Origin of the sequence: Cohnella endophytica (assembly GCF_003628305.1) — a bacterium.
Lineage (GTDB): Bacteria > Bacillota > Bacilli > Paenibacillales > Paenibacillaceae > Cohnella > Cohnella endophytica.
The window spans coordinates 173,015-230,685 of record NZ_RBZM01000004.1; the positions used below are offsets into that span (position 1 = coordinate 173,015).

Genomic DNA, 57,671 nt, shown 5'->3' on the forward strand with positions numbered 1-57,671 from the left:
GCGGAAAATACCGTAGGTGAAAAATCTATCCAGAGAGAAAGGATGATAAACATGACTATGGTATCCGAAGTAATGACGAAAAACGTGAAGTTTTGTAAGCCGCATGATTCCGTAACAACCGCAGCAAAAATTATGCGAGAGATTAATTGCGGTTCTGTTCCGGTTTGCGAGGGCAACAAAGTCATAGGAATGATTACGGATCGCGACATCGTCATTAATTGCGTTGCCGACGGTAAGGACTGCAACAGCGTTCACTGTCATGATTGTATGACAACGAATGTCATCACTTGTTCGCCCGAGATGGATGTACATGAATGCGCTCGTCTGATGGCCGAACATCAAATCCGCCGTATTCCGGTCGTACGTAATGGCGAAATGATCGGGATTTGTGCCATTGGCGATTTGGCAAGGATAAATATTTACGCCAATGAAGCGGGCGAAGCTTTGAGTCAAATTTCAGAACAACATACTCATTAAGAAGCACAGCAGTAGACAGGATTGCGGTCAGAGAAATTACGTACTGACCGCAATTTCTTTTGGCTCTAAGACACGCTCAATCAACCATTTCCGAATTGCGCGAACGCCAACGGCAAAATAAAGGTCAAGCAGGCGAGCACTGCAATCCCTACAGAGCCCCTGTAGTTTTTTTGCCGCCAGAGCTGGGGTGTCAAGCTTCCGATATAGAAGCTTGCCCACAAAGAAATAACGGCCAGCAAGCCAATTTTCGCGATTTGTATAATCATTTTTTCAATTTGTCCCCCTCTACAGCCGGACCTACTTGGTCCCCATGACGGCGCATTCTAAAGCGAATGTCCAGTTCGTATTTCGTTTCCTTGATATGCTCTCTCCATTTATAGGCATACCACTTCTGCAGGGTAGGGAAATTGGCTCTGAGGCGATTACCGATATGGAAACAATCGCTTTCCCATTTATAGAGCGTTTTATCGAGCAAGTCGGAAGCTCTGTCTTGCATTTGATTTTCTATGGACCGTTCCAGCTTTTTTCGGTTTTCCGGCTGGGTATAATCCACGGTCGACAAGGAGCCCATTAAATCCCCTTCCATTTGAACATGAAAGGTGACCCGAATTTGATCTTTCGTCCGTTTTAAATTCATGCGCGCTTTTTTTTGGGAATTCATATTAATGCTTAGATTATATTTCGGATCCGAAGGATCTCGAAACTCCCATATCGTTTTTTCGAACTCTCCGCGCAGCATATTAAGCGTTTTTGTTTCCGCCCCGGTGAGAAAACCGGCCAGCTTTTGGCCTTTGTATACGGCGCTGCCGAAAAAATCGACGGGTACCTCCCCGGATCTTCGCAAGCTGCCCGCGTATTGATCGCCGGTAATCGGCGGTTCCGATTCCGACTCGGAAGAGTCTTCCCCGTCCGATATATTTCCCTTGCCTTTATCAACATCGGGACTCGCGGCGGACAAAATCGTCATTCCGCCGGTTCCAGGTTGTTCCATATCGGCGATAAAGTCGTGAAACCGGGAGTTTCTCGGAGTGACGGCCCCGATATTATGGGGGTCCAACTCTAACTCGAACCATAAGTTGATATCTTTCTCCATCTTCGGCTTAATGTGCTGAATAAATGCATTGGCCTGTCCCTTCGTCGTAAGTATGTTGACGGTCCGACGGAATTCGTCATTTCGCACCACCTCGCTTAAGACCGGCATTACTCCTTGGCGGGCGATGCCTTCGCCAAGAACGAACACCTTGGAATGGATTAGCGTTAACCTGCGGGCCACAAAGCTTTGGCTTGCGAGCAAGGTAGCCGCCAGATTGTCGCCTTCTACGGAAAACACGTCAACGATCTTTTGAGAGCTGTCATTCGAGCCGCCCCCACCTCCGCCGGCTGCACCGCTGCTCGACTTCGGCATGGCAACGGCAAAAGTATAGATATAATCGTTGCGCGGACCCTGATCAACGCCGATAGCCATAATGAAGGCCATATTTTCTGGATCCAGTCGATCCCAGCAGCCTGTCAGAAGCGGCCAACAGAACAATGGAAACAACAAGCTAGCTCCGTTACGCCAGAGTCCTTTCATGACTGTTTCTTCTTTCCGCGCCTTACGATGAAGGCGAGCCAGGTCATCATCGGAAGGGCTATGGAAAATATGGAGCCATAGGTACGCAAGAGGTCGCCGTCCCATGCGACGGCGGTCATCTCGCTACCGGGGAGCAAAGCGAAACCGTACGCAAGGATGGCAAGCGGAAAAACGAGAGGCTGAAACTTGGGAAGCCGCAGGATTTGAGACATCGAGGCTGCGGAACAATATAATCCGATCGCAAGCTTCAGAACGGCGCTAATCAGCCAAGTGATTAGGAATACGCTCTCCAAACGCTGGATCCATCTTCCGAAAATAATGAGCCGGCTCATTTCGAACATCGGGACGTTTAATCGGATTGCCGTCGGATAAGGAAAAACGAAAAGATAGACGATCGTGGTACTGAAAATCGTAAAGGCGGAAATCGCCATGCACCACCAGGCCGAGCGTCCCCATTGTTGCGATTTGCGCATTCTAGGGAGCAGGAATCCGAATACGAGCATTTCCGAAAACAAGGAACTTTTTACGATCCCCGTCTTCAACACGTTGGACATGCCCGTTCCCCAGAAAGGGGATAATGCTTTAGGTTCCGCATGAGTCAATAGTCCGCCGATAAGCACGATAATGACGCTCCCTACGATTAATCCAACGGCTACCCAACATAAGCGTCCCAGCGTTTCAATGCCGCGGTGAGCGACTACGGAGATGGGAAGCAACAGGGAGATCAGCATTACGTTGATAGGCGTTCGCGGCAAGATGTCGGAACATAGAAGCTCCGCGAACTCCCGAAGCACGAGAAACGAGATCGTGAAGAAAAAGCAGAAATAGGCGAGATTCAACAAAGTGCCCAGAAAGGGCCCCCAGATTTCTTCAGTCGCATCGATCAGCGTCGATCCTTGCGTTGCATTCCGAAGGATGCCTCGGATGGCCCACCAAGTCAGGGGACTCAAAACGGCGGCGATGAGCGCGATCATCCATGCCGCGGTTCCGCCGGCTTCGGAAAGAGACCTTTGAAAGGGCAAAAAGATTTTCGTAATAACAAATATGATCCCGATAGACGTCACTTCGCGAACTCCGATCTGGTGTTTTCTCACGGGCGCGTCTCCCCTTGCTCGGGAGGGAGAGAGGGAGCATCGCCTTGAACGTCCGGTAACTTGCGTGTTTTGCGGGGACGCACGGATAGCGGGCGACTCGATTGCAGTTTCATCGGAGCACGGAGAAGCGTATCTTCGCTTGGGCGATAGGGCGCAATCGGAGCAAGGTTAGGTACGCCGAAACGGTTGCTCGCCGCCCAATTCGCCCACAGCATCATAGACAAAAGGACTACGCCGACCAAGCCGAGAAAAGAGGCGCAGCCCAAATAAACAAAGCGGAGAATTCGCGTCGTAAATTGCATGTTATAGTTGGGGATCGTATAAGAAGCTAGCGCCGTCGCGGAGGTGACGATGACTACGATCGGGCTGACGATATTCGCTTGAACGGCCGCTTGGCCAAGTATCAGAGCTCCGACGATGCCGATGGTCGGACCGATGACGCTCGGAATCCGGACTCCGGCTTCCCGGATTAGCTCGAACATCGATTCCAATAAGAACGCTTCCGCCGCAACGGGAAGCGGAACGGACTCGCGGGTGCCGGCAATCGCGAGAATAAGCGTTGTCGGAATCATTTCATGGTGATAATTGGCGATCGCGACATAGAGAGCCGGCAAATAGAGGGACATAAAAAATCCAATCGTCCGGATGATCCTAATGAAGGAACTATATTGCCAACGAAGATAAGCATCCTCGGAGGTTTGCAGGAACAGGGGGAAATTTGCCGGGACGATCAGCGCGAACGGGGAGTTATCCACTAAAATGCCGACGTATCCGTCGGCGATTTGCCCCGCCGTGCGATCCGGCCGTTCCGTATTCAGCATCCCCGGATAGATGGAATTAGGGCTGTCTTCGATCATCTGCTCGACCATCCCGCTGTCGCCGACGTAATCGATTTGTATGGCGGCGATTCGCGTGCGCACTTCGTTGACAAGCTCGACGTTGGCGATCGTTTTCAAATAAACGATCGCGATCCGGGTTCGCGAGATTTTGCCGACGACACCGGATTCGACAATAAGATCGGGCGTGTTAAGCCGACGTCTGATCAAGGATAAGTTCGTTTGCAGATTTTCAGTGAAGCCTACTTGCGGTCCTCGAACCACGTTTTCCGTTTTCGGGCTCTCTAAGGCTCTTTTTTCTTCATCTTCGACATTTACGATAACGGCTTCCTTTAATCGGTCGACGATTACGACTGCCGAGCCGTTCAATACGTTTTGCTCGATATCCCCTAAATAGGTGGTAGTGGTTGCGTGACTATTTGTTAAAATTCGTAGCGTCAACATTTGCACGTCAAGAGGCGGATCACCCGGAAGGTTCGCGGCGATCAACGGCTGGACCACCGTTCGGCTCAGGTACTGCCAATCTACTTGGCTCTCTAGGTAAATCACCGCACCTTCCAAGGACCCGCCGCCGATGACCAAAGGACGGATGACGAGCCCGCTGTTTAGGGGATAGGAGAATCGCCGTTTTAACCAGTCGAGATTGTCGTTCAAGCTTATTTCGATCAGGAGAGGACCTTCCTCCCCCCATAAAGGATCGACTCGAGGCATCTTTGCCGGAGCCTGTTCAAGCGTTGACTCCGAATCCTCGGCTGTCGCTTCGGCTTCCCAGTGTCCAAGAGAAAAGGAAGCATAGGAGCTTGAATCCTGAGACAGATCCGCCATCACGTATTTCTTAAGCTTATGCCAGCCTTTCATCCGTCTCATCACCTTAATAAGCGAGTCGGAACAACCCGCTGAGTAACTTTTCCATTTTGCGTTGACCGTAGTATTGGCTGGAGTTTCCATATCTATTCGGATTTGGGGTTAACGAAACGTTACGGGGGTACTTGGACGGACTAGACTGTTCAAACGGACGAATGATATGATAGTTACGGGTGAAGCAGACGATGAATAACGAGACAACGAACGCAGAAGTCGACAACAATCAAATCGATTCCGAAGAGAAATGGACCGAGCTGGTCAAGGCTGTTCACCATAACAGTCTCGTCTCTTTGAGAACGCACTTCGACGATGTCGAAGGACAAGTATTGAACCAGGAAGTATACGGTCCGGTTTTTGTTTATCAAGTGAAGGATAATTCGGGTAACGGATATGCATGCGGTTTCTTTCTTCGCGAGTTGGTCGCGAAGTTTCAGTCGGGCAGCGATGCGGCGCAGTGGATGGCTTCGTTTTATTTTGAGCTGATGAAGACCGAAGGAGGCAAATTGCTTCCTAACCCTCCGGCAAGCGAGGATGAAGCCAAAGCGATCATCGATAAGGTGCTCGTGCCGCAATGCATTGCGGCAGTTCAAGAAGAATTCGCTCCGGAGCAAGTTCATGCGGGGTTGGATTGGAATCAGGATCACGGTCCGGTATTCGAAGCGGGATTCCCGTCGATTCGGGACGGCAATAACGTGTGCGCTTTTCCTCTGCATCTCTTGTACACGCATCTTCTTCTGAATCGCGATCCTGCGGATTTGCTCCTTCAAGGCATGTATAAGATTCGGGAAGAACATGGAATGGAATAAGATAGGCAACTCGTTAGGCAACCGACCACAACACGACTTACCTCGTGCTGTGGTTTTTTGTTAACGTATTATTGCATCTCATAAACCGGAATCCGCGGCTTCTAAAGGACAACGCGATATCCAACAAGCGTCCTGATTCGTCATAGGATCCGATATCCGTCTTCCCGTTGCCGTCGAAGTCGGCCGCGAAGCCGATTTTTCCTTTTCCGTGCGCCCACGGTCCGAAGTCGTTGTCGAGCTTGCGGAAGAGGTCGTGCCCTTCGTTCTCGTATACTCGCCATACCCCGGTTTTCGCGGAATACGCGATAAGATCGCTTCTCCCGTCACCGTTGGGATCGCCCACGAGCAACTGTTCGCCTGCGGTCAAACGAATGCCGTCGATCGGACGAGGGTTCGCGAATTTGCTTTCATTCTCATAATTTAGGATGAGCAATCCCTTGTCGTTGGCGGAAGAAACGCACAGGATGTCATCATGGTCCGAGGTTTGGAATTTCCCTGCGTATAAGACGCAATCCGCCGGCAGGGTTGCCTTGGATTCCAAGAAGTCAAGCCGGCTATTCGCATATCGAATAAGCAAGATCCGGCCTTTCCGGCTTGCGATCAAACCTCTGGCTTCATCGGAATGGAACGATTGCAGGGAAGCGAGTCCGGACGGTAATCGGCCTAGCGATACCGGAACCGCAAATCGATCCTCCTCTGCCCAACAAGCTCGGACGTCTCCCGTTTGCCGGTTGTAGGCGATCAAATCCTGTTTGCCGTCGCCGTTCAGGTCACCGAGCAGAAGCTGTTCCTCCGGAGCGAATGATTCCTTCAACCAGATCATCGGAGCCTGCTGCGCACGATTGCGGGGCCATTCGTATGTTCCGGGAACGACCGATATCCGATGAGCCTCCCGCACGACGACATCGTCGTGTCCTCGACCGAACACATCGCCCAACAACACTTGTTGCCGGTCCGAAGATGGAGGCAAAGCGACGCGATGAGCCGGGGTAAAAGGAACGATATCGTACAGCGACATCCAGCGATATCCAAGTTGTCCGAATCCGTCGGTCAAGCGGTGAAGAAACGAGGCGGATGCATCGTCTTTGTAGCGGTAAACCGGTAAATCATCCTTCATTGCCGGTTTGCCGTCCGGTCCGAGGACTTGCTCTAAGAACGGGAATTCCAAAAACGGATGGAAGTAGAAGGAGGCCAGTCCGTCGGAACTAGCTGCTTTCGAGAGCATCCGATCGACGGATTTCCCGTCTCCGACGTAGCCGAGCGGCGTAGGTACGTAGACCGATCCAAGGCTACGCTGGCCGTAAGCGTTCACGTTGTCGTAGGCGTTCAAATCCTTTAAGGAGCGTAGGGAAAATAAATCGGGCTCGAACAGCATGCCGATATAAGAGCGGAAAACCTTCTCCTGTTCGCGCGTGTCTTTGTAATGCGGAGATTCCCAGAAACCCGGATGCAAGTCCGCTTTCTCGAATGCCGCGAGACTGCTCGCGATTCGTGCGGCCGCATATGCGGTTTCCTTCGTTTCGGGTACTCCGGGTACTTTGAATTCGAGGCCTGCTCCCGAATTCTGGTTGCCGCTCTTCATGGCGTATTCCCCGTATTGGTGGCTATACCCGTGCATGCCAAGCACGCCGCCACGCAGTTGCGCTTCTTGCAGCAACCGGATGAACGACTTGACGAGCAAATCCGGGTTCGGATCGTCGATTCCTCTTTCCTGCCATTCGCCAGCGGGATTCAGATTCATTCTTCTCGGGATAACGGCGACATGAAAAGGAATTCGGCGCGTTTCCAATTCCTCCATCACGGCGCGCAGCATGCCGAGTCCTTCCGGACTGCCATAATCCCCGCCCGGACCGACGTCTTCCAATCGAATCATCGCATGCCGTTTATGCAAGTCGGGATAAATGTTAGTTCCCGTATAGGTCAGATAATAGGTTAGCGCGGCTGTCGCAACCAAAAAAAAGCCGACGAGAATTCCTGTCCATATCCACCATTTTCGTTTCAAGCTGAATAATCCTCCACTGTGGTATACTGTTTATAGGATAAACAATTTAGGTGATTTTTAATTCATTGTCGGCAAACGCAGGGGGTAAAGTATGGAAGACGAGACGCTCGGAGGCTTGCCTCGCGGAGTGGCCTTGAGCTGGGGTTTAATCAAGGAACCGCAGCGAGGACCGAAGCGGGAAATGAGCATACAAAAAATCGTTGAATCCGCTATCGGAATCGCGGATAAAGACGGTCTGTCGGCCGTGTCGATGAACCGGGTCGCCGCTTCGCTGGGATTCACCGCCATGTCGCTCTACAGATACATTCCAGGCAAAGATGAATTGCTGCTTCTTATGCAAGATGCGGTGTGCGAAATAGATCTCCTAACGGCTCACGAAATTACGGATTGGCGAGAGGGAATGCGCGAATACGTGCGGAAAACCGTTGGCGTTTTTCAGGATCATCCTTGGTTCGGCGATATTCCGATTTCCGGCGTTCCGATGACTCCGAATAACCTCGGAATCATCGATTGGGTTCTTCGGACGATGCGCGGACTTCCGTTGAGGGACAACGAAAAAATGTCATTCGTGCTGCTGTTAAGCAGTTATGCGCGCGTCTACGGCATGCTTCAGAGGGATATGAATCGAGCCGTTCAGTCCGGGATCAGCCCCGAAGCGTTCGGCGGCATCCCATTTACCTCCGCGCTTAAAATACTCGTTACTGCGGACCGCTATCCGGATTTGCAGCCGGTCGTAATGTCGGGAGCTTATACGGACGAAGGCCAGAACGAGGAAGACGTCATTAACGATTTCGAGTTCGGGTTGGAGCGGATATTGGACGGCATCGAGCAATATGTAAACCGCAAAAAATAAAAACAGCGATTCGTCGAATGCGACGAGCCGCTGTTTTTTATATCATCTCTATTATTCGTTAGCGGGCGCCGGCTTTCCGGCGAAACGACAGGATGGACCAGGTTAATGAAATCGCGAGGATCAGCAAACACCAACCGATGGCCCACCATGCGCGATCGTGAATCGGGGTACCTGTGAGCAATCCGCGAATCGTTTCGATGACCGGGGTAATCGGCTGGTTGTCGGCTATTCCTTGCAGCCATTTCGGCATCGTGCTGGTAGGCACGAACGCACTGGAGAGATAGGGGAGAAAGAGCAGCGCGAAGCCATAACTGCTGGCGGCAGACGGGCTGCCGGCAACTAGCCCGAGGGCGGCGAAGAGCCAAGTGAAGGCAAGGATGAACAGGCTGATGATGCCGATTGCCGCGATCCACTCCGGAACGCCGGCAGAAGGACGAAATCCGACTAACAAGGCTACGGAGATGACGACGCCGGTGGCGGTCAAGTTGCGGATAAGACTGGCCACGACATGCCCGGTGACGACGCTCATGCTGTTAATAGGCATCGTGCGAAAGCGTTCGATGATTCCGTTCGTCATATCTTGGGATACATCGACGGCGGTGCTGGACGATCCGAATCCTGCGCATAGCAGAATAATGCCGGGAACGACGTAGTCCACATAGTGTCCATCTTGCTGGAGCGCACCGCCGAATACGTAAGTAAACAGCAGCATAAGCATGACAGGAAGCATGATGGCCATGATCAACGCTTCGGTGTTGCGCAGGCTATGACGTATGCTGCGTCCGATGAATATGGCATTCGTTACTCCGAATGATGCCGGTCTGGCAGGTTCGATTGGATTTATCATGATAAGCTAATCTCCTTTTCTTTGGCGGTCAAAGCAACGAACACGTCGTCCATGCTCGGCCTCCTCAGGTTTACTCGCGTGTCTTGCGGCACGGAACCAAGCAGCTCGGTTAACGCTTGTTGAACATCATGGATGCGACCACTGGTCGGTACCGAACGGAACACTTCGTCATTGGAGGTAATCAACTCGATCACTTCGCCGCCAACCCGGGATTTAAGTTCCTCGGGCGTTCCGGAGGCGATCACGCGGCCGTCCGAGATGACGGCGATCTTGTCGGCCAGTTGATCCGCTTCTTCCAAATATTGCGTTGTCAGGAATACCGTAATCCCCTGATCGGCCAGTTGAAGAATGATATCCCACAAGGCGCGTCGGCTGTGCGTATCCAGGCCGGTGGTTGGCTCGTCGAGAAAAATGACCGGTCGCGCGACGATCAGGCTAATCGCAAGATCGAGACGGCGCCGCATGCCTCCGGAGTAAGTTTTCACCCTCTTGCGCGCTGCGTCCGCAAGATCGAAACGCATAATCAGCTCCGATGACCGTTTTCTTGCTTCGGCAGACGTTAGACCGGATAACCGTCCGATCATGAACAGGTTTTCTTCGCAGGTCAGTACCTCGTCGACGGCAGCGAATTGTCCGGTCAGGCTGATCGAGCGCTTTACCTCGTTTCTTTGCTCGATGACATCGTACCCAGCCACTTTTACGGACCCCTTGTCTGGCGTCAATAAGGTCGTAAGGATGTTGATCAAAGTGGTTTTACCCGCGCCGTTCGGTCCAAGCAGAGCGAAGACGCTCCCCGTCGGCACGGCGAGATCGATACCGTCCAGCACGACGTGGCTTCCGAACTTCTTCTGAAGACCTGTAACTTCAATAGCCAATGCTTGCATGTCTTTACCCCTTTCTGTTTATCATATAAACTGTGTACTATGTAAACAGTATATTATATACACAGAAAAAGATGCAAACCTTTTTTTGACGGCGAAACGACGAAGAAGCCGAACCCCTTTTGTAAACAGGGTTCGGCTTCTTCGTCGTGGAGTTCGTATTTAATTATCGTAAGGATCGATCGTTTGAATCGTGCCATCCTCGTTGTAAGTAAGCTCGGTAAACTTCACGCTACGTTTATTGTCCGCTCCTTTGGACAATGAACTGTCATGATAGAACAAATACCACTTTTCGTTATAACGAACGATGGAATGGTGGGTTGTCCAACCTACGACGGGCGTAAGAATCGTGCCTTTGAATACGTACGGACCTTGCGGATCGGCACTGACGGCGTAAACGATCGAATGGGTTGTTCCCGTAGAATAGGAAAGATAATACATTCCTTCGTGTTTGTGAACCCACGGTCCTTCGAAATATCTTCTTTCCTCGTCTCCGGCCAGAATCGGGTTGCCTTCTTCGTCTACGATGGATATTTCCGACGGAGAGTGTTCGAAAGCAAGCATATCCTCGCTAAGTCGGGCGACTCTGGGACCAAGGGCAGGCTCGTTCGCCGCAGGACCTTCGGCATCCGCGACGAAAGTTCCCGTTTGCCATTTCTCCAATTGTCCGCCCCATAGACCTCCGAAATAGACATAGGCTTTATTATCGTCGTCGACCAAAACGGCCGGATCTATGCTGAAGCTCCCCGGAATATAATCGGGCTGAGGCTCGAACGGCCCGGAAGGAGAGGAACCGGTCGCTACGCCGATTCTAAAGATGCCATCATGATCTCTTGCCGGGAAAAACAAATAATACGTCCCGTTCTTGAACGCCGCGTCCGGGGCCCATAGTTGCTGCTTGGCCCACGGAATATCTTTTACGTGAAGCGCTTCCCCGTGATCCGTGCAAAGCGTGAGATCATCGTTCATGGACAAGACATGATAATCTTCCATGTCGTATTGATCTCCGTTATCGTTCGATACTTGTTCATGATCGAGGTCGTGAGAAGGATAAATATATAGTTTTCCATTGAATACGTGGGCGGAAGGATCCGCCGTATAAATATGCCTGACTAAAGGTTCGTTGCGTTTAACCGGGTTTTCCATCTCGAGTCCTCCTTATTTTGTTTCCCATTGAAGCAGTGCCCTTCCAATCATATCAAACAATTCATTGGTTCGAACCCCAAAAATATTAGGTGTTTACCCTATAATCTTTAGGTGTTTGGGGATTCAAGCAACAGGTTTCTTTGAACGGGTATGCAATTCGTTTATTTCGTCGTATAATTAGTTTACATTGTGAACAGTTTACGAACATAACTATATGAGGGGCGAATGTTCTATGGAAGATAAGCAACGGCAAGCGATCGAAGTGTACGATTCATTTTTCTCGGTAACCCGTCAACTCAAGAAATTGGCTTATCAAAGCGCCGTCAGCCTCGGACTCACCGTCCATCAAATCGGTATTCTCAATTCCGTGCGTACGAATCCCGGGCAAACGCAGAAGGAAGTGACCGAACGCATGATTTTCGCCAAGAGCAGGGTGAGCATTCATATCGACTCGCTAGTCGAGAAGGGGCTTGTCCTTAGACAAGTCTCGGAACTGGACCGCAGGGAAACCCGATTAACGATCACGCCGGCCGGAGAGGAACTATGCGCGCGATATAACGGCGAAGCCTTGCCTTACAAGGCCTTGGAATCCGCGCTGCCACAGTTCTCGCGGGAGGAGATCGAGTCTCTCATCCTCATGCATCAGCGATTGTTGTCCCGATTGTAAGCGAGCCAAGTTAAGTCATCAGGGAGGAGGAACTTTTTATGTCCAGAATGTTCGGGCCATCGTCTATGGCTAATGGTAATCTAAGAAACATGAAATTCGAAGACATCGCGCAGAAACCGAATATTTCCAAAGCCATGCTTAAGAGAATATCGCGATATTTCATCCCTTATTGGAAACAAACGGTGCTCGTATTGGTCATTTTGCTTCTCACGTCTTTATTGGGCTTGTTGCCCCCGATCTTGATCCAGCACATCGTCGACGGAGCGCTTCCGAGCAAAGATTTGCGCTTGCTTGTAACGTTAGTCGTCGCCTCTTTGGGCGCTACCGTAGTTGCAGGTTTGTTGGGCGTGCTGCAAACTTATTTGAACTCTTTTATTTCGCAAAATATCGTCTACGACATGAAAAACCAAATGTACCGTCATTTGCAACGAATGCCGCTGCAATTTTTCTCGAACGTAAAGCAGGGAGAAGTCATAACGAGAATGACGAGCGATATTTCCGGAATTCAAGGCGTTTTCAACAGTACTGTCGTTAATTTCGCCAACAATTCGTTTATCCTCGTATCGACTTTCGTAACGTTATTGATCATGAACTGGAAACTTGCCATTCTGGCAATCGTAATCGTGCCTCTGTTTATCGTGCCGACCAGGAAAATGGGGAAAATCCGTTGGAAGCTGGCCAAGCAAACGCAGGAGAAGATGTCCGACCAGAACCATATCATTCAAGAAACGCTGAGCCTTAGCGGCTATATGCTAATGAAGCTCTTTACCAAAGAAGAAAAAGAATTCTCGAGCTTCCGGTCAATCAATTCGGAATCGAAGCGCCTTCAGATCCGGGAGTCGATGGCCGGCCGATGGTTTATGATGCTACTAACCACATTTACTAGCATAGGTCCGATGCTTATCTACTTGTACGGCGGGTACTTATATATCCAAGGCGACATTACCGTCGGGGGGATCATCAGCTTCGTGGCGTTGCTGAGCCGGATTTACGGTCCGTTCGGGCAAATGACCAATCTATACGTCGATATTAATCGCTCAATCGCCCTTTTCGAACGCATTTTCGAATATTTCGATATGGAGCCCAATATTGTCGATCGACCGAATGCGATTCCGATGAACCCAGCCAAGCCGGACATCGCGTTTCATGAAGTAGGCTTCGCCTATCAGCAGGATAAACAGGCTTTGCGCAACATTACGTTCACAGCCAAACTGGGAACGATGACCGCCCTCGTCGGGCCAAGCGGAGCGGGTAAAACGACGATCACGAACTTAATTCCGCGTCTGTATGAAACGGATACGGGAAGTATCCGGATCGGCGGTACCGACATTCGGGATATGACTTTGGAATCGTTAAGGTCCCAGATCGGTCTCGTGACGCAAGACAGTTACCTGTTTAACGGGACGATTAAAGATAACCTGTTATACGCCAATAGCGAGGCGACTTACGAAGAGATGACGGAGGCTTGCAAAGCCGCTTACATTCATGACTTTATCATGGAATTCCCGGAAGGATACGATACCGTAGTAGGCAATAGGGGCATCAAGCTGTCGGGAGGCGAGAAGCAGAGGATATCCATTGCCAGAGTTCTGCTGAAGGATCCGGCCATCATTATTATGGACGAAGCGACTTCCTCGCTCGATACCGTATCGGAATATTACATTCAACGGGCAATGGATCTTCTGCTTAGGAATAAGACCAGCATCGTAATCGCGCACCGGCTCTCGACGATCATGGCCGCGGATAACATCCTTGTCGTGCAGGACGGAACGATCGTAGAAGAAGGAAAGCACGAGCAGCTTTTATTAAATAATGGCGTGTATAAAGACCTGCATAGCAAGCAATTCGATCGTAGCCGCAACGATTCCGAGAGGCTTCTCGAAGCTTAAACGATAGAAAAACGAGGCTGTCTCCCTAAGTCGCTGATGACTAGGGAGACAGCCTCTTGACGTACTTTTGCCGCAAGGGCTAATTGATTCGGATTACTCCTTAACCGCGCCGATAATGACTCCTTTGACGAAGAAGCGTTGCAGGAAAGGATAGACCGCAAGAATAGGGAGCGCGCCGATAAAGATCTGGGATGCGCGGACCGTCCGCGGAGACATATTGGCAACCATGGTCGGATCGAACTTCGTCATGTCCGCTTGGACGATTACGGTTTGCATAAAGCTTGCCAGCGGGAGATTCTTGGATTCCTTAATGTAGATCAAACCGTCGAAATAGGCGTTCCAATGGCCTACCATCGTAAACAAGGCAATCGTCGCGATAGCCGGCAACGATACGGGAAGGTAGATCGAGACGAAGCTGCGGAAGTGGCCGGCTCCATCGATAAACGCGGCTTCCTCCAATTCGGCGGGTACCGTCCGGAAGAAGTTCACGAGCAGAATGATATTGTATACCGTAACCATTCCCGGAAGGATTAGAGCCAGCAAGGTGTCCATGAGACCGAGCTTCAGAACGAGAATATAGTTTGGAATAAGGCCTCCGGTGAATAGCATCGTAACGACGAAGTACCACAGGTAAGCATTGCGAGCTCGGAAAATACGGGTATTCTTGGAGAGGGCATACGCTGCGATCGCATTGACGAACATGGCAAGCGCCGTACCGATAACGGTACGCTGTACCGACACCCCTAGGGACGATAGGAAGTTCGCGTTGTTGAACGTTTTGGCATAGGCTTCCATAGTAAACCCGATCGGCCAGAACGTAACCAAGCCTGCGTTCGCGGGAGCGGTCGAGCTCATGGACACCATCAGCAAATGGAACAAAGGCAATAGGCAGGCAATAGAGAGCGCCGTTAACAGCACGTTGTTGAATATGGTAAAGATCCGATAGGAAAGCGTTTTGTGGTACATGTTGGGTCCCCCTTTCTAGTCAAGCGGCTTCGTGCTAGAAGATTCGATATCCGGCAACTCTATAGGCTAGGCGATAGGAAGTCACGATCAAGATCAAGCTGATCATGGATTTGAATAGGTTAACAGCCGTAGCGAAGCTGAATTGACCGCTAAGTAGCCCTTGCCTATAGACGAACGTATCGATAATATCTCCTTGCTGGTAAATAAGAGGACTGTATAGGTTAAACACTTGGTCGAAGTTCGCGTTCATTACGTTGCCTAGCGCCAGAGTTCCGATCACGACGATGACCGGCACGAGGGAAGGAATCGTAATATGAAATGATTGCTTAAGACGGCTTGCCCCGTCGACTTCAGCCGCTTCGTACAGGGCCGGATTAATGCCGGCAAGTGCAGCGAGGAAAACGATCGTATTGAAGCCGAACTCTTTCCAGACGTCGCTGAATATGATCGTAAATCTAAACCAATTCCCATCGCCAAGGAAGAATATCGGTTTGATGCCGAACACGTGGGAAAGCATTTGGTTAACTAGGCCGGTCTGGCCAAGCAAGTCGATCAGGATCCCGGCAAGGATGACCCAGGATAGGAAGTGGGGAAGATAGACCAGCGTTTGAATGGATCTTTTTAAACCCGTATTTCTGACTTCGTTCAATAACAAAGCGAAGATAAACGGAATGACTAAGTTCATCACGATCTTGGTGCAAGCGAAGAACAATGTATTCCACGTGATCTGCAGGAAATATTCATTCTCGAACATGTAGCGGAAATGCTTTAAACCGACCCATGGGGATCCGGTTATTCCCAACGCCGACTTATAATCTTGAAACGCCATGACGATCCCCGACATGGGGAGATATGAAAAGACGAAAACGAGCAGAACGGCCGGCAATACCATGAGATGAAGCATCCACGGTTGCTTGTAGCTGCTTTGTTTTTTTTTCGCGCGAGCGGCGGTCTTGAGGGGCACTTGTTGTACCGTATTTGCGTCCATAGCTCTCTCCCATTCCATCAATACTCATTTGTTAAATCGTCGAAACCCTGATATATATAGTAACAACAAGCTCTGGCGCCGAACTATATGACTATGTTAGGATCGATAGGGTTTTGTTAGGGACATCTTCAAGGGGGATCGGGTATCGTGCTAAAATGGGGCGTTGAGTTCGTAAAAAGAAGATTAAGTGCCAGATATAGCCTCTTTGCCAAGATGAACGGGTTAATCTTGATCTTGTTCATTCCGATCGTCATTTTGTTTACTTACTCCAATGGCACCGTCAATAACGTGTTAAGCAAGGAGCTTCAAGAATCCAACACCAAACAGCTTAGCTTCCTCTCGAGCCAGATCGATTCGAGGATCAATCAGACGATGGATTTCGTTATTACGTTCTCGAGAGACCCGAACGTGCAGAAGTTCAACGGATTGAATATTTGGGACGATCGCTATGACCGGATGCAGACGAGATACGTCGTCCAGGAAAAGATGATGCTCCAATCCGGGGTTACGAATATATGGCCGGTCCAATACACGGTGTATTCCCAACAAAATAAAGAAGCCATCTCCAATACCAGCATCGCCGTCGATTACGACGAGACGTATCTGAAGAGGAATATGGCCGGCAAATGGACCTATGGAGACGGCGAGTCCGTACCTGCGGGGACGCTTAAAGCATTTTACTGGTTCTATACCGATACTTTCGGACAACAGGGCACGCTAAAAGGGAGCAATCTGGTCGTTAAGGCCAGCTTCGGACACGAGAATATTCAGAATATGCTGGATACGTACAAGGCCGGCGGACAAGGGGACCCCTTTTTCTATCACAAGGGAGAAAGCCCGATCCTGAACAGAAGCGCTTCCCAACCTTTGGCCGATGAACTTATCGTTTATTTGGACGGACAGTCGCTGCAAGATACGATGCAAAAGGTCGTAAGATTGGAAAACAAAAAATATTTGGTTAGCGCGGTCAAATCGCCGCAGTTGGAATGGTACTTGGTCGATATCGTGCCGGTAGATCAAATCATGGGACCGATATCATCCAGCCGAAACCTGTTCTATCTCGCCATGGTGTTGCTATTCGCAGTCGGATTATCCGCGTCCGTATTGCTCTATAGAAACGTTCAACGTCCGATCAGAAAGCTGGTCCGAGGCTTGCAAAGCGTGCAACGGGGGGATTTCTCGGTACAAATCGACTCCAAAGCGAATAATGAATTTTCATTCCTTTTTTATCGGTTTAACGATATGTCGCGACAGATCCAAGGCTTGATCGAGAACGTTCTAAACGAGAAACTGCGTGCTCGGGAGGCGACCCTTAAACAATTGCAGGCGCAGATTAACCCGCATTTTCTGTACAATTGCCTAGGTTATATTATCAACATGGCCCAGATGAAGGACGAAGAGGCGGTCGTTTCGATGGGTTACAATTTAAGCTCCTATTACCGCTATATTACCCGCTTGGAGAAACAAACGGCGACCCTGGACGAGGAAGTCAAGCTCATCGTTAACTATTTGGACATCCAGAAGCTTCGGAACGGCCGAATTCATTATTCCATCGATATACCGGAAGAAATGCTGAAACAGCGGGTTCCTCGTCTATTACTTCAGCCGATCGTGGAGAATGCCGTTATTCACGGGGTCGGGAAGTCCTATTCTTCAGGCGAAATAACGATCAGAGGAGAAATCGCGGACGGTTATTGCAAGGTTTATATCGATGACGACGGTCCGGGAATGAACTTGGAGGGGCAGGAAGCGTTAAACCATAAAATGCGGGAACCGCTGCAAGAAGAAATGGGCTGCGGTCTATGGAATACTCATCAACGGATCATCCATCAATTCGGAGACCGTTCTTATCTTAGCTTCAAAAAATCGCCTCTTGGCGGTTTCCGGACCGAGATTATTTGGGAGTTAACGACCGAAGATGAACGTCAATCCAAACCGGTCCAACAAGGAGATAACCAACATGCAGATGATCATAGTAGACGATGAAGCCCACTGGGTAGATAACCTATCGATGCACAAGCCTTGGCATAAGCTAGGTATCGATCATGTCCACAAAGCGTATTCCGCGCAAGAGGCGCTTCGGATCCTCGAAACGCACCCAATCGACATCGTCATATCGGATATTCTAATGCCCGAGATGACGGGAATCGAATTGATCGAACGAATTCGTTTGCGCGACAAAAAAATAAAATGCATTATTTTATCCGGTCATTCCGATTTCGAGTTCGCAAAAGAAGCGGTCCGGCACCAAGCGGTGGATTATTTGCTTAAACCGCCGACGGACAACGAATTATTCGGCGCGGTCGAATCTGCCATAGCCCAATTAAATGCGGAATGGGAGAGCGTAAGCTCCCAGGAGAGAACGCAATATACGCTTCGGGAAAATTTACCGCTCCTTCGCGGTCAGTTGCTTCTCGATGCCATGAAAGGTCACCGGATGCCGCCGGAGGAGTGGAATCGTAAGCTGGACAGTTACGGATTACCGTTCTGTAAAGGGGACTGCGCGTTGCTGCTCGTTCGAATGGAGGAAGAATTCGGACAGTACCGCAACAACGGGCAACAATTGATGGAATACGCGATCATCAATATGGCCGAAGAAATATTCGGCGAATTTACGGAAGTATGGGGCGTCAAGGAGGAGCATGGCTATCTAGCGTTTCTGCTCCAGTTGAAGGAGGAGAGCCCGGAGCTAGGAAAAGAATCCTTGCTGGAGAAGCTTTCCATGCAGCTCCAGTACAAAGTTAAACAGTTTTTGAAGGGTTCTCTTTCTATCGTGATCACCGAATGGTTCCGCTTTCCCGAGCAATTGCCGGAACGCTATCGGCACGCAACGGCGTATTTTCGGCAAATCGTAGGAGACGAGCGGGAATTTATTATACGCGTAGGCGATACGGAACAGAATGTTACGCAAGGTCCCCTGGATGCGATCTATATGCCCCCAACTCTTATGAACCTGCTTGAAGCGGGGCGATGGGAGGCGGCCGAGGATAAGCTGGCGACCGTGTTTTCCGAATTGGACGAACGTTGGTCCGAATCCTGGGAGCATTGCATGGAGGCCGGCTATATTATCGCGGCTTCCTTCGCCCATCTCGCCCATCGGAACGGCAATACATTAGTTCACTTATTGGGGCAGGATCTTGATTCAGTGCGGAACGGCGAAGCATTCACCTCGATCGCCAGGCTCAGGAACTGGTCTACGGGCATGCTGGGCAAGCTGAAAGAAGGAACATCCAGCGAGATCAAAGACAGTCGTTCCCTCTACGTGAACAAAGTACAAGCCTTCGCGGAGAAGAACCTGCACTTGGACGTTTCGTTGCGCGCGCTGGCAGACCACGTGAATTTGCATCCGACGCATTTATCCAAAATCTACAAGATCGAAACCGGCGAAGGCATCAGCGATTACGTGTCCCGGCTGCGGATGGAATCCGCTTGCCATAAGCTGAAGACGACCGACAAAAAGGTGTATGAGATTAGCACAGAGATCGGTTATTTGGATTCGGCTTATTTTATTAAAGTATTTAAACGCCAATTCGGAGTTACGCCGCAAGAATATAGGGACGGAAACCATTAACGCGATTTAACATAACATTGTCCTATAGAAACTAACAAAGTCATATAGATACCCTCCCCGGCGAGTTGGTAGAGTTACAGATGTAGTGATCTTACACCGTAGGGGGAAAAGAAAGATGAGTACATTCAAGAAACCATGGCTTATGCTCTTGGTCGCGACAGTGATCCTGATTACGGGATGCAGCGGCAAGAATAACGGTAACGACAACGCATCGGGCGCCGCTTCCGGCGAAACAAGCGCGACGGCTTCCGCGTCTACGACCGAATCCGAGGCCGATCTCGCCTTCAAGAACGGTAAATACGATCCGCCGATCGAGATCAGCACGATTATTATGCCGAAGAAATATACGAAAGGCGAGACGCAAAATAACAACGTTCACGATCGTTGGATGCTGGAGCAATTCGGCATCAAATACAAAGATACCTGGTACCCTGCAGGCAGCGATCAATACAAACAGAAGCTTCAGCTGGGAATCGCTTCCGGAGAGAAGCTGCCCGATTTCGTACAGGTACCTACCGATCCCGTACTGACCAACCAACTGATCGAATCCGGACAATTTATCCCGATCGGCGAATTGTTCGATAAATACGCGAACCAAATCTGGAAAGACCATGCTCAGCAGCATCCGGAATTGTGGTATCCCTTCACGCGGGACGGCAAGAAATACAACCTGCCGATTCTGGAATACACAGACAATGACGATACGTTGTTATGGCTGCGCGAAGATTGGATGGAGAAGCTGAATCTTGAGGCTCCCAAGACAATCGCGGATCTCGAAAACATCATGGACAAATTCAAGAACCAAAACCCTGACGGGCTTGCTCCGAAGGATGTATATCCGTTAGCGATTTCTTTGAAAAACAATACGAACACATGGATGGGCGGCCTGGATTGGCTGTTCGGAGCCTATGGTTCGGTTCAGGAGCAATGGAACAAAGACGCCAACGGCAACTTGGAATACGGTTCCATCAATCCGGGAGCCAAACAAGCGCTCGCGAAGTTGCAAGAATGGATGAACAAAGGCTACATTCACCCCGATTCCGCGTTATGGGACGAAGGGAAGTCGGCCGAATTATGGACCAAAGGAAACGCGGGCGTTCTGCCTGGAGCAAACTGGGTTCCGGATTGGCCGGCTCCGGATTTGTTGAAAAACGTAAAAGGGTCGAAGTATAAAGCTTACCCGGTTCCTGCGGGTCCAGATGGACTGATGGGCACAAAATGGCAAAACTCGGGCGTTAACAGCAGCTTCATGATCAATAAGGATGCCAAGCATCCGGAAGCGATTATTCTGTACTACAACTATTTGCTGGATAACCTTGCTAACCCGGCTGTTGGAAGCAAATTCGAATACGGCTTCGCCCAAGGATATGACTGGGATATCATAGACGGTAAACCGACAGGCGATAAAGAAAAGATCAAAGATTTCTTCAATGACTTCCCGTACATTACAGGACCTGCGCGTATTCCGGATCTCTATATGAAATCGCTTGTTAAGCTCGCGGACGGTCAACCGGCGGAAACGCCGTACGAGAAACAACTCGCGGAATTCCGTAAACCGGAAAACTGGTATGCGGCGAAAGTAGTCATGTCGCAATTGGATATCCGCAAGCAGAACTACTTCACAGGTGCGGCGACGCCGACGATGATCGAGAAATGGAGTCTTCTTCGTCAGTCCGAGCTGGAAACGTTCAACAAAATCATTTACGGCAAATTGCCGGTCGATGCTTTCGATACTTTCGTGTCCAACTGGAAGGCGAATGGTGGAGAGCAGATTACGAAGGAAGTAAACGAGTGGTTCCAGTCCGTTACGAAATAATCGAAGCGGAGATGAGGTGCCCGGGGCGCAAGGACGTTAATCGTTCTTTGCTCCCCGGGCGTTTTTTTTTATGCGTTGGGCGATGTAGATATAAGTAGGTTGGTTGGTCGGTCGACACTCGGAGCGATCCGTCATCGGCCGGAAGGCAATACTACCCGCGATGAATGATTTGCGATCGGAAGAATGCAATAAAACGGCTATGGTGCAGTCTTTTTCGTTCAAACCCGATGGCTAGATGGAATCCCTGCAAATGCACAGGAATATTGCGTAATTTCGCTTGAGCTGAGAGTTGGAGTAACGAAAAGATGCTTATTAGCTGGAATGTTGTATTTTTAAGTAGCGGATAGAGGAAAAAGATGTACGATTGCAGGTATTTTACAAATGTTGCATGATGCTCCCGTTAAGCTGGAGTTCATACCGTACGACGTGCTGGCCGGTTGCTCCGGCAATAGCGTCAAACCATCCTTTCGCGCACAGAGACTGAAGCGTTCGAACTGCATAACGGTGGTTAACGCTTAGATGAGTTTCTACATCGATAGGGCGCAAAGGACGAGCTAGCCTGCATGCTAGACGAACGATTTCCCGTTCCAACAAACGGCTTAAACTGACCGGATTAGTTTGCGACTGATAACGGCTAATGACCATCCGCAGTAGTGTGATGCATAGCTCGGGACGGTGAGCGACATCATCGTAAGCAAACGAGATGACTTGGAATCCCATGGCTGCTAGAAAGGTTTCTCTGTTCAGTTCGTTGCAGTACTTTTGCCTGTCCATATCCCGAACGTGGGGGCCAAAGCCTTTGATCTCGATGATCAATTTCACAGTACACTTCAACCAAGCAAAATCGCAAAAGTAGGATAACCCGCGCCAATCGAGAACCTCGAATTCAGGGTGCAATCCATCGAAGTTTCCTAGAAGTGGCCACCATACGTTTTGACAAAAAAGTTTCTCTGCCTCCCGATGCCCCCGATCAAGCCGGCCTTTCCGTTCTCCAGTTCGTTTCTTCAGATGGTTTTGAATAAATACGTCGTGCGCTTGCTCGAAAATCATACCTCTCACCCCTCTAAAATGAAAAAGAACGTCCCGGCTCCATGTTCAAAAAATGGAGAGGGACGTTCTTCGTCTCGTTGACTCTATTATAAAACAAAAACTTTCGAATCATCAATCCCGATCCTGCCGTCTTCATCTTGAATCCTTCTTATTATCGATTAATTTATCGATTGCTAAGCCGACTAAATACCAAAAGCCAATAGCTAATAGAGACGTAGCTAACCTGAAATTGTAATTTACGATATCATCATATCCAAGCAAGGATTTAATGAAAAACTCTATATTGCTTATAAGATTGGCTTTTACTTGATTCGCCCCTTCACCGAATCCACGATTGAAACTCTGGTCTATTATTACTGAAGTTATCGTTAGAATGATTTGGATACTAGGCAAAATAAATTTCAATTTCAGAACTCTACGCATATCTCTCCACCAATCTATTGTTTTTGCGTAACGAATAATAATAAATATTCCTTTTGCTCGGGGTCACTATACCCAATATCGTCATTGCATTTGTTCAATAAAAATTGCGTACCATAGGTTTCCCCGTATAGGCCGGTTCGTGTAGTAATAACCTCACAGTTTGTTGCTTTAACTCCTTTTTCTTGTCCTCCGAACTTGTCCCATGAATTATCGTAAGTGTATTTTATCGACTCCCCGTTAAAGTCTAGATCAATAAATAGGGGATCTCCTTCGTCGGTATAGCGGGCAATACTCAATTGACTCTTAATCCGGTTTTGAAATTTATGATAAAACTCCTCCAATTTCTCGACGCCGGATAAACCTCCAGGACCTGATACGACATACCCCGCTTTTTCAGCTTCGCTAATGGTCAGATCAGAATGACTGGAAACCGAATTAGGCTTAGTTGAATTACATGCGGTCAAAAGAATCATGGCTATCGCAACAACATATATTTTAAGCATTATACATACCTCCGAATTGATTAGCGGCCTCTAAAAATAAAGACGAAATGAGTTGGGAATAGTTGCCGTAGTTATTTGTTTTATTACTCATTGATCCGCTTTCCCGGCTGGCTGGGAGATCAAAACGTAAGATATTGCGTAAAAAAAGCCATACATTTCTGGGAATTCCAACTATTCTTCTGATTAGGGGAGCGCTATCATAGGGTTGAAAAGAAAGGGACGCTGTTCGAGAAACGGAGGTTGCCTAGTGGAAACGAGACGAAAGGCGCTTGTGACGGGCGGTAGCCGAGGAATCGGCCAAGGAATAGCCTTCGAATTGGCCAAAGCCGGGTATGACGTAACGATTGGACATTGGAACGACGACGAAGCCGCCAATGAAACCGCCCGAAAGGTTCGCGAAAATTGGGGAGGCGATTGTTGGATCGTACCCGGCGATCTGACGAAGGCGGAAACGGTAGTAAACACGATGGAAGCGACATTGCGGAAGATGGGCCGAATCGATTTGATGGTTAACAATGCGGGGATTAGCCGGTTTCGCGACATCCGTGAGCTTCCTGTCGAGGAAGTGGACATGCTAGTCAGCTTGAATTTCCGCGCTCCGTTGATGTTCATGAAAGAAGCGTCCAATCACATGATCGAAGCCGGAATCCGCGGCAGCATTCTCAATATTACCTCGTCTAGGGCTGAACGCGCTTACGCCGGAGACGCATTGTACGGAGGATTAAAAGCCGGGCTGAAGCGGGCAAGCGAATCCGCGGCTCTCGATCTCGCGCCTTACGGAATCCGCGTGAATTGCATCGCTCCCGGTGCGATCGAGGTTAGGGGACGTTCGATAACGGACGAGTTCGGGCGCAGAATTCCGCTCGGTCGCAAAGGGCTTCCCGAAGATATCGGTCCGATCGCGGTATGGCTGGCCTCGGATGCGGCGAGTTACGTGACCGGAATCAATTTAAGAGTGGACGGCGGCTTGATACTCCCCGGTATGCCGGAATACGCATGGAACCCGCAAAATAATAAGCGAACGGAAAAGGAGAGAGCGGAATGAACGGAATTACGATTCGCAACGTGAAGACGATTCTAACGGCTCCCGAAGGCATAAATCTGGTCGTAGTGAAAATAGAGACGTCCGAGCCGGGCTTGTACGGTCTCGGATGCGCGACTTTTACCCAGCGGTACTTGGCCGTGGCGACCGCGATCGACGAGTATCTCAAGCCGTTCCTGATTGGCAAAGATCCGCAGCGTATCGAAGATATTTGGCAAACGGCAATGGTCAGCTCCTATTGGAGGAACGGTCCGGTGCTGAACAACGCGATATCCGGTGTCGACATGGCGCTGTGGGATATTAAGGGCAAGCTGGCCGGACAGCCGCTATATCAGCTCTTCGGAGGCAAATGCCGGGAAGGCGTCGCCATTTACCGCCATGCGGACGGTTCCGACCTCGAAGAAATCGAGAACAATGTGAGAGGGTTCATGGAGCAAGGCATTCGTCACGTTCGTTGCCAATGGGGCGGTTACGGCGGAAAGAACGCATTCGTTCCTCCGGAGAATGCGCTTCCCGGCGCCTATTTCCATCCCGATGCTTACGCCAGAAGCGTTCCCCGGATGTTCGATCGCTTGAGGGAGCGACTCGGCTTCGAGATCGAGCTGCTTCACGACGTTCACGAGCGTCTGGCTCCGATCGAAACCGTACGTCTGGCGAAGCAGCTAGAGCCTTATCGTTTGTTTTTCTTGGAGGATCCGCTGGCTCCGGAGCAATTGGATTACTTCCAAATGATTCGATCCCAATGCGCGACGCCGATCGCGATGGGAGAATTATTCGTCCATCCTCAGGAATGGGTGCCCCTTATCCGCAGCGGCCTGATCGATTTCATTCGAGTCCATGTCAGCGCGATCGGAGGAATAACGCCGGCTCGTAAGCTCGCGGCGCTGAGCGAAGCGTTTAGCGTTCGGACCGCTTGGCACGGTCCCGGAGACGTATCTCCCGTAGGCCACGTGGCCAATCTGCATCTGGACTTGAGCGTGCCTAACTTCGGCATTCAGGAATGGTATCACTTAACCGACCGGCTTCGCGAGGTATTCCCGGGCTGTCCGAGCGTTCGGAACGGATATGCGTATATTCAAGAAGCGCCAGGCTTGGGAATCGACATCGACGAGAAGCTTGCCGCCAAATACCCGTGCCGCAACGATTTGCCGGAATGGACATTGGCCAGGCTTCCCGACGGAGGGCCGGGGCGTCCTTAATTCTTGTAGTTATTTTCGCATGAAGGCTAATCTCGAGGCACGAGTTAGGTTTTACCGGACTACACCCGCAACACGACTATTCTTGTGGCAAGTAGTTAGGTTTTACCGGACTGCACCCGCAAAAAAGCTAAACATGTGGGACTTAGTTAGGTTTTACCGGACTGCACCCGCACAAAGGCTAATCTAGTGGCATGCAGTTGGGTTTTACCGGACTAGACCCGCACAACGGCTACTCTTGTGGCACGTAGTTAGGTTTTACCGGACTGCATCCGCACAAAGGCTACTCTTGTGGCACGTAGTTAGGTTTTACCGGACTACACCCGCACAATGACTAATCTCTCGTGGCACTTAAGTCCGCGCCTCACTAGCGCGGGCTTTCATGTTCCCCGTACTTCTTCCTATAGTGACTCAATGCAAGGAGGGGCCAAATATACCGGTAGCTGTGATAATGCGAATAAAAGTTGCCGGGGAGGCCGGCACCGGTCGGATAAGAAGCCGCCCATCCGGTATCGTGCAAGGAAGCAATCAATCTATGAATGCCTTTGTCGATAGCGGCGGACGGCCGAGGATGAACCGCAATGAGCGCGTCCACTGCCCAGGCCGTCTGAGAAGGCGTGCTTTCGCCCAGCGGTACGTATCGGAATAGCCGATCACTGTTGCAGGACTCGCCCCATCCTCCGTCGGTATTTTGTATGCTCAGCAGCCAATCCGTTCCTTTTCGAATCGTTGGATCGTCCGAGTCGATGCCGGCTGCCCTTAAACCCGTTAGCGCTGCCCATGTGCCGTAGATGTAGCAGATTCCCCATCTGCCATACCATGAGCCGTCTCTCTCCTGATGATTCTTCAGCCAATCGGTTCCTCGCTTCATGAACTCGTGCCCCATGCCCAGCCCCGCGAAGTTCCCGAGATACTCCAAGGTGCGACCGGTCAGGTCGGCCTCGGATGGGTCTATGGCAGCGGATTTAGCGCCGTCGATGGCGAGCCAGGTCAGCATTTTATTGTCCGCGTTTTTCTCGAATGCCGGCCAGCCTCCGTCCTTGTTCTGCATGGAAAGCACCCAATTCAACCCGCGGTTCCACGATTCCCGGAAAAGAGGTTCCGTACGGGAAAGGCGACGGATGGCTCGTAATGCCGCGGTTGCGTCGTCTACGTCCGGATTCAGCGTATTCGTGTCCGAGAATCCCCATCCTCCGGGAACGGTGTCGGAATTATGAATGCTCCAATCCGCCTTTTTGTCATGCTGTCTGGCCAGTAAATACGCGGCGGCTTTTCGAATCGCGGGATGATGGTCCGGAACTCCGGCTTCTTGCATCGCGGAGGCGATCAAGGCCGTATCCCATACCGTGGACGTTGAGTTCTGAATCGTTGTTCTGCCAATGGAACGACATTGCATATCGGTTATTCCTTGAACGGCGCGAGTAATGAGCGGGTGATTTTTTTCATAACCGAGGGCAAGCAGCGCGAAAATCATGAGTATCGTGCAACTGGCATAGCTATATAGCGTCCCGTCCGGCTCTATACGCTGCAGTAGGAACTGTTCGGCTTTCGCCTTGGCTGCTTCGCGGAGCTGGCGGGGCGTACCTGTAAGCTTGCTCAACCCGGCTTGTATATGGCCAACCATTTCTTGAACGCCCCGGGATAGCCGATTATCGTAGTCCATGTCATCGCTTGAGAGGTCGTATCGATCAGGAACATGCTCGGTCTTAAGGGAGAAATTCCGATCGGCCATGATCAGCATCGGAATAAGGTGGACTCTTGAATATCCGGAGAATTCGAACACGTTAATCGGGAAAGAAACGGGAAGCAACAGGGCTTCCAACGGAATGGACGCGATGGACATTGGCCATTTGCCATGTCCGGTTGCCGCAAGGATGGCTCTGGTCAGAATGCTCGTTGTTTTTCCGATACCGCCCTTGGATTGAATATAGCTCTTTGCTCGCAGAACGGGTTCATCCGTCATCCGGGTAAACCCGGAGTAGAGCAGGGCATAGTAGGCCTCGACCGAAGCGGACAAGTTACCGCCTTCTTCGTCGCGATACCATTTCCAGCAGCCGTCCGGCTGTTGCTCGGCGAGAATGCGATCATGAAGTTGCCTAATCAAAACCTCGTTCCGCACGTCCAGCGTTCGAAGAAGAATAATGACATAGGCATCCAAAGTCGTCCCGTTCTCGAAACAAAACCGCCAGCTTCCGTCTTGTTTCTGCTGCCGTATGAGGGCCGATAATTGGGAGTGGATCTCCTCTTCTATAAGGCTTTGAAAGTTGCCCATTTCCGTCGTACCTCCGCCTTCATTTTCACCAATATATGAGGGTCGGGTAAAGGAGATGAGGCCAAAAAGAAGAACCGGATTTGTCGGTTCGTCTCTTCGTCGCCTTATCATTTTTTTTCGGTATGCAACAATACGGTACAAATTCGGATATATAGGTTGACGGCGTTAGGAGGTGTTGCGTTGGAAGAATCGATATTGATAGATCGGTTAAAACAAAAACAAGCATCCGCTCTCGAAGAGATCATGGACAAGTATGTCGGCTACGCGAGTACGATCGTCAGGAACGTGATCGGCGATTACATGAAATCGGAAGACGTCGAGGAAGTCGTATCCGATGTCTTTGCCCTACTCTGGCACAACGCGGAACGGATCCGCGAGGAGAGTACGTCGATAAAGTCGTACTTGGCCGCTATCGCCAGGAATCAGGCGCTTAAGAAGCTTAGAAACCATAATCCGCGATTATGCGAGCTTGAAGACGACGTATGGATCGAGTCCGACCTGGGCGAACGGCTGGAACAATCGGAGAAGAAGCGAATGCTGGAATGGGCATTGTCGTTGATGGACGAGTCGGATCGAGAAATCTTCGTTCGGCATTATTTCTTCATGGAGAAAACGGCGGCAATCGCAAATCGGTTGAAGATGAAGGAATCCACGGTGAGAAGCCGGCTTTCGCGCGGACGTTCCTACTTAAGGCAAGTATTAACGGAAGGAGGGTACGCGTTTGAAAATGAAAATATCGGAAATGTTTGAGCAAGCAGGCATCGATACGGACGCGATTCCGTATGAGGAGGATCAAACTGTCGACAAGGAAATAATCCGGAGATTAGTCATGCGCAAGATCGGGAATCCATCCGCGATAACTAGCGACAGTTTCGCCGGATCAAAGAAAATATCCGTGAAAATCGCTCTTGTCGCCGCTGCCGTCGCCGCGACGATGATGTCCGCTTACGCGGTTAACGCGGCAACCGGAGGCAAACTATACGGCGCGATCCTCTTAAATAAAGAGAATAGGCACATTGCCGAACGGCCGAATTATGCTTCCATGCAGGAGGTTTCCAAGGGAGAAGTATCCGAAAGCCCATCCGGTAAGCCGGTCCTAACCAGCAGCATTATTCAGGCCTCTCAGCTTCGAACGCTTAATGCCGGCTCGGTAACGAATATTGCGGTATCGGAAAAGGCGGGCAAGATTACCATACCCGAGCTTTTTACGAACAACGGCGACCTCGTCATTTTCACGAAGGCGGACGGCTCCGGCTGGCGATTAAACAAAGGCGAGCAGTTGTCTATAGGGTTCCGGTTGGATCTGCAAACAAGGAAGAAGTATTCGGATCCAACCGGAGAATGGATGGAGATCGGTTATATCCGCAATGGAGAGTTGGTTAAGGGCTTCGCGAAAAAAGAAAAGGAGTTTTCTTATAAGATCACGGCGGACGAACCGGGAGACTATTATTTTTACGCGGAGAATTATTCAGCAGGCTATATCATCGTATCTTCAGGAACGATTGAATAATCGGAAAACGAACCGACAACGGTTCTTTTTTTTTGTGAAGAAGCCGACCGGATGTATGCTAAAATGAATTCGAATATTTCCACCCGAAGGCGGTGCTCTTTTGCTTACATCACGAAGTCGGCATATCAAGCTTACGGCGTTTGTCGGCTTGGTGCTAGCATTGATCGCGTTAAGTCTGACGATTGCGGGATCTCTTCCGTCGAAAACAAGTCCCCGCGCGGAAAACGGACGATTGGATCTTCGTCAATGGAGCTTTGAACAAGACGGACCCGTCCGCCTCAACGGCAGTTGGTCCATGCATTGGAGCGAGCTTCTGTCAGATAGCGAACAAGCGGTCGCGGGAACCGCGAAGCCGTCGATCGCTGCGGTTCCCGGCGTGTGGACGCATTATGGACTGCCCGGACGGGGTTTCGCGACTTACCGTCTCACCGTCATTACGCAAGAAAATACCGGCAAGCTAGGTTTGCGGATTCCGGCGATCGCTCCGGCCTACTCGGTTCTCGTCGACGGCCGAGTCATTGCGGGGTCGGGGACCGTCGCTTCCGATAGGACAACCGAAAGAGCCGCGTATTTTCCTCAGACCGTGACGTTCGATCCGCCCGGGAAGCAATTCGATCTATACATTCAAGTCTCCAATGAAATCTACCCGCAAGGCGGGATCTGGTATAGTCTGACGCTAGGCACGGAACGATCGATGATCGAGATGAAGGAACGCGCGAGTATCGTGGACATGGCGGTTTTCGGCGGTTGCGCGCTACTGGGCCTCTATCAGATTGCGTTGTTCGCGCAGCGCAGGTCGGATCGTTCCACCCTGTATTTTGGAATATGCTGTCTGTTAGGAGCGATCCGAATCGGCGCGGTAGGCGGAATGTATATCGTTCAACTTTATCCGCATACGGATATCAGGCTTCTTATTTTATTGGAGTATTTGACTTATTACGGCGGAGTCACGGCAGCGTTGCTGTTCGTGCGAGAACTGTATCCGAAGGAGTATCATCCGGTCGCGATCAAGGCGCTCGTAGGGACGGGAATCGCTTTTATCGCAAGCGTGGTACTGCTTCCCACGGAAGTCTACACGCGCTTTATCGATATTTATAAGTACGTCTCGTTAGTGAGCTTGGCTTACATTCTCTTCGGATTTATGTTGGCGCTATGGAGAAGCAGAAGCGGCGCTTGGCTTCAGCTTAGCGGTTGGCTTATTTTCGCGGCGGCGGCTTTTCATGATATTTTGTACAGCGATGGCCGGATAATCTGGATCGATCTTCAACTCGTTCCTTACGGGTTCATCCTTCTCGTGTTTATCGAAGCAATGGAGCTTGCTCGAAGATTTACGAACGCCTTCCGGATAATCGGACGGATGTCGGACGAACTGATCGCCTCGAACCGCATGAAGGACGAATTTCTGGCCAACACCTCTCATGAGCTGAAGACGCCATTGCACGGTATCATGAATCTTTCCTTGGCGCTCGCCGAGGAGAAAGCGGGTCCGCTGAGCGGGCATCAGCGTGAACAATTGGAGGTCGTGGTGTCCGTTGCCAGACGCATGTCGAACCTCATTAACGACATTCTCGACCTGTCCCGTCTGAAAAATAGCGGCATACAATTGCAGCGCAAACCCGTCGACGTTCGGGCCGTCGTCTCCGCCCAGCAAGAGGTATTCCGCCATTATATCGGGGATAAGCCGGTCATTCTACGCTTGGACTGGCCGGATATTCTTCCTTACGCGGATGCCGACGAAAGCCGGCTGCTTCAGATCGTTTACAATCTGATCGGGAACGCGATCAAGTTTACGCCGGAAGGCGAAGTTAAGGTGTCGGCAAGGGCTAGCGGAGGCATGCTCCATCTGTCGGTCGCCGATACGGGAATCGGCATCGAGGCGGGAATGCTGGAGTTGATCTTTCAATCGTTCGAGCAAGTGGGGACGTCCGTCGCCAGGGAGTACGGCGGGGCCGGACTCGGGCTTGGCATCGCCAGAAGGCTGGTCGAACTACACGGGGGAAGGATATCGGTCCAGTCGGAGGTGGGTCAGGGCTCCGTATTTACGTTCACGATTCCGATCAGCGATGCAGATCCTAGGCAAGAAGCGCAGTCGGATTCAAGCGCGGAAGAGGGCGATACGCTCATAAGATTGACGAGCGCTTGGCGGGAAACGGCGGCCACGGCAACCCAATTATCGGATGATCGCCGGAAGCGGAATCAGATGATTCTGGCGGTTGACGACGATCCGGTCAATCTTCGGGTCATTCAGGCCATACTGGCGGACGGGCCTTATGAAATCGTTACCGCTTCAAGCGGGAAGGAAGCCATGGAAATGCTGAACCGATTAGGCAACGCTATCGGACTCGTCATTCTGGACGTGATGATGCCGGGACAATCGGGGTACGAGACATGCCTCCAGATCCGGCAAACGCATGCGTTATCCGAGCTTCCCGTTCTGCTGACCACCGTACGAAGCGATCAAGCGGACGTGATGTACGGTTTCGAAGTGGGGGCGAACGATTACTTGATCAAGCCTTTTCAAGCGTTCGAGTTGCAGGCGCGCGCTCGCACGTTATTGGAAATGAGGAGGTCGGCGGAAGAGGCGGTCCGCTCGGAGCTGGCGTTCTTGCAGGCGCAGATTAAACCCCATTTTCTTTACAACGCCCTGAATACGATTATTTCATTGTCGCTGGACGAACCGCAAACCGCGCATGATCTGTTGCTGCAGCTTAGCCGTTATTTGCGGGGGAGCTTCGACTTTAAGAACAAGGAGAGGCTGGTGCCGTTGCGCAAGGAATTGGAACTGACCGATGCTTACCTCCAGATCGAGCGGGCTAGGTTCGGAGAGAGGCTCCGAGTCCGCTTCGAGGTGGATGAAACCGCGACATGTATGCTCCCACCGTTGACCTTGCAACCGCTCGTCGAGAATGCGGTACGTCACGGAATTACGAAACAGGAAGATGGCGGCACCGTGACGATAACCGTCAACGTGAACGAAGGCTATACTTCGCTATCCGTCGAAGACGACGGCGTGGGTATGCCCGATTGGGCGCGGACGATTTTGTCGAAAGAGTACGAGGGTAAAGGCGGAGTGGGCTTGCGGAACATTCACCAAAGAATGCTGAAGTTATTCGGCGAAGGACTCGAGATTCAAGATGGAAGCGCCGGCGGCACTAAGGTGTCCCTTCGCATATCGCAAAACCCATGGGACGGAAAGGAGGAGCAAGGATGATTCGAGTAGTCGCGGTCGACGACGAGATGCCCGCCCTTCGAAGGGTGGGCAAGCTGTTGGAAGAGTTCGAAGAGGTTCGGGTTTGCGGGTTGTTCGATAAATCCTCGGCCCTGCTCGAGTACGCGTTAACGGAGCCGGAGCAGATCGATCTTGCTTTGCTCGACATGGAAATGCCGACATTGCACGGCTTGGAGCTGGCACGCAAGCTGCGCGAATGCCGACCGGAGATTCAAATCGCGTTCCTGACGGCCCATGAAGAGTTTGCCAAAGACGCCTTCGAAGTAGAGGCGTTGGATTATTTGCTGAAGCCCGTCATGGAGGAGGATCTTGCGCGTACGTTTCGCAGGCTCGCGAAGCGAAGCGGACATGACGTCGCCGACGAATACGAACCTGAACGGGGAATATCGGTTTACGGCTTCGGTCCTTTCTCCGTAACGTCGGACTCGGGGGAACAGATCCGTTTCCGTAACTCGAAATCGAAAGAGCTTCTGGCGTATTTGCACCATCATCGCGGAAACCCGGTCAGCAAGGCGCAGATCATGGAGGATCTCTGGTACGGACGGGACGTGGAACGCACACAGGTCAACCTTCATTCGACGGTATATCAGCTGCGCAAGGATTTGGAAGCTTTCGGGCTGTCCGAGGTGATCGGGCAATCGAAAATCGCCGGAGGCAGCTACAGCCTGGTCTGGTCGCCTGCCTTCGACGACGTCGTTGCTTACGGCAACGAGGAACGGTTATTTCGGCGTACCTCGTCTTTAACGCATGCTTTAAGAGCCGTTCAACTGTATGGAGGAGGTTATTTGGTCGGAAGCGGATACGGTTGGGCGGCTCCTCGGCAGGCGGAGTTGGAGCTAAGCTACACGGGATTGTTGGAAGCGATCGTGGATACGTACGTCCGCCAACGGCGTTACGATATCGCGTTAAATCCGATGCAGAAATGGGCGGAGCTGCTCCCTCTAAGCGGAAGGCTTCATGCCAAGATGATCGCGCTGTTGCTGCTTATGGACAGGGAAGCGGACGCGAAGGCTTACTGCGAGCTTGCAACGGAATTGTTGGATGGCGCGGACGAGCTGGCGGACATCGATTATGCTCGGGTATCGGCCGATCCAAAGGCTTTGTTTTGAATCGCGGCATTCAAACAACTGACATGAAGCGCTTTCTTTTCAGTTTGGCGTAAGTTTTATTTGTTAGGATAGGAGTATCGTGCAAGTTAACTATCTGTCCAGGGAAGAGGATTAAGGATGAACCGGAATAAAACGCGTTGGCTATTAATCGGATTGCAGATTTTCTACTTGTTGTTCGGAGCGGTGTGGTTGTTCATAGCCGGCATGTCGCTCATGATGTTCGACGATTCCAAAGTGTTCCAACAAACGGCGACCTGGCTTATTATTTCGTATATCCTCGCTTATCCGCTCGCGTTGATCGTCGCCTTGATCGCGGGTTGGGTTCTTTTCTCTCGAGGAAAATACAAGGCCGCTCTCCTCTGGAATCTCGTTCCGTTGCTCTGGATCGTAGGCGTGCTGGGATTATACGCGTACGCGGAGTTCTGGTACTAAAAGAGGGAATAGACATTGTCATTGTCCAAATCTATTCCTTCTTGTAGTTAACCGAATGATCGTTTATTATAAGGGGGCAAACATAAGAATTAGTCGAAAGAGAGTGACGATAAATGATTTCGAACCGTTTAGCAGCAGGAAAGAAAATTAGTGTAATCGTGACCGGAGCGACGGGGATGGTGGGAGAGGGCGTCCTTCACGAGTGCCTTCAGCATGCTCAAGTCGAACGGGTGCTCATCGTCAATCGCAAGCCGAGCGGCGTGTCACACCCGAAGCTGACGGAAATCGTGCATGCGGATTTCCAGGATTTGAAACCGATTCGGGAACGGCTTCAAGGGTATGACGCTTGTTTGTATTGTATAGGCACGTCGTCGGTGGGAATGAAGGAAGCGGAGTACAGCCGAGTCGCGCACGAAATCCCGACGCATATGGCCAAGCTGTTGGCCGAACTAAATCCGGGCATGACTTTTTGTTACATTTCTGCAGACGGCGCCGACGTCAGCGAACGCGGCAGGTCGATGTGGGCGAGAGTTCAAGGCAAAACGGAAAACGTGCTAATGGGACTCCCGTTCGAACAGGTGTATATTTTCAGGCCAAGCTACATTCATCCAACCAAAGGGCTGAAAAACGCCCATCGTCTTTATGCTTTCATCTCGTGGTCGTATCCACTCCTGCGCCGACTAATGCCCGGTTACGTTACGACTTTAAGGGAGCTGGGAACGGCGATGATCCATGCGGTTACCCGAGGGTACGAGAAGTCCGTACTGAAGAGCCGGGATTTCGCCAAGCTCGCCAAGTCTTGAGGGTACGCGCTGCAATTCTGCTGTCCATGTAACGGACTACGACTTTACTTCGGGCAGTAAGAAAAGCCGGGATATTTGACGACTGGCCATTTCTCCTTCCTCAACGCATCCAGAAGTTCCGGTCCGACGTTCAGATTATCCCGAACGAGGTCTCTCGGAGTGAGCGCCATCCATTGATTCAAGGAGACGTCCGCGAACCGGTCGCTTTTGAACATTTCCAGAAACCATAGCGTTTCCGTTCCCGTGTTCTGTACGTAATGGCCGAAGGCGAAAGGCACGTAACCGACGTCGCCGGCCCTGTAATCGAACGTTCGCGCTACGCCGTTGCCGGCGAATACGGTCATGCGGCCATGGCCGGTCAAGTAATATTGCCATTCGTCGTTGTTCGGATGCCAATGCAGCTCCCTCATCGCGCCGGGCTCGATCTCGACGAGCGCGGCTGCGATCGTTTTCGCGATCGGGAAATTGGAGGAATCCGCGATGCGCACGCTTCCTCCCGGGGTCCTTAGGGGAGTCTGCGCGAGCAAACGATGCTTGAACGATAGAGGAATCGCGCCGTAAGGGGACTGAACGGCCTGGCTCTCCAACGTTCCCGGCACTTGGTCTTGGAAAATGTATACCTGATCCGACGGAATAACGTCGAAGGCGCTCATCGGTACGCCGAAGTTGGCGGAGAGAACATCCTTCGGCGTATGGGCGAACCAATCGGATATCGAGAGGGTATTTAAGTCGGAGAAGTGGCCGTCGTCGAAGACGAGAAGGAACTCGCAGCCTCCGGCCAGTCCTTGTATAGAGTGGGGGAGTCCCGCCGGAAAATACCACAGATCGCCGGGCCCGACGTCCGCGATGAAGTTGCGCCCGTTCTGGTCGACGGAAGTAATGCGCGCGTTTCCCCAGATCATGTAAGCCCACTCCGCTTGCTGATGCCAGTGAAGCTCCCGGACGCCGCCCGGCGTCAGGCTCATATTGACGCCCGCGAGCGTCGTGGCGATCGGAAGGTCGCGTACGGTAATTTCTCTGGACCATCCCCCATGATTAAGCTTCATATGCGTATCCGAGAAAGACATTTTCAGATTGGGCAGCAAGCCGGAGTCCGTGACGGGAGGAACTAGCATGTTCGGATTTTCCGCGTCTCTCATAATGTCTCGGGGGCCGAAATCCGGCGCCCCTTGGCCTAGGCTATTTATCGGCTGCGGCACGATAAAAGGCTTTCCTTCGCTCGGGTTTGGATTTTTCATCGCTATCGCTTCCCTCCATCTATCGGGCTTTGATCCGAATAGGCCTTCATATCAAGTTTATGAGAGATGGCTTGGCTAATATGAGATTAGGGCACTCTGACGTACGGATTACGACGAATCATCTCGATGAGATTCGCCGCCGCGGCGGACGGAGGTTCGTCCGCCCGCGTGCAGATGGCGATCGAGTTCATCAATTGAATGTCTTCCGCGTACACCCGGCATAAGCGACCGCGTTCTACGTATTCGCGAACGACCAAGGAAGAAACGAAGCTAGCGCCGTATCCGGCGACGACGGCCGTTATCGCTTCGTGCAGGCCGGTGAACTGAAGCGCGATACGGGGAGCCGGACAACTATAGGTTCGGCATAAGGCGAGCAATCTTTCTCTCGTCGAGCTGCCTTCCTCGCGCATGACGAACGGCTCATTCATGAGCTCGTTCAAGGTTACGGTTGCGTTCGCGTAACGATGATTCGGCGCGACGACGAACCAGAGCTCGTCCTGGAACAGTTCCTCGGTCCTTACCGAATCCGGGTAAGTCTCGGGCAAGCCGCCGTAGATCGCAACATCGACATCGACGTTCAGAAGCTGCTTCAAAGCATCGCTTGAATTGGTCGTATTGATCGTGAGCTCCACCTGATCATGCTTCTGCTTAAATTGCGCGATCCAGAAGGGGATAAGGAAGTTGGCGGGCAAGTAGGTCGCGGCAAGCCGGATATGACCTCTCTCGCCATGGGAGTAGTCTTGGCAGAACTGCTCGATATGCTGTTCGACGGCGAATAAACGCTTGGAGAGCATGGCCAATTTCTCCCCGGCATCCGTTAACGCGACGCCGCGGCCTTGGGGCTTGATCAACGAGAGAGATAACTCTTTCTCGAACCGTTTAATCTGGGCCGTAATGGCCGGTTGGCTGATCTTCAGCATTTCAGACGCTCCCGTCACGCTACCCACGGATGCGATCGTATGGAATAGGCGCAAAGCATGCAGGTTCATTTTCGTCACGCTCCTTCGTTCTTATCATACATTTATTATATGGGTATTCTTAAAAGATATATTATTAATATGATTTTACCCCGAATATAATGAGGATGAAAGAACACACGAAGGGAGTTGCTGGAGATTATGAGCCACTTGGAAACCTGGCATCAAGTAGATCGGTATATCGAGGAGAAGTTGATTCCTCGCGACGACGTGCTAGAAGAGGTACTGGCTTCGAATCGGAAAGAAGGCCTGCCGGCGATCGACGTTTCTCCGAGTCAAGGCAAAATGTTGCACTTATTCGCTCGGATGCAGGGGGCCGGAAGGATTCTGGAAATCGGCACGCTGGGCGGATACAGCACGATCTGGTTGGCTAGAGCATTGCCTGCGGACGGCCGTCTCGTCTCATTGGAACTTAGCCCGATTCATGCCAAGGTCGCTAGAGACAACGTTGCCCGAGCGGGTCTCGAATCCATCGTGGAAATTCGCGTAGGAAATGCCCTGGAGCAACTAGCGCGATTGGAGGATGAGCACGAGGGGCCATTCGATCTCGTCTTTATCGACGCGGACAAACCGAACAACCCGAATTACTTGCGGTGGGCGCTCCGGTTCTCTCGTCCGGGTACGGTGATCATCGGCGACAACGTGATTCGCGACGGGGAAGTCGTGAATTCGGATAACCCCGATCCTCGCGTTGTAGGTACTCGGCAGTTTTTCGATCTGTTGGCGGAGCAACCGAACGTTACCGCGACCGCTATTCAGACGGTAGGGAGCAAAGGATACGACGGGTTCGTTATCGGAATCGTGAACGGGTGACCCTTCCGGGGCGACCGTTTAACGTGGTAGGGCAGTCTGTTGATTTTAATTAATCGTTCGTTTATCCTAAACGCATGAGACATAAAGACGAGAATAAAAGCGAAGCCATTTTTCAAGCTACGGTCGAATTGTTGAACGAAATCGGATTTTCCGACATCTCCATGTCCAAAATCGCCAAACGTGCAAGCGTGTCATCGGCGACGATCTACGTGTACTTCGAGAACAAGGAAGATATGCTTGGCAAGCTTTACGTGAAGGTCAAGCATCGGCTTAGCCGATCTATCATTAACGGATTCGATTCATCGCTGTCCACGAAAGCCGCATGCGAGCTGTTCATGAGGAATACGCTGAAGTTCATGCTTGATAACAAACAAGAATTCCTGTTTCTCGAGCAGTTTTCTACCTCGCCGCTTATTTCGAAGCTGAAACTGGAGGATACGTCCCCTCTGTTCGAGCCCTTGTACGCATTCATCGAGAAGGGCAAGCGCGACGGGGAACTTAAACAGATCGGCATGTTAATCTTGCTCTCTTATTGTTACTTCCCGATCGCTCAATTGGCTCTTGCGCATTTCAAAGGCCAAGCCGAGGCAAACGAGGAGCACTTGGGGCAGATCATTCGAATGAGTTGGGATGCCATAAGAGCGTAGATGTAAACGGAGGGGCAGCTCGATAAGTCGAGAGATAAATAAGAAAAATACCATCCTGTTGGTCAATGGAGCTTTGAGCAGCCATTGAACCAAGGATGGTTTTTCTTATTTCCGGATAAAGCGATTAATGCGTTTGAGCCGGTTCTTCGTTAGACGGCGTGCGGTCGGGCGCATTTTTCTGGATTAACGATATTTGTCCGACATGGATGCCGGTATGGTACATAAGCCGTCCGACGGCTTCTAGCGGCGTCGTTACGCCCATCGGAGAGTCGATCGGCACGTTCCATTTTTCTTCGGGGAGATCTTGCATCGCCTGAACAAGATGAGCGTTCGAAGCATCCAGAAACGTGATCAGTTCGTCAAGATCGACGAAATCCGTTTTGGCGCCGGCGGCTCCTCTTCCCGTATGGATCGCGAGGCCCTGGGGCATTTTCTTGCCGAAAAACCAATTGGCGAACATGTACTCGACTTCCCCGTTGTGGCGAAGCATGTTGCCGATCGATGCGCTGCCTAGCTGCAGCTTCAAATCGGCTTCGGGCAAATTACGGACGGTCTTGTGAAAACGTTCTTGAATCGCGCGCCAGATCGGCAAAACGGTAGTAATCGTCATGTTTAGATCTACTCCTTCGTCTATTAATTCGAATTATGACGGGTTGGCGGGTTTATGACCGTCTCTTGCGACGTGATCGAACCTATCGCCGGCCAAGTCGATATCGAATGCCTGGCCGAAGCCCGCGACGTATCGGCCTTCGCGCGCGGTGAGCTCGAACAGCGAGAAATCAAGGCCGCGGAGCATGCCGATCATGCCTTTGCCGAACGAAAGCTCGAATTGTTCGAATACTTCCTCGTACCCTTCGTTGCCTACGTTAACAGCCGTGCAGACGAAGCGCGCGCGCTGGCGGGCGAACAGATTGGCGGACTGGGACTCGTCCTCGATGAGCATCGCATCGACGGTAGGATGGTTCTCGATGTGCCGGAAATGATGGGCTATGCGGCTTATGTACACGTACAATTTGCCATCGCGCTTCACGAATGGCGCGTAGGAGATGAACGGTTGCCCGTCTCCGTCCACGGTGCTTAACATAATCGTTTTCAGGCTTGCTGCGAACGTTAAGTATTGCAGCTTGATCTTTTCCTTATCCAATTGCTTCATTAGGGATCCCTCGACTTTTCTTTAGAATTTGAATTCGGGGGGAAGTGCTGCCCGGAGTGTTTTCAACGGTGTAATCCCCTAATTATTGATAATGATTATCATTGATAACAAATCTCATTATATTGATATCGATTCTCATTATCAATATATTTCTTTAGAAAATAAGCAAGAAAAATAAAATGATAGGATTGGACTTTACTCGCTCGTTTAATGATTGCTAATTTTATCCAGTGAGGTTACAATCTCACTGAATAAATCGTATTCGAGGGAGGCTTTATCGCATGTCCACATCGGCAGTCGATTCGGAATTCAAACCGGCTTCGTCGTTAAGAGAACTTATCGCACCATTAATTGCCATCATCGTAGGCATATTCATGGTTATTCTGGACACGACCGCGGTCAACGTCGCATTACCCGTACTCGGGAAAGATTTTCACCGCTCTTTGTCGGTCGTTCAATGGACGATTACGGGTTATGCTCTTGCGCAGGCGGCGGTAATTCCGCTCGCGGGCTGGATGTCCGACCGATTCGGAGCGAAACGGGTTTTTATCTTGTCGCTCGTCCTGTTCACGTTTGGCTCTATCCTGTGCGCGTTCGCGACGACGGCGGAACAGCTTATCGCGTTCCGGGTCGTTCAAGGATTAGGCGGCGGCATGGTCGTTCCGATCGCTTTCGCCATAACCTATCGGCTTAGTCCTCCCGAGAAGGCGGGAAGCATCATGGGCTTGATGGGCATACCTATCTTGCTTGCTCCCGCGCTTGGCCCGATCATCTCCGGATATTTGGTAGACTACGTAAGCTGGGAATGGATTTTTCTAATCAACGTTCCTATCGGCATCATCGGATTTATATTGTGCGTATTGAAGCTTCCTCGATTTCCGAGAAAAACATCAGCCGCGCTCGATTTCTGGGGAATCATTCTTGGACCGCTTGCGTTCGCGGGATTATCCTACGGCATCAGCGAAGGCGGAAATAGCTGGACTTCGACCAAGACGCTGATCGGTCTGATTGGAGGAGCGGTCGCGTTATTGCTGTTCGTGGCCGTGGAATTGACTCGGAAAAAGGAACCTTTGCTTGAGCTTAGGGTATTCAAGTCATCCCTCTTCGCGCGCGGCATCGTCGTTCAGTGGGTTCTTCAATTCGTTATGTTCGGAATTATTTTCATGATTCCTTATTTCATGCAACGTTTAATGGGAATGAGTGCGTTCCACGCGGGCATATGGACATTGCCTCAGGCGCTCGCTGCCGGGTTGTTCATGCCGATCGGAGGCCGTCTATACGATAAAATCGGCGCGCGCCCCCTCGTCATCACGGGGCTTACGATCGTGACCGTCGGAGCTTTCCTAATCTCTCGGATCGATGCAACGGACAGCGCATGGGCGTTTCTGTTTCCTCGCGTGTTGCTCGGCATGGGAATGGGAATGTCCTTCTTACCGTTGAATACTTACTTGATTCAATCCGCTCCGAGTAACTTGGTGAGCAGAGTTACTTCGTTGACGAGCGCGGCCCAACAAGTCGTTACTTCTTTCGCGATCGCCGGGTTGACGACGATTATCGCGAACAGGACTTTGACCCATGTTACGGAAGGCTTAAAACCCGAACCGGACGCGATGGCGCATGCGTTTCAAGATACTTACCGAATTCTTGCGGTTATCGCGGTCGTCGGACTTGCGCTGGGTTTGACGCTCCGCAAGCTGAAAAAGATAGGCGGGGATGCAGGCCAGCATGAAGTTCAAGCTAAAGGCGAAGGAGCCATGCTCGGATAAGCGCGAAGTAAAATAAGTTTAACCGCACCGGAACCCGGCGCGGTTTTTCTTTGTGCGTTATTGTACTCTATTAAACATTATAATGTTTATTGACGGGTAACGATTTTGGATGTACCTTAACGTTATAACGTTATAACTTAATGTAGCATGCCTATTAAACCAAGTGATAAGGACCGAAGGTGAGTATACGATGTCAGAACGGTTAGTTTTTCGTGAAGCTACGCTTACTAGCGGCGAGATGATCGACATCGCAATTGAAGACGGGGTTATCGTCGAAGTGACGGCGGCGGGTCAAGCCGCAGGCGACCGTACGATGGACTGTTCCGGATTGTACGTATCCAGCGGATGGATCGATCTTCATGTCCACGCGTTTCCCGATTTCGATCCTTACGGGGATGACATCGACGAGATCGGCGTGAAGCAAGGCGTCGCCACGATCGTCGACGCCGGCAGTTGCGGCGCGGACCGTATCGGCGACCTGGCGGCTAGACGCGAGAAGGCGACGACGACCGTCTTCGCGTTATTGAACGTCTCCAAGATCGGTTTGCTTCGAGTCGACGAGTTATCCGACTTAACCTGGCTCGATAGGGAATATGCTTTGCGGGCCGTTCAAGGCAATCCGGATTTTATCGTGGGGTGGAAGGCAAGAATGAGCGGAAGCGTCGTGCTGGATAACGGCATCGAACCTTTGCGAATCGCGAAGAAGTTGTCCGAAGCAACCGACTTGCCGTTAATGGTACATATCGGCTCCGCACCGCCGCGTATCGAGGATATCCTCCCCTTGTTGGATAAGGAAGATGTCGTGACGCACTATTTGAACGGGAAGAGCAATCATCTATTCGACGCTAACGGTTGTCCGATACCTGAATTAACGTCAGCGATCGAAAGAGGCGTTCTGCTGGATGTCGGACACGGAACCGCAAGCTTCTCCTTTAAAGTGGCGGAGGCGGCGAAACGAAGCGGCGTCCGGTTCGATACGATCAGCTCGGATATTTATCGCGGGAACCGGTTATATGGTCCCGTGCGCAGCTTAGCCCACGTCATGTCGAAATTTCTGCTCCTGGGCTACCCGTTAAGCGAAGTGATCGACGCGGTGACGGTACGAGCGGCCGAATGGCTGAAGAAGCCGGAGCTCGGACGAATTCAAGTCGGCGACAAGGCGAATCTGACCTTATTCGCGTTAAACGACCAAAGCATGACGTTCGTCGATTCCGAAGGCGACAAACGAATCGGCAATCATCAAATCGAAGCAAAAGGGGTTTATGTCAATGGGCGGTTCGTTAAATGCGAAATACGGTTTGAAACGCGTCATTAACGCCAGCGGACGAATGAGCATTCTCGGGGTTTCCGCGCCTACCGACACGGTCATGGAAGCGATGAAGCAAGGCGGACAAAGCTACGTGGAAATCGCCGATCTCGTCGATAAGGCGGGGGATCATATCGCGGGAATACTGGGCTCGGAGGCCGCGGTCGTCGTCAATTCCGCGTCGAGCGGTATCGCGCTGTCCGTCGCGGGCATCGTGACGCAGGGGAACCTTCGTCTAAGCGAGCGTCTGCATCAGGAGCCGATCTTGAAGAACGAAATCCTTATTCTGAAAGGACATAACGTCCAATACGGAGCTCCGATCGAAACGATGGTGTTCTTGGGCGGCGGCAAACTCGTCGAAGTCGGCTATGCGAACGAAGGAAAGGCCGTGCACATCGAGGACGCGATCGGTGACCGCACGGCCGCGATTCTGTACGTTAAGTCGCACCATGCGGTGCAAAAAAACATGATTTCCGTCGAAGAAACTTGGGAGGTCGCCCGTCGCAATAACGTGCCCCTCATCGTGGATGCCGCGGCGGAAGAAGATATCCGGAAATACGTTAAGTTCTCGGATCTCGCGATTTACAGCGGATCCAAAGCGATCGAAGGTCCGACGTCGGGCATCGTCGGAGGTAAACGCGCATACGTCGAGATGGTCAAAGTCCAATTACGCGGCATCGGCCGCAGCATGAAAGTCGGCAAAGAAACGACGTTCGGGCTCCTTCGCGCGCTCGACGAATATCTCGATAAACCGGATAACAGCGAGCGAGAGATGTCGTCCTTGCAAAAACTCATGCCGCTGAACGAACAACCGGGCGTCCAGGTAACGATTGTGCAAGACGAAGCGGGACGGGCGATCTATCGCGCGCGAATTCACATCGATCCCGATCAATCGGGAACGAGCGCCAAAGAGGTCGCGGTTGATCTGCAAAACGGCGACATCGCCATATATACGCGCGATTACGGCGTGAAGCAAGGCTATTTCGATATCGATCCTCGTCCGTTGCAAGGAGATGATATCGAAGTTATCGCGGCAAGAATTCGCAAGCTTACGGGAGGCAATTAACATGTCCGACATGAACAAACGATTGTATAAAGGCCGGGTCGCGTTGAACGTTCTGGCGAATGGCGTGGATAACGCGAAAGAAGTATTCGACGCGGCAGAAGGTTACGTGCTCGTCGGCGTCCTCTCCAAAGATTATCCGACAGTCGAAGCGGCCGTCGCAGCGATGAAGCGATACGGCGAAGCCATCGACGATGCCGTTTCAATCGGTCTCGGCGCCGGCGATAACCGGCAGGCGGCCATCGTCGCTCAGATCGCGAAGCATTACCCTGGCACGCATATTAATCAAGTGTTCCCGGTCGTAGGCGCCACGCGGGCGAATTTGGGAGACCGGGGCGGCTGGATCAACAGCCTCGTATCCCCGACGGGGCAAGCCGGCTATGTGAACGTTTCGACCGGCCCGGTCAGCGCGGCGCATCCGGAGCAAGCGATCGTCCCCGTGAAAACGGCGATCGCGCTCGTACGCGATATGGGAGGAAACGCTTTGAAATACTTTCCGATGAACGGCCTAAACCGCGAGGACGAGCTTCGCGCGGTAGCGAAGGCTTGCGGAGAAGAAGGCTTCGCGCTTGAACCGACGGGCGGTATCGACATGGACAATTTCGAGCCGATTCTGCGCATCGCGCTCGAAGCGGGCGTTCCGCATATCATTCCTCACGTCTACTCTTCGATTATCGACAAAGAGACAGGAAGGACGAACGTTCAAGACGTGCGCGTCCTGCTCGAGACGATGAAAAGGCTGGTTGACCACCATGGTTAGCCGCCTTCGCGTTGCCGCTTTCGGAGAAGTCATGATGCGCCTGCAAGTGCCGGGGTACGAGTTGCTTTCCCAGGCTAGCAGCTTAAACTATTCGTTTTCCGGCACGGGAGTGAACGTAGCTTCGGCGCTTGCATGCTTCGGACATGAAGGCTTTCTCGTAACGAGATTACCGGACAACGCGGTCGGGGACGCGGCGAATGCCGCATTGCGCAAGCTTGGACTCTCGACCGAATTCGTCGGCCGGGGCGGCAGTTACATGGGCATGTACTTCCTAGAGAACGGCTTCGGCGCGAGGCCTGCTAGGGTCACGTATTCCAACCGGCAGGAGAGCAGCTTCAATACGGCTCCGACCGGCTCATTCGACTATATGCACATTGCTCAGGGAATCGATATCGCGCATTTCTGCGGAATTACGCTGGCGATGAACTATGCGGTCAGGCGGCATATGTTTGCTCTTGCAGAGGCTGTCAAAGGTAACGGAGGAACGGTCGTCTTCGATTGCAATTACAGACCGGGTCATTGGGGGGAAGACGGTTATGCTAAAGCGAAGCCGTTCTACGAGAAAATGATGAGGCTTGCGGACATCGTCATGATGAACGAGAAGGACGCGATGCTCATTCTCGGCCTGCCGACGGACAAGGTCGACCGCCAAGAGCAATTGCTCGACCTCATTCCTCAGGTCGCCCGGCAATACGGAATTTCCGCGATCGCCGGAACGCAGCGCACGATCAATGGAGACAATACGCACTCCTTGCTGGGTTATCTATTCAAAAATCAAACCTTCGCGTTCTCCGAACGTCTTACGTTTGCCGTCTACGACAGGATCGGAGCGGGCGACGCCTTTGCCAGCGGAATCATCCATGGGGAACTTTCTTCCTTCGATCCGGAACTTACGGTTCGTTTCGCTGCCGCGGCCGCCATGCTTGCGCACACGATAACAGGGGACACGCCGATGTCTAGCGAAAGCGAGATTCTGCGAGCAATGTCGAAGGCGAACGGAGACGTGATCAGGTAATGAAGTTATCCCGTAACAAGAAACCTCTATACGCACAAATAACGAACATCTTGAAGGATCGTATCCTTCATGGCGTATATTCGGTCGGAACGAACATTCCCTCGGAGCCGCTACTTGAACAGGAATTCCAGGTCAGCAAAATCACGGTGCGAAACGCGATCAAGGTTCTGGCGCAGGAAGGGTACGTAGAGACGGGCAGCGGCAAAGGGACGAAGGTCATCCGGAACACTTCCTCGTCCAAGCTATCCAAGTTAAAGCGTTTTACGGAGGTGTTGGTCGAAGAAGGTTACCGGATCGGCAAACAGCTTCTTCATGCCGAGGTCGTCTCGAATGAAGAAGAATCGATCGCGCTCCGATTGTTCGGGGAACGATGTTTGCGAATCGAAAGGCTGTATGATCTGAACAACGAGCCCTATATCCATTTCACGCATTTCCTGACGAGCCGGGTGGCCGGCATGGAGCTGTCCGATTTGAGCGCGCAATCGCTTTACGGTCTGCTAGAGGAACAAGGGGTAACGATAGGCAAGTACCGCGATGAATTTTCCGTATCCGCGTCGGCTCCGCCTTCCATCCTCAAAGCGCTCGGAATCGGGGAAGGGACCCCATTGCTTAAGAGGTCCCGTTATGCCTACGACGAGAACGGGGAATTGGTTGAATATAGCGAAGGTTTTTATCATACCGAACGGCACCGTTATGTCGTAAATTACGACGCGTAAACCGCTAACTTCGCACGGTCGGCTCGGAGGGGATATCCAAGGTTTCGTGCCAGCAATTCCCCTATTCATTCCGGTCGCCGGAGTGATATAATTTCGTTCGTATCGTTCGGCATTCGGAAATGAGGGATTACTCCATGAGAAACGGCTTGATAAACGCGATCCTCGCTTATGTAATGTGGGGATTGCTCCCTTTGTATTGGAAATTGTTCGACAACGTGCCGGCCGGAGAAATATTGTCCCACCGAATCGCTTGGTCGTTCGTTTTCGTCGCCGCTTTAGTCGCTTTCCAGAAGCGCTGGGGAGAGATGAAACAGGTGTTGACGAATAGGGCCGCGCTTTTGCCGCTGATCGTCAGCAGCTTATTGATTACGGCCAACTGGCTCATCTTTATTTGGGCCGTCAACAACGGGCACGTGATCGAGACAAGTCTCGGCTACTACTTAACTCCGCTTCTTAACGTTCTGCTCGGAGTGTTGTTCCTTCGGGAGAAACCGAACCGCGGGCAATGGCTGGCCATCGCGTTAGCGGGAGCCGGCGTGTTGCTGGTCGCCGTAGATTACGGCAGCTTTCCTTGGATCTCGATTTCCTTGGCCGCCAGTTTCGGTCTCTATGGCTTAGCGAAGAAAAAAGTAAAGCAGGAAGCTTCGATAGGTTTGCTCACCGAGACGGGGATCGTCGTTCCGTTAGCTTTGATCTACGGCGGTTATCTAGGGGCGAAGCATCTTTCCACGGCATGGACATTGCCTGCCTCGTCGCTATTGCTACTGATGCTTTCCGGAGCGGCGACCGCGCTGCCGCTGCTATTCTTCGCCAAGGCGGCGAGAAAGATGCCGCTGTCTACGCTCGGATTCGTACAATACATTGCTCCCACGATTACGTTGATCTTAAGTCTGCTCGTCTTTAAGGAGACGATCTCCGCGGTGATGCTGATTAGCTTCTCGTTTATCTGGGTCGCCTTGATCGTGTACGCCGCCTCTACGTTTAACAGAGCTCGCGCGACGGAACCCGCGAGCGTGAGCTGATCGCGGCGAATCTCATATAAACGGAAAATTGGTGGTACAGGAATCATCCTTGTACCACCAATTCTCGTTTTAAATGTGATTTTGCTATTTCTTTATTCCGTGACGGAGTTCAAAATCGTATCGATGGAAGATAACGTCTCTTCCGACAGCTCGACTCCGGTAGCCTTGACGTTTTCTTCGACTTGCTCGGGACGGCTTGCTCCGATTAACGCGCTGGCGACGTTAGGCTGACGAAGAATCCAGGCGAGCGCCAATTGGCCCACCGTCAGGCTATGCTCTCGCGCGATGCCGGACAATTTCTTCACGGCATCGATCTTCTGCTCCGTGATGCCGTTCTTGACCCACTCCAGCTTGGCCGCGCGGCTGTCGCCGGGAATCGATGCGACTGAATCGTATTTGCCCGTAAGCAAGCCTTGAGCGAGCGGAGAGAATACGATCTGGGAGATGCCTTCCGCCTCGCCGAGCGGAATGACTTCCTTCTCGATATAGCGATTGAACATATTATAGATGGGCTGGCTTACGACGATCCGGTCCAGCAAATACTTGTCCGCCGTGCCGAGCGCGGCTTGCATCTGCGTGGCCGTCCATTCGCTGACGCCCGCGTAGAGCACCTTGCCCTGCCGAACGAAATCTTCGATCGTGCGTAGCGTCTCCTCGATCGGAGTCTCCGTATCGTAACGATGGCAGTAGAAGATATCGACGTAGTCCAGTCCAAGCCGTTTTAAGCTGGAGTTGATCTGCTCGGAGACGTGTTTGCGCGAGAGCCCGCGATCGTTCGGTCCTTCGCCCATCGGCCAGAAGGCTTTGGTCGCCAGTACGTAGCTCTCGCGCGGATATTCGCGCAGAATCGCTCCCATGACTTTCTCGGCTTCTCCGCGTTCGTAAACATTCGCGGTATCGAAAGAATTGACTCCGAGCTCGTAGGCTTTGCGAATCGCGGATGCGGCTCGCTCCTGTTCGACGTAACCTCCGTATGTAAGCCAGCTTCCCAAACTGATTTCGCTAACTTTAAGGCCGCTACGACCTACGCGACGATATTTCATGATCGGATCATCCTCTCAGATTCAAGTTTGGACGGAAACGCGCGCACGCCAAAAAGAAGGCACGTCCGTACAAAAGCATTGTATCGTAGCATCTTCGCTTAGGGAAGAAGTGAAACGATACTCACTTAATGTATTGAACCGTACCTAATATACTATTATATAGTAACTATTTTTCGTACAAAGAAACGGACCCGTGCCGACTCAAGCCCGTTTCCAACCTCCGGGAACCCGTTCATCTCGTTCGTTAAGCAAAGCGATAGACGTCATCTGATCGAACAGCATGACGCTGACGCGGGACAGTCGCCCGACTTCATGCAGGTTGCGCGACTCGACCGCGCGTTGCAGTTCGGTTAAGAACGCGTTTAAGATCGAGAAATCTACGTCCGCGCATTTGGTAGCCATAAGCGACTGGCTTTTCTTCCACGCCTTTTTCATGTTATCGCTCATTTTTTGCGAATTGCTCCAATCGTTCTGATTGGCGTAATCGCGAATGAGGTTGAGCTTGTCGGCGTAAGCGGAAGCTCCGATGTGGAGATACGGGTGCTCGCACAAAAACACGGTTACAACTATCAATACTAGGATCGCCGCCAGAGACCAAGTAATGCGCCGTTGCGTCACGATGTTGTCGCCCTGCCTCTCAATTGGTTAACGATATCACCAATCTCGGCATAAAAGAGGCAGAATATACGGGGGGTTAAGGGCGAATGGTCACGCGGGTTCCAATCGGCACGATAGCCGCAAGCTGCAGCACGTCTTCGTTGTACATCCGGATACAGCCGTGGCTCACTTCCCTGCCGATCGAAGCGGGATCGTCCGTTCCGTGAATACCGTAATGCGGCCTGGACAAACCCATCCAGAATACGCCGAAAGGCCCGCCGGGATTTGCTTGTTTATCGACGATCGTATACTCGCCCGCAGGCGTTTTCGTCAGCATTTTGCCGATGCCGACGGGAAACGAGCGGACGACGATATCGCCATCGAGCAAGTAGAGAGCCCGGTCCGATAGGTCGACGATAATGCGATATTGAGGCATTCGTATTCCTCCTTGCGAATAGCTTATGTGGGATGAAGCCCTGCGGCATGGAACATCCGCACAGGAAAATGGTATGATCTTTCCAACTGAACGAAAAGGGAACGTGATCTTGACCATGCGAATGCGCAATCGAACGGGATTATGGAGCTTTGCGGCGATATTCGTGATCTACGCCGTCGTAATGGCCGTCTATGTCTGGTATACGTCGCCGAACCGGGTGCCGGCAGCTTATGAGGGAACGGCGGCGGATCCGTCTACGTTTTACTCGCCGGAACAGCTGCATAATAGCGAGACGTTAAACGCCGTAAGGAATTGGCTATTTTTCATGAGCGGACCTTGGGAATGGTTCATTTATTTCCTATTGTTGGCGGGCGGAATGGCGCGGTCATGGAGAGAGCGGCTGGAACGCCTCGGACTGCCGCTCGTTATTCGTTTTCCTCTCTACGTGTTGTTAGTAAACGCGGCGTCTTTCCTGCTGTATTTGCCGCTGCGCATATTAGGATATAAGCTGTCGAAGGCATACGGAATCTCGACCCAACCCGCGCTCGGTTGGCTCAGGGACAAGCTGATCGCTTTCGGAATCGGCTACGTAACGTTGCTCGCGGTATCGGCAGTGGCTTTCTGGGTCATTTCCAAGGGCGGGCGATGGTGGCTGAAGCTGTGGCTGCTGTCAATTCCGTTTACCGCGTTCATGATGTACGTGCAGCCCGTAGTCATCGACCCGCTCTACAATCACTTTACGACGTTATCGGACCCGCGCCTGGAAGAGCGCATTCTCGAATTAGCCGCCAAGGCGAACATTCCGGCGCATCGGGTATACGAGGTCGACATGTCCGAGAAAACGAACGCGATGAACGCGTACGTGAACGGCATCGGCTCTTCGCTGCGGATCGTGCTTTGGGATACGACAATGAAACAATTGACGGAGCAGGAGATCTTGCTCGTCATGGCGCACGAGATGGGGCATTACGTTAAGCATCATCTGGAATGGAGCGCGGTCGGCGCGGTCGGCTCTTCGCTTGTATTACTTATTATCGGGGGATGGATTTACCGGGTCGCCATACGCCGACGGGGCGAGAAATGGGGGATCCGTTCGATGTCGGACATGGCGGCCTTGCCGCTCGCGTTGCTGATCTTGTCCGTAATTTCTTTCGCGACGTTGCCGATCTCGAACTACGTGTCCAGACAAGCGGAATCCTCGGCGGACCGCTATGCGATGGAACTGATCGGAAGCGCGGAAGGATCCGTGACGATGAATCAGAAAATGTCCGTCGCCGCGCTGTCCGACATCGACCCGCCGCTGCTCGTCAAGTGGTTCAGGGAGGATCATCCGTCGGATATGGAGAGGATTATCGATGCGGAACGATTCGACCGCGAACGCGGTCGTTAACTATGAAATCTATATGCTCGCGGGCTTCGCGACGGCGCCTCGTTTCATGGAGGGGCTACGCGTCGCCATGCGCGGCGGACTGGAAAGATTGGGAGGGCGGGTAACCCGCGCGGAGCTGCTGTTCCCATACGGGGATTGGAGCCGCGGGAAACTCCCGCAATTATGGGAGATTCAATCCGATATGCGGATAGGAGCCGATGAATCCCGCGTTGCCCGTTCGATCGGGGGGATGCGCGCGGTGGAATCGATTTTGTCCCGCGATGCCGGGGATCGTCGCGGCGGCGAGAACAAAGAGGAATCCGATATCGCGGTGCTGGTCGGACACAGCGGAGGCGGCATCGCAGCTTTGCATGCGGCACAGGTGCTGATGTCGCGCGGCGCCCGGAAAAATTGCTTGGTCGCAATGATCGGTTCTCCAAGAACTCGCATCGCGGAATGGATACGCCCGAACGTGCTGACGATCAGCGCATCGGGTAGAAAGGGTAGCGACTCAAAGAGCGGAAGGACGGGAGATCCCGTCGTTTGGTTCGGAACGCACGGATATCGGGACAGACAAGCGCCGGGAACCCGGGTAGCGGTAACGATCGTTGGCGGGCATGCGGACTATTTTCGCGAAGCGGCACCCTACGTCGATCCGAACGGAAAGTCCAACCTCGACATCACCTTGGATGCGGCGATGGCCTGGCTAACTCATTGGAATCGAACATCATTTCGATAATTTCGCTCCTGTCGGCTTTCCCTTCGTGCCTTCATAATGGAGGTTAGATTTCGAGCTGAAGGGATGGAACCGGTATGAGTTGGATAGTCGAAGAAGAGGGATTCGATCCTGGCCGCGTCACTACGAACGGCAATAAATACATGCTGGGTAACGGCGCGATCGGTTATCGGGGTACGTTGGAGGAATTCGATAAAGATCAGTTGACGGCAACGACATTGGCGGGATTGTACGATAAAGTGGGCGATCAATGGCGGGAGCCGATCAATGCGCCTAACGGGTTATCGACGCGAATCGTATGCGACGGCGAGCCGCTTAGCTTGCTTACCGCGAACGATGCGACGCATAAGCAAACCCTCAACATCCGGAATGCGACTTTCGCCCGCGAGACGGTATTCTTGACGGCTTCCGGCAATCGAATCGAGCTGAGAACGCAAAGGTTCGTTAGCATGGAACGGCTTGATCTCATCGTCATGAAGGTAGAAATCCGTTGCGCGAACAATTGCGACCTGCTCGTTCATACCGGAATCGACGGCGACGTGTGGGATATTAACGGTCCTCATCTTGAGCAATACGAGGCGGCCGAAAAAGAAGGCGTCATTGGAATTTCCGCGATTACGCATGAGCTTCGGCGTACGGTCGCGGTCGCGGAAGGAATCGTAACCGACGGAGAGTTCGAACAAGCGTGCCTTAAGGACGACAAGACGATTAAACGGGCAATCTCCATAAAATGCGCCGCGGGGGTCGCCTATGGATTCACGAAGTTCGTTTCGGTACGATTCGGCGAGGATCGGGAAAGCGTATCGGACGAGGCGTTCGCCAGCGTGCGTTCGGCCGTGTCGGTTGGATACGAGGAGCATCTGAACCGTCACGAGCGGCAGTGGGAGCGAAAATGGGAGCAGTCGGACGTGGCCATCGAAGGCGACGAGGAAGCGCAGTTCGCGCTCCGCTACAGCTTATACCAGTTGCATATTATCGCACCGACCGCATCCGAGCGCGTGTCGATTCCGGCCCGCGGGCTGTCCGGTCAAGTGTACAAGGGGGCCGTTTTCTGGGACACGGAGATGTTTATGCTTCCGTTTTTCCTTCACAGCCAGCCCGAGGTAGCCCGGAATTTGGTCATGTATCGGGTCCATACGCTGGACGGAGCAAGGCGCAAGGCGGCGGAGTACGGCTACCGAGGCGCCTATTACGCCTGGGAAAGCCAAGATACGGGCGATGACGCCTGCACGCTGTTCAACATTACGGACGTGTTCACGAATCGGCCGATGCGGACGTATTTCCGAGACAAGCAGGTCCATATTAGCGCGGACGCCGCCTACGGCATCTGGCAGTATTACGAGTTCACGGGAGACGAGAGCGTCCTGCTCGAAGGCGGGGCCGAAGCGATTCTGGAATGCGCCCGGTTTTTCTACTCGTATTCCTACTATAAAGACGAGAAACTTCGATTTGAGATACTCGACGTAACCGGACCCGACGAGTACCACGAGCGGGTGAACAATAACGCGTTTACGAACGCGCTTGTCGCTAAGACGATCGAGATCGCGCTGCGGACATTGGATTTATTGGAAGTTAAGCATCCGGACGAATATCGGAAACTGATGGAGAAACTTGATTACGGCAACGATCTGGCCAACTTAATCCGGCTGTTCGACGATCTGTACGTTCCGCAACCGGAAGCCGATTCGCTCGTCATCGAGCAGTTCGACGGATACTCGAAGCTGGAGGACGTGGATCTGGCGTCGCTTAAGACGCGCATCTTGAACAAGAACGAATATTTAGGCGGCGGCAACGGACTGGCGACATCGACGCAAATCTTGAAACAAGCGGATGTCGTACTCATGCTGCATCTTTTCAAAGGGCGTTATTCTCGCGAGGTGAAACGGGCGAACTGGGAGTATTACGAGCCGAGAACGGAGCACGGGTCTAGCTTAAGCTCCTGCATCTACGCGTTGGTCGCCTCGGATATCGGCTATGCGGATTGGGCTTACAAGTATTTCTTGCGCACGGCGACGATCGATTTGACCGGGGATTCCAAGCAATACGTCGGTACTTTGTACATCGGAGGAACGCATCCGGCGGCGAACGGCGGAGCATGGATGGCAGCCATTCTAGGGTTTGCGGGCGTTCATTACGAGGACGGAGTCGTTAGAATCAATCCTTCGTTGCCCGAACAATGGCAATCGATCGCTTTCCCGTTGCGGATTCGAGGTCAATCTTTTAACGTTCGCGTAACCCGGAACGAGGTGTTCATTCGCGCCGAAGCGGGCAACCGATCGGCGGTAACGTTCCTTGTCGACGGCGTACACGAACTCGCGGTCGAGCCCGGAACAAGCGAAACGCTATCGGCGAGCGGTCAAGAAAGAGGTGACGGGCTTGCTGGATAACATCAAAGGAGCTTTGTTCGATCTCGATGGCGTGCTCGTCGACACCGCTAAGTATCATTATCTAGCTTGGAAAGAACTCGCGGATCAATGGGGCTTCGAATTTACGGAAGCCGATAACGAACGATTGAAGGGCGTAAGCCGGATGCGCTCGCTTGAAATCGTGCTCGAAGTCGGAGGAATATCTATATCCGAAGAAGAGAAGCTAGCGAAAGCCGAGCAGAAAAACGAGCGATACCTCGAATATATCCGGCGTATGGACGCTTCGGAGCTGTTACCGGGCGCCAAGGACTATTTGTATCGATTGAAGGAAAGGGGGGTTCGCATCGCGCTCGGTTCCGCGAGCAAGAACGCGGCGTTTATTCTCGAGAAGGTCGGGATCGCCGATCTGTTCGACGCGGTCGTCGACGGCACGAAGGTGGCGAAAGCGAAGCCCGATCCGGAGGTGTTCCTGCTCGGCTGCCGGGAGCTGGGGCTTAAACCCGACGAATGCGCCGTGTTCGAAGATGCCGAAGCGGGCGTCGCCGCCGCGATCGCGGCCGGCATGTACGTCGTCGGCATCGGGAGTCCGGCTAATCTGGGCGCGGCGAACCGTGTCGTAGGCGGCTTAGACGAGCTGGCGGGTTGATTGATAAGGATATAGAGAAAGGTACTCCGGACGTCGGGGTACCTTTTGTTTCGTTGGTCGAATTTCTTCGGTTGACGCTAAGCCTTGCAGGCTTATATACTCGAACAAATGAGCGAATAGCGAAGGAGCAAAGACGACGATGACTGAGCATTACGCGAAGCAAGGTACATATGAAAACGTTCCGGCGGTTTATTTGAAGCACGGACGCTATTCGGCGATCATGCTGCCGACAATTGGAGGCAACCTGATTTCTTTCCGGGACGACGAGAGCGGGTACCGGTTTATCCGCGAACCGGAAGGAGCGGATTGGGAAGCATTCATGAAGAAACCGATGCTGCACGGGATTCCGGTGCTTTTCCCTCCGAACAGATACGATGGAGGCGCCTTCGAATTCGCCGGCCGCTCGTATCGCTTGCCGATTAACGAGCCGCAAACCGGCAATCATATTCACGGCTTCGTCTATCAATCGGAATGGGAAGTCGCCGAGATTGCCAGCACGGAAACGGAAAGCCGCGTAATGGTCAAGCTGGTTTTCGACGAGAGCCATCCGGGATTCGCTTTTTTCCCGCATCGCGTCGTGTTCCATCATACTTTCGCCGTATCTGCCGACGGTTTGCGCCAGACTTTCGAGGCCGTGAACGAGAGCGAAGAGACGATTCCGTTCATGCTTGGTTTCCATACGACTTTGAACGCGCCGTTCGCTCCGGGAAGCGAGCTTGCCGACATTCAAGTCGGATTGGCGATCGGGGAACGCTGGGATCTGAATGCCCGGCAGTTAACGACTGGACAGAAGTTTTCGTTAAACGAGGGAGAAAGCTTGCTTCGTCAAGGAACCGGAAATCCTTACTTCGAAGCTTTGGACAACCATTACACATCCTCGCCGGTTAACGGTAAGAACGCCGTGAGCATTTACGACGACAAAGCCGGAACGCGCTTCGTGTACGATGCGGGCGATGCTTACAAGCATTGGATGGTGTACAATGCGGTAGCGAACGGCAAGTTTTTCTGTCCGGAACCGCAGACCGGCATGGTCAACGCCCCGAACATCGATCTGCCTGCAGAGCAAACCGGGTTAATCGGGCTCAAGCCGGGAGAACGGTGGACAGGCGTTAGCCGAATGTACGCGGAGTAAACGAATGCTACGAAAACTGGCTGTGAAGTGCAAGTAAAGGATTCCTTCGTCGCGTCGTAGTTTGAGTTAGTCCAACTAAATGTCTGCTCGGAGCGAGACTTGTGCATCTTATTCGAGCAATAACAGAGAGAGAGCAATCGATAATCGATTGCTCTCTCTTCGGCGTTTTTCCGCCTATTTCCCTGAACTGGAACTGAATTCTCCCAGCGTAGCCTGGAGCGATAACGACAAGCTCTCAAGCTCCTTGGCGATATCTACGACTTCTTTGCTGGATTGCAGTTGCCCCGTGCTGAGCGCGGCTACTTGTTCGGAAGTAGCGGAAGCTTGCTGGGAGAAGCTGCTCACGTTCGCGATCGAACGGTTCAAGTGCCGCTGCTTCGATTCCAATTCGTGCACGTCCTGTTTGATCTGATCCACATGGTGCGTGAAAGCTTCCGATTTCTCGTACACCTTGGAGAAGATCGAGTTCGCGGTTTTGACCGATTGAATCTGGCTTTGCAACTGCGGCAAGGCTTGCTTGAGCGCGTTGATCGTCTGGGAAATCTCGTCTTGAATCGTCTCCGTCATCTGATTTACGGTAGAGAGAGAATCGTGGGTTTGGTCGGACAGTTGCCCCATTTCCTTGGCGATTACCTTGAATCCTCCGCTCATCTGCCCGAAACGCGCCGCTTCGATTCCCGCGTTCAAAGATAATATTTTGGAATCCTTCGTAATTTTGTTCATCATGCCGAACACTCTCTGCATCGCTTCCGTGCTCTGTTCGAGCTTAGCTACCCGGCTCACGAGCAGGTCGATGGACGCTTCCGATTCGAGCGTAAGCTCGACGACGTCCGACATGAACTGCTTGCCTTCGGAAGAGGCGGATCTGACCTCCAGCGAGGAAACGTTAATCTCGTCCGTCGCGGTGACGACGCTGGACAAGTCGGCGTTCATCGACTCGACGATGTGGGATACTTGATCGGCTTCCGCCGCCAGCTGCGTGGAACCTTGGGCGATCTCTCCCGTCGCGGTGGAAATTTCGTCCGAGGAATTCGCCGTATTCTGAGAGACATGGAGCAGGGTGGACGAAGTGTTTAGAACCTTGTGCGCGGATATCCGGGTTTGTTCGATCAGTCGCTTCATTTGCTGCATCATCGTATCGAAGCTGCTCGCGACTTCCCCGATCTCGTCCTTGCGGTTAAGCTGCATTCTGACATCGAGATTGCCTCTCGCCCCTTCGTTAAGCCGATTGCGAATTTTGAGCAGTGGTTTGCCTATGTAGAGAACGACGAGATAACCGATTCCGATCGCAACAATCGCGGCGATCGCGCACATCCAATAGGTCAGGTTGCGAATGACTTTCGTATCCGCTACCAGTTCCTTCAGCGGCGCGATGCCCGTTAGCGACCAGTTCGTTTTCTTGAGCGGCTCGGATACGACCAGATTAGCTTCGGATTCCGCTTCGACGGAAAATTTCAGACCGGCGTCCGCCGGAGCGGAAGACAACAGGACCTGGCCTTTATCGTCGATTAGCATCATTTTGGAAGATTCGCTGAAATGAATCGTATCCAACGTTTGCGAAAGTAAGGTCGCATCGATCTCGAAGAGGATGAGCGATTTGTTGATCATCCTGGAAAGCGCGAACAAATTACCTTTGGCCAATCCCGTGTAGCCGTTGTCCGCCATCGGAAGCCAGAGCGCGGTTCCTTTCATGCCGACGACTTTGTTGTACCATTCGGATTTCCGGTCGATTTGCGTCAATCCCGTGGACACGGACGAGATCGTATCGGTCTCGTTTAACGTATTGAACAACGTGATGGATTTAATGAACGTATTCGTCCTGGCGATCTGGTTCAACGTTTCCTGTATCGCCATCTTGGCCTTCATCTGATCGGCCGGGTCGGCCGAGGGATCGAATACCGAGGATAACTGGTCTTGCAGGTCGCGGCTCGTGGAAAATTGCAGGCTCATATCCTCGAATTGTTTCAGCATCAAACCGATTTTTTCCGAAGCTTCCTTGACCGTCAATTGCGACACGGATTCCAT

Annotated in this window: 51 protein-coding genes (1 of these 51 cut by a window edge); 30 read left to right on the forward strand and 21 right to left on the reverse strand. The window is 52.0% G+C overall.

Annotated elements, in window-relative coordinates; genetic code table 11:
- The first annotated feature begins 51 nt into the window (after positions 1-51).
- On the forward strand, positions 52-477 hold the full coding sequence (locus D7Z26_RS07315) for a CBS domain-containing protein (RefSeq protein WP_120976488.1): 426 nt from the start codon (positions 52-54) through the stop codon (positions 475-477).
- An 80-nt stretch (positions 478-557) separates the two neighbouring features.
- Here the strand turns inward: D7Z26_RS07315 and D7Z26_RS07320 are convergent, their stop codons facing one another.
- Genes D7Z26_RS07320 through D7Z26_RS07335 form a run of 4 tightly spaced genes read right to left on the reverse strand, consistent with a single transcriptional unit; the run spans position 558 to position 4,838 of the window.
- Complete coding sequence (locus tag D7Z26_RS07320) at positions 558-743, reverse strand: hypothetical protein (protein WP_120975409.1); 186 nt, start codon at positions 741-743, stop codon at positions 558-560.
- Positions 740-2,050 (reverse strand): Ger(x)C family spore germination protein, encoded by a 1,311-nt coding sequence (locus D7Z26_RS07325; protein WP_158602237.1) that lies wholly within the window; start codon positions 2,048-2,050, stop codon positions 740-742. Before D7Z26_RS07325 ends, D7Z26_RS07320 begins: the two co-directional genes overlap by 4 nt.
- A complete protein-coding gene (locus D7Z26_RS07330; protein WP_158602238.1) occupies positions 2,047-3,144 on the reverse strand; it encodes a GerAB/ArcD/ProY family transporter in 1,098 nt (365 codons plus the stop codon). Before D7Z26_RS07330 ends, D7Z26_RS07325 begins: the two co-directional genes overlap by 4 nt.
- The gene (locus D7Z26_RS07335) at positions 3,141-4,838 is read right to left on the reverse strand and encodes a spore germination protein (RefSeq protein ID WP_158602239.1); all 1,698 of its coding nucleotides are present in this window, start codon (positions 4,836-4,838) and stop codon (positions 3,141-3,143) included. Before D7Z26_RS07335 ends, D7Z26_RS07330 begins: the two co-directional genes overlap by 4 nt.
- A gap of 191 nt (positions 4,839-5,029) precedes the next feature.
- Between D7Z26_RS07335 and D7Z26_RS07340 the strand changes: the two genes are divergently transcribed.
- Entirely contained in the window at positions 5,030-5,650 is a 621-nt protein-coding gene (locus D7Z26_RS07340) for a hypothetical protein (protein ID WP_120975413.1), read from the forward strand.
- A 37-nt stretch (positions 5,651-5,687) separates the two neighbouring features.
- Here D7Z26_RS07340 and D7Z26_RS07345 read toward each other — a convergent pair whose 3' ends face one another.
- Positions 5,688-7,652 carry a DUF2334 domain-containing protein gene (locus D7Z26_RS07345; protein WP_120975414.1) on the reverse strand — a complete coding sequence of 655 codons (1,965 nt, stop codon included), beginning with the start codon at positions 7,650-7,652 and terminating at the stop codon, positions 5,688-5,690.
- A 91-nt stretch (positions 7,653-7,743) separates the two neighbouring features.
- Here D7Z26_RS07345 and D7Z26_RS07350 point away from each other — a divergent pair, with 91 nt between their 5' ends.
- The gene (locus tag D7Z26_RS07350) at positions 7,744-8,505 is read left to right on the forward strand and encodes a TetR/AcrR family transcriptional regulator (RefSeq protein WP_120975415.1); all 762 of its coding nucleotides are present in this window, start codon (positions 7,744-7,746) and stop codon (positions 8,503-8,505) included.
- 58 nt (positions 8,506-8,563) lie between these two features.
- Here D7Z26_RS07350 and D7Z26_RS07355 read toward each other — a convergent pair whose 3' ends face one another.
- The 3 genes from D7Z26_RS07355 to D7Z26_RS07365 all read right to left on the reverse strand — a co-directional run bounded on the left by D7Z26_RS07355 (position 8,564) and on the right by D7Z26_RS07365 (position 11,379).
- The gene (locus D7Z26_RS07355; protein ID WP_120975416.1) at positions 8,564-9,352 is read right to left on the reverse strand and encodes an ABC transporter permease; all 789 of its coding nucleotides are present in this window, start codon (positions 9,350-9,352) and stop codon (positions 8,564-8,566) included.
- Positions 9,349-10,236, reverse strand: coding sequence for an ATP-binding cassette domain-containing protein (locus tag D7Z26_RS07360; RefSeq protein ID WP_120975417.1), 888 nt, complete (start codon positions 10,234-10,236; stop codon positions 9,349-9,351). Before D7Z26_RS07360 ends, D7Z26_RS07355 begins: the two co-directional genes overlap by 4 nt.
- A 159-nt stretch (positions 10,237-10,395) precedes the next feature.
- Complete coding sequence (locus tag D7Z26_RS07365; protein WP_120975418.1) at positions 10,396-11,379, reverse strand: glycoside hydrolase family 43 protein; 984 nt, start codon at positions 11,377-11,379, stop codon at positions 10,396-10,398.
- Positions 11,380-11,611: 232 nt separating this feature from the next.
- Here D7Z26_RS07365 and D7Z26_RS07370 point away from each other — a divergent pair, with 232 nt between their 5' ends.
- Complete coding sequence (locus D7Z26_RS07370) at positions 11,612-12,046, forward strand: MarR family winged helix-turn-helix transcriptional regulator (protein ID WP_158602240.1); 435 nt, start codon at positions 11,612-11,614, stop codon at positions 12,044-12,046.
- Positions 12,047-12,084: 38 nt separating this feature from the next.
- Entirely contained in the window at positions 12,085-13,935 is a 1,851-nt protein-coding gene (locus D7Z26_RS07375; RefSeq protein ID WP_199731677.1) for an ABC transporter ATP-binding protein, read from the forward strand.
- Between the two features lie 93 nt (positions 13,936-14,028).
- Here D7Z26_RS07375 and D7Z26_RS07380 read toward each other — a convergent pair whose 3' ends face one another.
- Both D7Z26_RS07380 and D7Z26_RS07385 read right to left on the reverse strand, forming a co-directional pair.
- Positions 14,029-14,901: a carbohydrate ABC transporter permease gene (locus D7Z26_RS07380; protein ID WP_120975420.1), complete on the reverse strand. Its 873-nt coding sequence runs from the start codon at positions 14,899-14,901 to the stop codon at positions 14,029-14,031.
- Positions 14,902-14,935: 34 nt separating this feature from the next.
- A complete protein-coding gene (locus D7Z26_RS07385; RefSeq protein WP_120975421.1) occupies positions 14,936-15,889 on the reverse strand; it encodes an ABC transporter permease in 954 nt (317 codons plus the stop codon).
- A 147-nt stretch (positions 15,890-16,036) separates the two neighbouring features.
- Here D7Z26_RS07385 and D7Z26_RS07390 point away from each other — a divergent pair, with 147 nt between their 5' ends.
- The 3 genes from D7Z26_RS07390 to D7Z26_RS07400 all read left to right on the forward strand — a co-directional run bounded on the left by D7Z26_RS07390 (position 16,037) and on the right by D7Z26_RS07400 (position 21,276).
- Entirely contained in the window at positions 16,037-17,875 is a 1,839-nt protein-coding gene (locus tag D7Z26_RS07390) for a sensor histidine kinase (RefSeq protein WP_233566706.1), read from the forward strand.
- Positions 17,850-19,460 (forward strand): response regulator transcription factor, encoded by a 1,611-nt coding sequence (locus tag D7Z26_RS07395; RefSeq protein ID WP_120975422.1) that lies wholly within the window; start codon positions 17,850-17,852, stop codon positions 19,458-19,460. The genes D7Z26_RS07390 and D7Z26_RS07395 overlap by 26 nt, the downstream gene beginning before the upstream one ends.
- 115 nt (positions 19,461-19,575) lie before the next feature.
- Positions 19,576-21,276: an extracellular solute-binding protein gene (locus D7Z26_RS07400; protein WP_120975424.1), complete on the forward strand. Its 1,701-nt coding sequence runs from the start codon at positions 19,576-19,578 to the stop codon at positions 21,274-21,276.
- Between the two features lie 375 nt (positions 21,277-21,651).
- Here D7Z26_RS07400 and D7Z26_RS07405 read toward each other — a convergent pair whose 3' ends face one another.
- Both D7Z26_RS07405 and D7Z26_RS07415 read right to left on the reverse strand, forming a co-directional pair.
- Positions 21,652-22,326 (reverse strand): DUF559 domain-containing protein, encoded by a 675-nt coding sequence (locus D7Z26_RS07405; RefSeq protein ID WP_120975426.1) that lies wholly within the window; start codon positions 22,324-22,326, stop codon positions 21,652-21,654.
- A 437-nt stretch (positions 22,327-22,763) separates the two neighbouring features.
- Positions 22,764-23,252, reverse strand: a complete 489-nt coding sequence (locus D7Z26_RS07415) for a DUF4362 domain-containing protein (RefSeq protein ID WP_120975430.1) — start codon at positions 23,250-23,252, stop codon at positions 22,764-22,766.
- 247 nt (positions 23,253-23,499) lie between these two features.
- Between D7Z26_RS07415 and D7Z26_RS07420 the strand changes: the two genes are divergently transcribed.
- Together D7Z26_RS07420 and D7Z26_RS07425 are read left to right on the forward strand one after the other, a co-directional pair.
- The gene (locus D7Z26_RS07420; RefSeq protein ID WP_120975432.1) at positions 23,500-24,297 is read left to right on the forward strand and encodes an SDR family NAD(P)-dependent oxidoreductase; all 798 of its coding nucleotides are present in this window, start codon (positions 23,500-23,502) and stop codon (positions 24,295-24,297) included.
- On the forward strand, positions 24,294-25,493 hold the full coding sequence (locus D7Z26_RS07425; RefSeq protein WP_120975434.1) for an enolase C-terminal domain-like protein: 1,200 nt from the start codon (positions 24,294-24,296) through the stop codon (positions 25,491-25,493). Before D7Z26_RS07420 ends, D7Z26_RS07425 begins: the two co-directional genes overlap by 4 nt.
- A gap of 364 nt (positions 25,494-25,857) precedes the next feature.
- Here D7Z26_RS07425 and shc read toward each other — a convergent pair whose 3' ends face one another.
- Positions 25,858-27,762, reverse strand: coding sequence for a squalene--hopene cyclase (gene shc, locus D7Z26_RS07430; RefSeq protein ID WP_120975436.1), 1,905 nt, complete (start codon positions 27,760-27,762; stop codon positions 25,858-25,860).
- Between the two features lie 180 nt (positions 27,763-27,942).
- Between shc and D7Z26_RS07435 the strand changes: the two genes are divergently transcribed.
- From D7Z26_RS07435 to D7Z26_RS07460, 6 genes are all read left to right on the forward strand, one after another.
- Entirely contained in the window at positions 27,943-28,512 is a 570-nt protein-coding gene (locus D7Z26_RS07435; protein WP_120975438.1) for a sigma-70 family RNA polymerase sigma factor, read from the forward strand.
- Positions 28,484-29,272, forward strand: a complete 789-nt coding sequence (locus D7Z26_RS07440) for a hypothetical protein (RefSeq protein WP_120975440.1) — start codon at positions 28,484-28,486, stop codon at positions 29,270-29,272. The genes D7Z26_RS07435 and D7Z26_RS07440 overlap by 29 nt, the downstream gene beginning before the upstream one ends.
- Positions 29,273-29,372: 100 nt before the next feature.
- Complete coding sequence (locus tag D7Z26_RS07445) at positions 29,373-32,483, forward strand: hybrid sensor histidine kinase/response regulator (protein ID WP_120975442.1); 3,111 nt, start codon at positions 29,373-29,375, stop codon at positions 32,481-32,483.
- Complete coding sequence (locus D7Z26_RS07450; protein WP_158602241.1) at positions 32,480-33,610, forward strand: response regulator; 1,131 nt, start codon at positions 32,480-32,482, stop codon at positions 33,608-33,610. Before D7Z26_RS07445 ends, D7Z26_RS07450 begins: the two co-directional genes overlap by 4 nt.
- A gap of 117 nt (positions 33,611-33,727) precedes the next feature.
- Positions 33,728-34,042, forward strand: coding sequence for a hypothetical protein (locus D7Z26_RS07455; RefSeq protein WP_120975446.1), 315 nt, complete (start codon positions 33,728-33,730; stop codon positions 34,040-34,042).
- Between the two features lie 113 nt (positions 34,043-34,155).
- Complete coding sequence (locus tag D7Z26_RS07460; RefSeq protein WP_120975448.1) at positions 34,156-34,845, forward strand: NAD-dependent epimerase/dehydratase family protein; 690 nt, start codon at positions 34,156-34,158, stop codon at positions 34,843-34,845.
- Between the two features lie 44 nt (positions 34,846-34,889).
- Here the strand turns inward: D7Z26_RS07460 and D7Z26_RS07465 are convergent, their stop codons facing one another.
- Both D7Z26_RS07465 and D7Z26_RS07470 read right to left on the reverse strand, forming a co-directional pair.
- The gene (locus tag D7Z26_RS07465) at positions 34,890-36,083 is read right to left on the reverse strand and encodes an oxalate decarboxylase family bicupin (RefSeq protein ID WP_120975450.1); all 1,194 of its coding nucleotides are present in this window, start codon (positions 36,081-36,083) and stop codon (positions 34,890-34,892) included.
- Positions 36,084-36,169: 86 nt separating this feature from the next.
- A complete protein-coding gene (locus D7Z26_RS07470; protein ID WP_120975452.1) occupies positions 36,170-37,072 on the reverse strand; it encodes a LysR family transcriptional regulator in 903 nt (300 codons plus the stop codon).
- Between the two features lie 129 nt (positions 37,073-37,201).
- Here D7Z26_RS07470 and D7Z26_RS07475 point away from each other — a divergent pair, with 129 nt between their 5' ends.
- Together D7Z26_RS07475 and D7Z26_RS07480 are read left to right on the forward strand one after the other, a co-directional pair.
- A complete protein-coding gene (locus D7Z26_RS07475) occupies positions 37,202-37,873 on the forward strand; it encodes an O-methyltransferase (RefSeq protein ID WP_120975454.1) in 672 nt (223 codons plus the stop codon).
- 74 nt (positions 37,874-37,947) lie between these two features.
- Positions 37,948-38,520 (forward strand): TetR/AcrR family transcriptional regulator, encoded by a 573-nt coding sequence (locus tag D7Z26_RS07480; protein ID WP_120975456.1) that lies wholly within the window; start codon positions 37,948-37,950, stop codon positions 38,518-38,520.
- A gap of 124 nt (positions 38,521-38,644) precedes the next feature.
- Here D7Z26_RS07480 and D7Z26_RS07485 read toward each other — a convergent pair whose 3' ends face one another.
- Together D7Z26_RS07485 and D7Z26_RS07490 are read right to left on the reverse strand one after the other, a co-directional pair.
- Positions 38,645-39,130, reverse strand: coding sequence for a DinB family protein (locus tag D7Z26_RS07485; protein ID WP_120975458.1), 486 nt, complete (start codon positions 39,128-39,130; stop codon positions 38,645-38,647).
- A gap of 33 nt (positions 39,131-39,163) precedes the next feature.
- On the reverse strand, positions 39,164-39,673 hold the full coding sequence (locus tag D7Z26_RS07490; protein ID WP_120975459.1) for a HugZ family pyridoxamine 5'-phosphate oxidase: 510 nt from the start codon (positions 39,671-39,673) through the stop codon (positions 39,164-39,166).
- A gap of 281 nt (positions 39,674-39,954) precedes the next feature.
- Here D7Z26_RS07490 and D7Z26_RS07495 point away from each other — a divergent pair, with 281 nt between their 5' ends.
- The 7 genes from D7Z26_RS07495 (at position 39,955) to rarD (ending at position 47,321) form a co-directional block, all read left to right on the forward strand.
- Complete coding sequence (locus tag D7Z26_RS07495) at positions 39,955-41,439, forward strand: MDR family MFS transporter (RefSeq protein WP_120975461.1); 1,485 nt, start codon at positions 39,955-39,957, stop codon at positions 41,437-41,439.
- Between the two features lie 190 nt (positions 41,440-41,629).
- Complete coding sequence (locus tag D7Z26_RS07500; protein WP_120976494.1) at positions 41,630-42,754, forward strand: amidohydrolase/deacetylase family metallohydrolase; 1,125 nt, start codon at positions 41,630-41,632, stop codon at positions 42,752-42,754.
- Positions 42,708-43,811, forward strand: a complete 1,104-nt coding sequence (locus D7Z26_RS07505; RefSeq protein ID WP_120975463.1) for a DgaE family pyridoxal phosphate-dependent ammonia lyase — start codon at positions 42,708-42,710, stop codon at positions 43,809-43,811. Before D7Z26_RS07500 ends, D7Z26_RS07505 begins: the two co-directional genes overlap by 47 nt.
- Position 43,812: 1 nt before the next feature.
- Positions 43,813-44,568, forward strand: a complete 756-nt coding sequence (gene dagF / locus D7Z26_RS07510; protein WP_120975465.1) for a 2-dehydro-3-deoxy-phosphogluconate aldolase — start codon at positions 43,813-43,815, stop codon at positions 44,566-44,568.
- Positions 44,561-45,583, forward strand: a complete 1,023-nt coding sequence (locus D7Z26_RS07515) for a sugar kinase (RefSeq protein ID WP_120975467.1) — start codon at positions 44,561-44,563, stop codon at positions 45,581-45,583. The genes dagF and D7Z26_RS07515 overlap by 8 nt, the downstream gene beginning before the upstream one ends.
- Positions 45,583-46,299, forward strand: coding sequence for a GntR family transcriptional regulator (locus D7Z26_RS07520; protein WP_120975469.1), 717 nt, complete (start codon positions 45,583-45,585; stop codon positions 46,297-46,299). Before D7Z26_RS07515 ends, D7Z26_RS07520 begins: the two co-directional genes overlap by 1 nt.
- 134 nt (positions 46,300-46,433) lie before the next feature.
- The gene (gene rarD, locus D7Z26_RS07525; protein ID WP_120975471.1) at positions 46,434-47,321 is read left to right on the forward strand and encodes an EamA family transporter RarD; all 888 of its coding nucleotides are present in this window, start codon (positions 46,434-46,436) and stop codon (positions 47,319-47,321) included.
- A gap of 92 nt (positions 47,322-47,413) precedes the next feature.
- Here the strand turns inward: rarD and D7Z26_RS07530 are convergent, their stop codons facing one another.
- The 3 genes from D7Z26_RS07530 to D7Z26_RS07540 form a co-directional block, all read right to left on the reverse strand.
- Entirely contained in the window at positions 47,414-48,364 is a 951-nt protein-coding gene (locus D7Z26_RS07530) for an aldo/keto reductase family protein (RefSeq protein ID WP_120975473.1), read from the reverse strand.
- A gap of 201 nt (positions 48,365-48,565) precedes the next feature.
- Entirely contained in the window at positions 48,566-48,982 is a 417-nt protein-coding gene (locus D7Z26_RS07535; RefSeq protein WP_158602242.1) for a hypothetical protein, read from the reverse strand.
- 76 nt (positions 48,983-49,058) lie between these two features.
- Positions 49,059-49,397, reverse strand: coding sequence for a L,D-transpeptidase (locus D7Z26_RS07540; protein WP_120975477.1), 339 nt, complete (start codon positions 49,395-49,397; stop codon positions 49,059-49,061).
- Between the two features lie 115 nt (positions 49,398-49,512).
- Between D7Z26_RS07540 and D7Z26_RS07545 the strand changes: the two genes are divergently transcribed.
- The 5 genes from D7Z26_RS07545 to D7Z26_RS07565 all read left to right on the forward strand — a co-directional run bounded on the left by D7Z26_RS07545 (position 49,513) and on the right by D7Z26_RS07565 (position 55,646).
- The gene (locus D7Z26_RS07545) at positions 49,513-50,787 is read left to right on the forward strand and encodes a M48 family metallopeptidase (protein ID WP_233566773.1); all 1,275 of its coding nucleotides are present in this window, start codon (positions 49,513-49,515) and stop codon (positions 50,785-50,787) included.
- Positions 50,753-51,505, forward strand: coding sequence for a hypothetical protein (locus D7Z26_RS07550; protein ID WP_120975479.1), 753 nt, complete (start codon positions 50,753-50,755; stop codon positions 51,503-51,505). The genes D7Z26_RS07545 and D7Z26_RS07550 overlap by 35 nt, the downstream gene beginning before the upstream one ends.
- 74 nt (positions 51,506-51,579) lie before the next feature.
- Entirely contained in the window at positions 51,580-53,889 is a 2,310-nt protein-coding gene (locus tag D7Z26_RS07555; RefSeq protein WP_120975481.1) for a glycoside hydrolase family 65 protein, read from the forward strand.
- Positions 53,882-54,514, forward strand: a complete 633-nt coding sequence (gene pgmB / locus D7Z26_RS07560; RefSeq protein WP_407643495.1) for a beta-phosphoglucomutase — start codon at positions 53,882-53,884, stop codon at positions 54,512-54,514. Before D7Z26_RS07555 ends, pgmB begins: the two co-directional genes overlap by 8 nt.
- A gap of 139 nt (positions 54,515-54,653) precedes the next feature.
- Entirely contained in the window at positions 54,654-55,646 is a 993-nt protein-coding gene (locus D7Z26_RS07565) for an aldose 1-epimerase (protein ID WP_120975484.1), read from the forward strand.
- A 174-nt stretch (positions 55,647-55,820) separates the two neighbouring features.
- On the opposite strand, the gene D7Z26_RS07570 is transcribed toward D7Z26_RS07565, so the two are convergent.
- A protein-coding gene (locus tag D7Z26_RS07570) for a methyl-accepting chemotaxis protein (RefSeq protein ID WP_120975487.1) crosses the window boundary here: on the reverse strand, positions 55,821-57,671 show its 3' portion. 123 nt of this gene lie beyond the right edge of the window; only the last 1,851 of its 1,974 coding nucleotides appear in the window; its start codon lies off the right edge, out of view; the stop codon is at positions 55,821-55,823.

What these genes read in the sequence shown, in the direction of transcription:
- D7Z26_RS07315 (WP_120976488.1), top strand. Translation starts at nt 52, where the DNA reads ATGACTATGGTATCCGAAGTAATGACGAAAAACGTGAAGTTTTGTAAG.
- D7Z26_RS07320 (WP_120975409.1), bottom strand. Translation starts at nt 743, where the DNA reads ATGATTATACAAATCGCGAAAATTGGCTTGCTGGCCGTTATTTCTTTG.
- D7Z26_RS07325 (WP_158602237.1), bottom strand. Translation starts at nt 2,050, where the DNA reads ATGAAAGGACTCTGGCGTAACGGAGCTAGCTTGTTGTTTCCATTGTTC.
- D7Z26_RS07335 (WP_158602239.1), bottom strand. Translation starts at nt 4,838, where the DNA reads ATGAAAGGCTGGCATAAGCTTAAGAAATACGTGATGGCGGATCTGTCT.
- D7Z26_RS07340 (WP_120975413.1), top strand. Translation starts at nt 5,030, where the DNA reads ATGAATAACGAGACAACGAACGCAGAAGTCGACAACAATCAAATCGAT.
- D7Z26_RS07350 (WP_120975415.1), top strand. Translation starts at nt 7,744, where the DNA reads ATGGAAGACGAGACGCTCGGAGGCTTGCCTCGCGGAGTGGCCTTGAGC.
- D7Z26_RS07355 (WP_120975416.1), bottom strand. Translation starts at nt 9,352, where the DNA reads ATGATAAATCCAATCGAACCTGCCAGACCGGCATCATTCGGAGTAACG.
- D7Z26_RS07360 (WP_120975417.1), bottom strand. Translation starts at nt 10,236, where the DNA reads ATGCAAGCATTGGCTATTGAAGTTACAGGTCTTCAGAAGAAGTTCGGA.
- D7Z26_RS07365 (WP_120975418.1), bottom strand. Translation starts at nt 11,379, where the DNA reads ATGGAAAACCCGGTTAAACGCAACGAACCTTTAGTCAGGCATATTTAT.
- D7Z26_RS07370 (WP_158602240.1), top strand. Translation starts at nt 11,612, where the DNA reads ATGGAAGATAAGCAACGGCAAGCGATCGAAGTGTACGATTCATTTTTC.
- D7Z26_RS07375 (WP_199731677.1), top strand. Translation starts at nt 12,085, where the DNA reads ATGTCCAGAATGTTCGGGCCATCGTCTATGGCTAATGGTAATCTAAGA.
- D7Z26_RS07380 (WP_120975420.1), bottom strand. Translation starts at nt 14,901, where the DNA reads ATGTACCACAAAACGCTTTCCTATCGGATCTTTACCATATTCAACAAC.
- D7Z26_RS07385 (WP_120975421.1), bottom strand. Translation starts at nt 15,889, where the DNA reads ATGGACGCAAATACGGTACAACAAGTGCCCCTCAAGACCGCCGCTCGC.
- D7Z26_RS07395 (WP_120975422.1), top strand. Translation starts at nt 17,850, where the DNA reads ATGCAGATGATCATAGTAGACGATGAAGCCCACTGGGTAGATAACCTA.
- D7Z26_RS07400 (WP_120975424.1), top strand. Translation starts at nt 19,576, where the DNA reads ATGAGTACATTCAAGAAACCATGGCTTATGCTCTTGGTCGCGACAGTG.
- D7Z26_RS07405 (WP_120975426.1), bottom strand. Translation starts at nt 22,326, where the DNA reads ATGATTTTCGAGCAAGCGCACGACGTATTTATTCAAAACCATCTGAAG.
- D7Z26_RS07415 (WP_120975430.1), bottom strand. Translation starts at nt 23,252, where the DNA reads ATGCTTAAAATATATGTTGTTGCGATAGCCATGATTCTTTTGACCGCA.
- D7Z26_RS07425 (WP_120975434.1), top strand. Translation starts at nt 24,294, where the DNA reads ATGAACGGAATTACGATTCGCAACGTGAAGACGATTCTAACGGCTCCC.
- shc (WP_120975436.1), bottom strand. Translation starts at nt 27,762, where the DNA reads ATGGGCAACTTTCAAAGCCTTATAGAAGAGGAGATCCACTCCCAATTA.
- D7Z26_RS07450 (WP_158602241.1), top strand. Translation starts at nt 32,480, where the DNA reads ATGATTCGAGTAGTCGCGGTCGACGACGAGATGCCCGCCCTTCGAAGG.
- D7Z26_RS07455 (WP_120975446.1), top strand. Translation starts at nt 33,728, where the DNA reads ATGAACCGGAATAAAACGCGTTGGCTATTAATCGGATTGCAGATTTTC.
- D7Z26_RS07460 (WP_120975448.1), top strand. Translation starts at nt 34,156, where the DNA reads ATGATTTCGAACCGTTTAGCAGCAGGAAAGAAAATTAGTGTAATCGTG.
- D7Z26_RS07465 (WP_120975450.1), bottom strand. Translation starts at nt 36,083, where the DNA reads ATGAAAAATCCAAACCCGAGCGAAGGAAAGCCTTTTATCGTGCCGCAG.
- D7Z26_RS07470 (WP_120975452.1), bottom strand. Translation starts at nt 37,072, where the DNA reads ATGAACCTGCATGCTTTGCGCCTATTCCATACGATCGCATCCGTGGGT.
- D7Z26_RS07475 (WP_120975454.1), top strand. Translation starts at nt 37,202, where the DNA reads ATGAGCCACTTGGAAACCTGGCATCAAGTAGATCGGTATATCGAGGAG.
- D7Z26_RS07480 (WP_120975456.1), top strand. Translation starts at nt 37,948, where the DNA reads ATGAGACATAAAGACGAGAATAAAAGCGAAGCCATTTTTCAAGCTACG.
- D7Z26_RS07485 (WP_120975458.1), bottom strand. Translation starts at nt 39,130, where the DNA reads ATGACGATTACTACCGTTTTGCCGATCTGGCGCGCGATTCAAGAACGT.
- D7Z26_RS07490 (WP_120975459.1), bottom strand. Translation starts at nt 39,673, where the DNA reads ATGAAGCAATTGGATAAGGAAAAGATCAAGCTGCAATACTTAACGTTC.
- D7Z26_RS07495 (WP_120975461.1), top strand. Translation starts at nt 39,955, where the DNA reads ATGTCCACATCGGCAGTCGATTCGGAATTCAAACCGGCTTCGTCGTTA.
- D7Z26_RS07500 (WP_120976494.1), top strand. Translation starts at nt 41,630, where the DNA reads ATGTCAGAACGGTTAGTTTTTCGTGAAGCTACGCTTACTAGCGGCGAG.
- D7Z26_RS07505 (WP_120975463.1), top strand. Translation starts at nt 42,708, where the DNA reads ATGGGCGGTTCGTTAAATGCGAAATACGGTTTGAAACGCGTCATTAAC.
- dagF (WP_120975465.1), top strand. Translation starts at nt 43,813, where the DNA reads ATGTCCGACATGAACAAACGATTGTATAAAGGCCGGGTCGCGTTGAAC.
- D7Z26_RS07515 (WP_120975467.1), top strand. Translation starts at nt 44,561, where the DNA reads ATGGTTAGCCGCCTTCGCGTTGCCGCTTTCGGAGAAGTCATGATGCGC.
- D7Z26_RS07520 (WP_120975469.1), top strand. Translation starts at nt 45,583, where the DNA reads ATGAAGTTATCCCGTAACAAGAAACCTCTATACGCACAAATAACGAAC.
- rarD (WP_120975471.1), top strand. Translation starts at nt 46,434, where the DNA reads ATGAGAAACGGCTTGATAAACGCGATCCTCGCTTATGTAATGTGGGGA.
- D7Z26_RS07530 (WP_120975473.1), bottom strand. Translation starts at nt 48,364, where the DNA reads ATGAAATATCGTCGCGTAGGTCGTAGCGGCCTTAAAGTTAGCGAAATC.
- D7Z26_RS07540 (WP_120975477.1), bottom strand. Translation starts at nt 49,397, where the DNA reads ATGCCTCAATATCGCATTATCGTCGACCTATCGGACCGGGCTCTCTAC.
- D7Z26_RS07545 (WP_233566773.1), top strand. Translation starts at nt 49,513, where the DNA reads ATGCGAATGCGCAATCGAACGGGATTATGGAGCTTTGCGGCGATATTC.
- D7Z26_RS07550 (WP_120975479.1), top strand. Translation starts at nt 50,753, where the DNA reads ATGCGGAACGATTCGACCGCGAACGCGGTCGTTAACTATGAAATCTAT.
- D7Z26_RS07555 (WP_120975481.1), top strand. Translation starts at nt 51,580, where the DNA reads ATGAGTTGGATAGTCGAAGAAGAGGGATTCGATCCTGGCCGCGTCACT.
- D7Z26_RS07565 (WP_120975484.1), top strand. Translation starts at nt 54,654, where the DNA reads ATGACTGAGCATTACGCGAAGCAAGGTACATATGAAAACGTTCCGGCG.